The sequence below is a fragment of the Streptomyces sp. NPDC058307 genome, assembly GCF_042880295.1.
GTDB lineage: Bacteria > Actinomycetota > Actinomycetes > Streptomycetales > Streptomycetaceae > Streptomyces.
This window is the reverse complement of the sequence record NZ_JBHVYZ010000067.1, coordinates 1-42991: the sequence shown is the minus strand read 5'-3', so window position 1 is coordinate 42991 and position 42991 is coordinate 1. Positions and strand designations below refer to the sequence as shown.

Sequence of the window (42991 nt, the reverse complement as noted above, 5' to 3'; positions counted from 1 at the left end):
CCGGACCGCCACCCCCGCAGGGCCGGGCACGACGAACGACGCCGCAAGCTCCCGCAACCCGCCCACCCCACACCCCCCCCAAACGGCCCCTCGAAACCCCGCTCACCACACCCAACGAGCCCAACGCGCAGAGGTCACACATTCGACGGACGAACTCTCATTCACCTCGCGCGACAACAGCGCCCACCGCTCGCCAGGAGCTTCCACACTCACTCACACACGCCAGAACACACTCGTGCTCAGTCAAACCCCAGCAGTTCCCAACCCCCGGGTCGTCGTCCTCGACGAGCTGACGACCGGCCTCGATCCGCGCGCCCGCCGCGACACCTGGGAGCTCATCGAGGACGTCCGCGCGAACGGCGTCACCGTGCTGCTCGTCACCCACTTCATGGAGGAGGCGCAGCGGCTCTGCGACCGGATCGCCGTGATCGACAAGGGCCGGATCGCCGCCCTGGACACCCCGGCCGGGCTCATCCGGCGCTCGGCGGGCGCCACCGTCATCAGCTTCACGCCGTCCGCCCCGCTCGACGAATTCACCGTCCTCGGCGAGGCGTCCGACGGCGTCGAGGCCGTCGAGCGGGCCGCCGCCCTCGACCCCGACGTGATCCTGATGGACCTGCGGATGCCGGGCGGGGGCGGGGTGGACGCCATCCGCGCGCTGACCCGCGCCGGGGCCCGCGCGAAGGTGCTCGTCCTGACGACGTACGACACGGACTCCGACACCCTGCCCGCCATCGAGGCGGGAGCGACCGGCTACCTCCTCAAGGACGCCCCGCGCGACGAACTGTTCACCGCCGTGCGGGCCGCGGCGCAGGGCCGCACGGTGCTCTCCCCGGCCGTGGCGTCCCGGCTGGTCTCGGCCGTCCGCGCGCCCAGGACTCCCGGCAACGAGCCCCTCTCCGCGCGTGAGCGCGAGGTGCTGGCCCTGGTCGCCAAGGGCACGTCCAACCGCGACATCGCCCGCGAACTGTTCATCAGCGAGGCGACCGTGAAGACCCATCTCACCCATCTGTACGCCAAGTTGGCCGTCAAGGACCGCGCGGCGGCCGTCGCCACGGCGTACGAGCGGGGGATCCTCGGCTGACCTGTCAGCTCACCCGGCCACCCGCAGCAGCAGTACCGCCCGCGCCGGCACCGTGATCGACGCCCCGCCCCGGTGCACCACCCCCGGCGCCTCCCCCTGCTCCTCCCTCGACGTGTCGACGACCACCTCGTACCGCTCCGCCCACGGCGGCCCCGGCAGCAGGAAGCTCGCCGGGCGGTCGCCGGCGTGCAGGACGGCGAGGAAGCTGTCGTCGACGATCGGGGCGCCGCGTTCGTCCCGGCCCGGGATGTCCCGCCCCGACAGATACATGCCGAGGGTGGCGGCCGGCGCGTACCAGTCCCGTTCCGTCATCTCCGTGCCGCGGGCCGTGAACCAGGCCAGGTCGCGCAGGCCGTCCGCGGAGTGGGCCCGCCCCGAGAAGAACGCCCGGCGCCTGAGCACCGGGTGCCGGTGGCGCAGGGCGATCAGCCGGGAGGTCAGCTCGCACAGGGCCTTCCAGCCGGGGTCCGCCAGCAGCCCCCAGTCCACCCAGCTGATCTCGTTGTCCTGGCAGTAGGCGTTGTTGTTGCCGCGCTGGGTGCGGCCCAGCTCGTCGCCCGCGACCAGCATCGGCACGCCCGTCGACAGCAGGAGTGTGGTGAGCAGGTTCCTGAGCTGCCGCCGCCTGAGCGCCCGTACCCGCTCGTCGTCCGTCTCCCCCTCCGTCCCGCAGTTCCACGCCCGGTTGTCGTCCGTGCCGTCCCGGTTGCCCTCGCCGTTCGCCTCGTTGTGCTTCCTCTCGTACGACACCAGGTCCCGCAGGGTGAAACCGTCGTGCGCGGTGATGAAGTTGACCGAGGCGTACGGCCGCCGCCCGCCCCACGCGTACAGGTCGCTGGAGCCGGACAGCCGGTAGCCCAGGTCTCGTACGTCCGGCAGCGCGCCCCGCCAGAAGTCGCGTACGGCGTTGCGGTAGCGGTCGTTCCACTCCGTCCACAGGGGCGGGAAGGCGCCCACCTGGTAGCCGCCTGAGCCCACGTCCCACGGTTCGGCGATCAGCTTCACGCGCCTGAGCACCGGGTCCTGGGCGATGACCGCGAGGAACGGGGACAGCATGTCGACGTCGTGCATGGAACGGGCCAGCGCGGCGGCCAGGTCGAAGCGGAAGCCGTCCACGCCCATCTCCGTCACCCAGTAGCGCAGGGAGTCGGTGATGAGCCGCAGTACATGCGGCTGGACCACGTGCAGGGTGTTGCCGCAGCCCGTGTAGTCCGCGTAGCGCCGGGCGTCGGACTGCAGCCGGTAGTACCCGCGGTTGTCGATGCCCTTCAGGGACAGCGTGGGGCCCAGCTCGCCGGCCTCCGCCGTGTGGTTGTAGACCACGTCGAGGATGACCTCGATCCCGGCGGCGTGCAGCGCGCGGACCATGCGCTTGAACTCGCCGACCTGCTGGCCCGTCGTACCGGAGGCGGCGTAGGCGGCGTGGGGCGCGAAGTAGCCGATGGAGTTGTAGCCCCAGTAGTTCTTGAGACCCCGCCGCAGCAGATGGTCCTCGTGCGCGAACTGGTGGACGGGGAGCAGCTCCACGGCCGTGACACCGAGTTTGACGAGGTGCTCGATCGCGGCCGGGTGCGCCAGCCCGGCGTAGGTACCCCGCAGTTCCTCCGGAATGTCCGGGTGCAGGGCCGTGAACCCCCGCACATGGACCTCGTAGATCACCGAGTCCGCCCACGGGGTCTTGGGCCTGCGGTCTTCCGCCCAGTCGTCGTCATCGTGGACGACCACGCCCTTCGGGACGTACGGCGCCGAGTCACGGTCGTCCCGTACGGTGTCCGCGACCTGCTGCTGGGGCCAGTCGCGGACATGGCCGTACACCTCGGGCGGCAGGCTGAAGTCGCCGTCCACCGCGCGGGCGTACGGGTCCAGGAGCAGCTTCGCCGGGTTCCAGCGGCCGCCGGTCCACGGGTCCCAGCGGCCGTGCACCCGGAAGCCGTAGCGCTGGCCGGGCATGACGCCGGGGACGAAGCCGTGCCAGATCTCGTGGGTGAGCTCGGTGAGCCGGGCCCGGGTCTCCTTGCCGTCCGCGTCGAACAGACACAGCTCGACGGACTCGGCGCCGCCCGCCCACAGCGCGAAGTTGGTCCCCGCGACGCCGTCCGGGCCGACCCGGAACCGGGCGCCCAGCGGCGTCGGCGCACCGGGCCACACCGGCACGGCCGGTACCGCCCGCGGCGCGCCGTTCACCAGCGCGGCGGGGCGCTCCTCGGCGGCTTCCGTCACCGCCTCCTGCTCGGCTGCGCTGGACACCGGTCGGCCTCCCACGGCTCGTGGAACGAGGTGGAAAAGAGCGCACGGCGTCCCAGCCGCGGCACCCCTCACGTCGTTCTCCCCACTGTTCTGCCCAACCCGCGCCTCGCACTCACGTTTCCCTGGACGGGGTGGTGGTCGGACTTTACGGGGCGTTTTCTCACAGGGGTGGATCGCGTCGACGTTTCTCCTGGGCGGCCCCGGTCGTTGGGGTTCCCGTGAGGCATGGACATGGGCGCGCTCGGCGCGCAGGGGCCGCTCTGGCCGCCGTAGTGACATGGGCGGGACTGCTGGCCGGGGCCGCCGGCTGTACGGCGGGCGGGGGCGGCGGGATCGGGGGTGTCGGGGGCTTCGGGAAGCCGCCCGCGCCCGAGGACGTGATCAGGGTCGTACCCGACGACGGCACCAAGGGCGTGCCGCCCGAGGAGCGGCTGCGGGTCCGGGTGCCCAGCGGCCGCCTGGAGTCGGTCACCGTCGTCAAGTCCCAGGACGCGCAGGACTTCCCGGTGCCCGGGCACATCTCCGACGACGGACTGCGCTGGGAACCCGACGAGGCCCAGCTGGCCCTGGCCGCCGAGTACACCGTCGACGCGGTCGCGCTCGACGCCCGCGGCCGCCGCTCGGCCCGGCACACCACCTTCACCACCTACGTCCCCGAGGAGCGCTTCATCGGCTACGTCAGCCCGGAGAACCGCTCGACCGTCGGCACCGGGATGATCGTCTCCCTGGAGTTCAACCGGGAGATCGAGGACCGCGCCGCCGTCGAACGCGCCGTACACGTCACCTCGAAGCCGCCCGTCGAGATCCGCCCGCACTGGTTCGGCCACGGCCGCCTCGACTTCCGCCCCGAGCACTACTGGACGCCGGGCACCCGCGTGACCGTCGCGCTCAGACTCCGTGACGTGGAAGGGGCTTCCGGCGTCTACGGCCTGCAGTACCGGACCTTCTCCTTCACCGTCGGACGCCACCAGGTCTCCCTCGTCGACGCGGCCCGGCACACCATGCAGGTCAGACGGGACGGCGAACTGCTCGCCACCGTGCCGATCACCGCCGGCGCCCCGAAGACCACCACGTACAACGGCAAGATGGTCATCACCGAGATGCTCGAGGTGACCCGCATGAACAGCCGCACGGTCGGCTTCGGCGGCGAGTACGACATCCCGGACGTCCCGCACGCCCTGCGGCTGACCGACTCGGGCACCTTCCTGCACGGCAACTACTGGGCGCCCACCGCTCCCGGCAGGGCCAATGTCAGCCACGGCTGCGTGGGCCTCAGGGACGTGAAGGGCGGCAGCTCGGACACGCCCGCGGGCTGGTTCTTCGACCGCAGTCTCGTCGGGGACGTCGTCGAGGTCGTCCACAGCGATGACAAAAAGGTCGCTCCCGACAATGGCCTCGGAGGATGGAATATGGGCTGGAAGGAGTGGAAGGCGGGCGGCGCGGTGAAGTGACACGGGCACGGGGGCGGCCCGGCCCGACTCTCCCTCGGAGTTGGGACGGAATGGTGACCTTGGACTTACACGATGCTCAAAAGTCTGCGGTTAATATTCGCCGACGCGTCGGTAGAACGCGTAGGGGAGCGGGCCTGACCAGGCCCTTCGAGGGGAGAAACACTTGAACGTGCGACCGATATCGGGGGCGTCGGTTGACGCGCGGGGGCGCGGGACCAAGGGGCTGCTGGCGCTCGTACTCGGCGTTCTGCTGCTGGCCGTCACCGCCTGCGGCGGGGGGAATTCCGGTTCCGGTTCCGGTGACTCCAAGGCCGAGAAGGGCGACTCGTCCGCCACCGGGAGCAAGCAGTCGGAGGCGGTCGTCTCCATCACCCCGAAGAACGGGGCGAAGTCCGTCGACACCAGCGGTGCCCTCAAGGTCGGCGTCAGCAAGGGCAAGTTGACCGAGGTGCAGGTCAAGGACGCCAAGGGCGCCGCGATAGCCGGGAAGATAGCCGCGGACGGCGCCTCCTGGACGCCGTCCACCCATCTCGCCTCCGGCACCGCCTACACCGTGCACGCGGTCGCGAAGGACGCCGAGGGCCGCACGGCCGCCGAGGACTCCGGATTCACCACCCTGACCCCGAAGAACACCTTCACCGGCACGTTCACGCCCGAGGACGGCTCGACGGTCGGCGTCGGAATGCCGTTCTCCATCCGCTTCACCCGGGGCATCACCAGCCCCGAGGACGTCGAGAAGGCCATCACGGTCAAGACCTCGCCGGCCGTCGACGTCGAGGGCCACTGGTTCGGCAACGACCGCCTGGACTTCCGTCCCGAGAAGTACTGGAAGGAAGGCACCAAGGTCACCGTCGACCTCAACCTCAACGGGGTCGAGGGCCGCGACGGCGTCTACGGCAAGCAGGACAAGACCGTCTCCTTCACGATCGGCCGCGACCAGGTCTCCGTCGTCGACGCCAAGAAGCACACGATGAAGATCACCCAGGACGGCAGGACCGTCAAGACCCTCAAGGTCACCACCGGCAAGCCCGGCTACGACACCTGGAACGGCCAGATGGTCATCAGCGAGAAGCTCGCGGTGACCCGGATGAACGGCGAAACGGTCGGCTACGGCGGCGAGTACGACATCAAGGACGTCCCGCACGCCGCCCGCCTCACCGACTCCGGCACCTTCATCCACGGCAACTACTGGGGCGGCGACGCCTTCGGCAACTACAACGCCAGCCACGGCTGCGTGGGCCTGCGTGACGTCAAGGGCGGCTACGACGGCGATGTGCCGGCCGCCTGGTTCTTCAACCACTCGCTGATCGGCGACGTGGTCGTGGTCAAGAACTCCGACGACGCGACGGTCGCCCCGGAGAACGGCCTCAACGGCTGGAACATGTCCTGGGAGAAGTGGAAGGCGTAGCCCGTACGACGACCAGCGGCCCCGGTGCGAGGTACGGCACCGGGGCCGCCGTGCTGTGTCTGTCCGGGGGCGACCCCGGACCCCCGGCCGATTGTGAGCCACCGCACCGGTCCGTCACCGTTAGCCGCCGTTAACCTGCTCGCATGACCGTGAATCTCGAAGTCGCCGAAGGTGTCGGCACCATCCGGCTCGACCGTCCGCCCATGAACGCGCTGGACGTGGCCGTCCAGGACCGGCTCAAGGAGCTCGCCGAGGAGGCGACCCGGCGCGAGGACGTGCGCGCGGTGATCGTGTACGGCGGGGAGAAGGTGTTCGCGGCCGGCGCGGACATCAAGGAGATGCAGGCAATGGACCACACCGCGATGGTCCTGCGCGCCCGCGCCCTGCAGGACTCGTTCACGGCGGTGGCCCGCATCCCCAAGCCGGTCGTCGCGGCCGTCACCGGTTACGCCCTGGGCGGCGGCTGCGAACTCGCGCTGTGCGCCGACTTCCGGATCGCCGCGGAGAACGCCAAGCTGGGGCAGCCGGAGATCCTCCTCGGCCTCATCCCGGGCGCGGGCGGCACCCAGCGCCTCGCCCGGCTGATCGGCCCGTCCAAGGCGAAGGACCTGATCTTCACGGGCCGTATGGTCAAGGCCGACGAGGCGCTGACGCTCGGCCTCGTGGACCGGGTCGTGCCCGCCGACGAGGTGTACGCCGAGGCGCACGCCTGGGCGGCGAAGCTCGCGAAGGGACCGGCGATCGCGCTGCGCGCCGCGAAGGAGTCGATCGACACGGGACTCGAGACCGACATCGACACGGGCCTCGCGGTGGAACGGAACTGGTTCGCGGGTCTGTTCGCGACGGAGGACCGCGAGCGGGGCATGAAGAGCTTCGTCGAGGAGGGCCCCGGCAAGGCGAAATTCCTCTGAACCCCTTGCAATTGACGCGATGTCTGATCCGGGTCCCTCGATGGGGCGGTTTATGGGAGCCTTAACGCAACCTTAAGTCTGCCTTGTCGAGGGAGCCCGTCGGTTGCCTCCCAGTGAGCCTCCATCACAGGTCAGAGGGGGTGCGAAAGGCATCGAAGTGCCGCTGGCATATGCCGATCAATGTCGACGGAACGACGCATTCCGGGGGGCGTATTCGTCGGGAACCACCCCCAAGGGCGCTGTGGGCGGCCATGATGGGGGCATGGCGGGGCTGGAGGGTTTCGAACAGCCGCGGGGAGACAGCCGTACGACGACGGCGCGCTGGTCTCCGGCGGTCGAGGACGAGCACGCACTGAAAGCGCTCGAACTGTTCGGAAACCCCACGGAGGCCGAGGTCCCGCTGCCGTCCCGGCCGGAGTCCGCGGCGGCCGCGCGGCGCTTGACCCAGGTGATCGTTCTCCGTCACTGGGGGCTCACTCCCAAGACGGCCGAGGACGCGGTGTTACTCGTGTCCGAGCTGGTCGGCAACGCGGTACGGCACACGGGCGCGCGGGTGTTCGGGCTCCGGATGCGGCGTCGGCGGGGGTGGATCCGGATAGAGGTCCGTGACCCGTCACGCGGACTGCCCTGTCTGATTCCGGTGCAGGAGATGGATCTCAGCGGGCGCGGACTGTTCCTCGTGGACAAACTGTCGGACCGCTGGGGCGTCGACCTGCTGCCGCGCGGAAAGACGACGTGGTTCGAGATGCGGGTGGCCGACAGGTAGCCGGTGGGTCGATCAGCGTCAATCTCCTGCATAACCCCTTAAATGGGGCGGGTGACCGCTACCGATCGTCGGGCAATGCTCCTCGCCACCGCTGGGCTGGCGCTGGCCGCGGGATGTGCGGCGAGGAACGCGACCAGGAACGCCGTCGCTCGCCCCGCCCACTCCGCCGGCACAGCCCCCGCTCTGCCCGCTCTGCCCGCCCTTCCCGCCCAGCTCACCCACGGCCCCCGCGACCGCCCCCGCGTCGCCCTCACCTTCCACGGCAACGGCGATCCCGCCATCGCCCGCGCCCTGCTCACCGAGGCCGAGAAGCACGGCGCCCGGGTCACCGTGCTCGCCGTCGGCACCTGGCTGGACGCGTACCCCGGCATCGCCCGGCGTGTCCTCGACGGTGGACACGACCTCGGCAACCACACCCTCCACCACCTCGACATCAACGCGATGTCCGAGGCCGAGGCCAGAGCGGAGATCGTCGGCTGCGCCGAACGGATCCGGCGGCTCACCGGTTCGGCCGGGACCTGGTTCCGCCCCTCCCGTACGCCCACCGCCTCCCCCCTCGTCACGCGGCTGGCCCGGGAGGCCGGCTACCCCCACGTCCTCTCCTACGACGTCGACTCCCTCGACTTCACCTCGCCCGGCGCGACCGCCGTCGCCCGCAAGGTACTCGCCGAGATCCGCGAAGGATCCGTGGTGAGCCTGCACTTCGGGTACGCCGACACGGTCGCCGCCCTCCCCGTCGTACTGGAAGAACTCGACCGGCGCGGCCTGGCCGCGGTGACCACCACGGAGTTGTTCAGCTGATGCCCCCCACCTTCCTGAAGCGCCACCTCGTGCAGAGCACCCTGATCGCGGGTGCCGCGTTCCTCGCCCTCGCCGCCTGCGGTACCGACACCGAGAGGGGGGCGCACGAGGCCGCAGGCACCAAGGCGGCCGTCCCCGCCCCCGTGAAGCCGGTGAGACCGGTGAGACCGGTGAGACCGGTGAAGGAGCCGGTTCACGGACTGCCCGGGATGCCGCCCGTCCTCGACCCGAAGGACGTCTACGCGGCGGACCGGCCGAACAGGCTGTCACCGGTGGTCAAGGACTTCCCGTCGCGGGTCTACGTGCCCAACACCGAGTCCGACACCGTCTCCGTGATCGACCCGAGGACGTACGAGGTCGTCGAGACGATCCGGGTCGGGCGCCAGCCCCAACACGTCGTGCCCTCCTGGGACCTGAAGACCCTCTGGGTCAACAACGACCGCGGGAACAGCCTCACACCGATCGACCCGAGCACCGGGAAGGCGGGCAGGCCGGTCGACGTGCACGACCCGTACAACCTCTACTTCACACCGAACGGCAAGTACGCGATCGTGATGGCCTCCCTCGACCGCGAGCTCGTCTTCCGCGACCCGCACACCATGGAGCGCAGGAAGACCGTGCCGGTCAGCTGCTACGGCGTCAACCACGCCGACTTCTCCCTGGACGGGAGGTACTTCATCGTGTCCTGCGAGTTCAGCGGGGAGCTGCTGAAGGTCGACACCGAGAAGATGAAGGTGGTCGGGGAGCAGAAGCTTCCCTTCCACGGGGCCATGCCGCAGGACGTCAAGGTCTCGCCGGACGGGAAGCGGTTCTACGTCGCGGACATGATGGCCGACGGGATGTGGGTCCTGGACGGCGACACCTTCGGCAAGCCGACCCTGCTGCGCACCGGCAAGGGCGCCCACGGCCTCTACGTCAGCCGCGACTCCCGCGAGATGTACGTCTCCAACCGCGGTGAGGGGACCGTCTCCGTCTTCGACTTCACCAGGAACAGGCTCACCAAGAAGTGGCACCTCCCCGGCGGCGGCAGCCCCGACATGGGCGGCGTCTCCGCCGACGGCAAGGTCCTGTGGCTGTCCGGCCGGTACAACTCCGAGGTCTACGCCATCGACACTGGCACCGGCGCCCAGCTCGCCCGCGTCAAGGTCGGCAGCGGACCGCACGGGCTCGCGGTGTATCCCCAGCCGGGGCGGTACTCACTCGGTCACACGGGCATCTTCCGCTGAGCGGTCGAGGACCCCCGGAGTCGGGGCGAGCAGCACCGCCTCCGCGCCGACCGGACGGTAACCGGCCGCCTGGAACGCCCGCATGCTGCGGGCGTTCCCCGGGGACACCTGGGCCCACAGCGGCTCCTCGACGAGATGCCTCGCCGCGGTCACCAGCGCACGCCCCAGACCCCGGTGCCGTACGTCCTCGTCCACCTCGACCGAGACCTCTAGGCGGCCGCCGACACCGCGCCCCGTCACCAGCACCCCGCCCCGCGCCGTCCAGGCGCGAACGTCGTCGCGCCGCCCGCGGGCGTAGGCGAGACGGGGATGGCCCGCGTCCGCGACCTCCGTCAGCGCGAGCGGCGGTGCGCCGGGGAGCGGATCGGCGACCAGCAACGCGTCGATGGTCTCGGCCCTGCGCCCGGTCCGGTCCAGGAAGGCCGTCAGGAACCGCGGGTTCATGGTCGCGGCCAGCGCGTCGCAGTCCAGGCCGCGCAGGGTGGCGTGGACCCAGTCCGGGTCCTCGTCGGTGAAGACGACCGAGTGCGCCGTGAAGGACAGCACGCCCGCGTCCCGGTGGCACTCCTGCCGTACGACCGTCGTGCGGCCGTCCGCGGGCGGGAAGACCCCGCGGGCCGCCGCGTCGAGAATCTCCCGCAAGGTCTCCGTCACACCGCTCCTCGTGTCCGCACCGACGGGAAGGCCCACCCTCGCAGACCAGGAGGACCGGGCGGGCCGCTAATCTGACCTGCGGCAGCAAGCCGGCAGGACACGACACAGGCAAGAAAAGGGGCGGACCGGTGGCGCACATCGACATCGAGGAAGCACGCAAGCAGTTCGAGCGGATCGATGCGGACGGTGACGGCACCATCACCGCCGCCGAGTTCAAGTCCGCCCTGGCCCAGGGCGGCGACTGGAACGTGACCGAGTCGGTCGCCGAGGCGATCATCAAGAGCCGCGACCTGAACGGCGACAAGCTCCTGTCGTTCGACGAGTTCTGGGCCTACCTGAACAAGTAGAGCCGACGGTGAGGGGGGCGCCCCGACGGGCGCCCCCTTCGTCATGCCCGGTCCCGGTCCCGGTCCCGGTCCCGGATCCGTACCGTCCAGCGGCCGCCGTGGCGCTCCAGGACCAGCGGCAGGTCGAAGCACTTGCCGACCTGGTCACCGGTGAGGACGGTGGGCGCCGGGCCCTGCGCGAGGACCCGGCCCGCACGCAGCAGCATCGCGTGGGTGGTGCCGGGCGGGAGCTCCTCCAGATGGTGGGTGACCAGGACGGTGGCCAGGGTCGGATGCTCGCGGCGCAGGGCGTCCAGGGCGTCGATCAGCTGCTCGCGGCCCGGCAGGTCGAGGCCGGTCGCCGGTTCGTCGAGCAGCAGGAGCCGCGGCTCGGGCATCAGCGCGCGGGCGATGAGCGTACGGCCGCGCTGCCCCTGCGAGAGGATCGGCCAGCGGGCGGCGCCGAGCCCGTCGAGGCCGAGGGTCTCGATGAGCCGGTCGGCCCGTTCCCGCTGTCCCTCCGTCGGCCGCCAACGGGGAACCGGGGCAACGGAGTTGGTGAGCCCGGTCAGGACGACGTCCCGGACCCGCAGGGGCGCGGTGAGCGGATGACGCGGGTCGACGTGGCCGACGTGGGCGCGCAGTTCCCGCAGATCGACCCGGCCGAGCCGGCGGCCCAGCACCTCGACCGTGCCCCGGGTGGGGTGGACCAGGGCGCCGCACAGCCTGAGCAGCGTGGACTTGCCCGCGCCGTTGGCGCCCAGGAGCGCCCAGTGCTCGCCCGTCCGGACGGTCAGGGAGACCTCCTGGAGGATCGGCTTCCCGTCCCGGACGAGGTCCACGTCCTCGGCGCGCAGGACCGCCCTCACCGCAGTGCCCGGTTCGTCGCGGAGAGCACGGCCTGTACGCCGGCGGCCGGGCCAACGCCGGCGCCCCAGGCCGTCGTACGGCCGTTGACGCGGCACTCCGCGTACGCCGCCGTCCCGTCCTCGGTGAAGTCGACCACCTCGACGGCGTACCCGGCACCGGCGAGCGCGTCCACGAAGGCCGAGAGCGCACTGCTGCCCGTGCCCTCGTGGTCGCCGACGCGGTCGTCGCACTCCAGCGTGCCGACGAAGCGGTGGACGCCGGGCGCCTCCTCGTACGCCGTCCCGTCGTGCAGCCGGACCTCGCCCTCCGCGAGATAGCGGGCCCGGAACAGTTCGTACAGCTCCTTCGGGCTCATCTCCCGGCCACTCGTGTCGGTGGCCTCCTGGACGGCCCGGGAGAAGTCGGTGCGCATGCGGGGCGGCAGGTCGATGCCGTGGTGCGTGCGCAGGAGATACGCCGCTCCGCCCTTGCCCGACTGGGAGTTGACGCGGATGACCGCCTCGTAGCTCCGCCCGATGTCGGCCGGGTCGATCGGCAGGTACGGGACCTGCCAGGGCACGTCCGGGTGCGCGTCCCTGTGCGCGAGGCCCTTGCTGATGGCGTCCTGGTGGGTGCCGGAGAAGGCGGTGTGGACGAGGTCGCCCGCATACGGGTGGCGGGGGTGCACCGGCAGCCGGTTGCAGTGCTCGACCGTCTCGCGGACGGCGTCGATGTCACCGAAGTCGACCATGGGGTCCACCCCTTGGGCGTACAGGTTCATCGCGAGGGTCACCAGGTCGACGTTGCCGGTGCGCTCGCCGTTGCCGAACAGGCAGCCTTCCACGCGCTGCGCGCCGGCCAGCACGGCGAGTTCCGCGCAGGCGACGCCGGTGCCGCGGTCGTTGTGCGGGTGGACGGAGAGGATCACCGAGTCGCGACGGGCCAGATGGCGGTGCACGTACTCGATCTGGTCGGCGTAGACGTTCGGGGTGGCGATCTCGACGGTCGCGGGCAGGTTGTGGGTGACCGGGCGGTCCGGGCTCGCGTCCCACAGCTCCGTCAGCCCGTCGCACAGCTCCAGGACGAAGTCCGGCTCGGTGAGGTTGAAGGTCTCGGGGGAGAACTGGAAGCGGACGGCGGTGCCTTGGGGGGTGTCGGACCGCCGTGCCATGTGCTCGGCCGCCGCCCGCACGGTCCGCCACACCTGCTCGCGGTCCCGGCCGAGGACGACGTCCCGCCACACCGGTGAGGTCGCGATGTACAGGTGGACCACGGCACGCGGCAGTCCGGCGATCGAGTCGAAGGTCCGGTCGATCAGGTCGGTGCGGGCCGGGGTGAAGACCACGGGGGTGACGTCGTCGGGGACGGCGCCGCCGGTCACCAGGTGCCGTACGAAGTCGAAGTCGGTGCGGCTCGCGGAGGGATAGCCCACCTCGATCTCCTTGTAGCCGGTGCGCACCAGCAGTTCGAAGAGGCGGCTCTTGCGGGCGGTGTCCATCGGCTCGGCGAGGGCCTGGTTGCCGTCGCGCAGGTCGACGGGGACCCAGAGCGGGGCGCGGTCGAGGCGGGCGGAGGGCCAGGCGCGGTCGGTGACGGGGACGTGGACGCGGTCCTGGAAGGGGCGGTAGCGGTGGAACGGCATGGGGCTGGGCCGCTGGGGGTTCCAGACGGTGGTCACGGTGTGTCCTTCGGCTCGGTCGGTCGACGCGGACCGGCAGCACGGCGACCCGCGGCGGGGTGCCAGTCGCGTCAGGCCCCGCCGCGGCAGCCGAGAAGAAGGAGACCGCGGAAGATCACGGGAGGTAGGCTAGCGACTCCTCAGCTCCTCAGACAAGTGAGAATCGGCTGAGTACCTTTCTGTCCCCGCACGAGTTGGTGAACCGCAGATGCCGCTAGGCCCCGTCCGCCCCAGCCCCTTGGTCGAACAGGCCGCCGAGCGGCTGCGCGAGCAGATCACCGCCGGGCACTGGCCGGTCGGGACGAAACTGCCCGGTGAGACGACACTCGCGAAGGAACTCGGCGTCGGCCGCTCCACGGTCCGCGAGGCGCTGCGGGCCCTGGCCGGGGCGGGGCTGGTGCAGCCGCGACAGGGCGCGGGGGTCTTCGTCACCGCGACGGAGGCGGCGGAGGACTGGCCCACGCGGCTGCGCCGGGCCGCGGTCACGGATGTCTACGAGGTCCGCATGGCGGTGGAGGTCCACGCGGCCCGCCTCGCCGCGAGCCGCCGTACCCCCGAGGACGTGACGGCCATGGAACGCGCGCTGGAGGGCCGACGAACTGCCTCCGCGTCCTCCGACGCCGCCTTCGTCGACGCGGACATCGCCTTCCACGCGGCGGTGGTCGCGGCCGCGCACAACCCCGTACTCGCCGACCTGTTCGGGGAGTTCACCCCGGTCCTGCGCGACGGCTTGGTCGAACTGCTGGCCCTGACCGGTCTGCGCGACGACGACCCCAACACCGCGGACGAGGCCCATGCGGCACTGGTCCGGGCGGTGGCGGACGGGGACGCGGAGGGGGCGGCGGAGATTCTGCGGGGGGAGCTGGAGGATCCGTTCGCGGGCTAGACGATGTCCAGCGCCCGGTGCGGGCCCTCGGGCAGTTCCACCCGTACGGCATCCCCGGCCCGCACCACACCCCCGCTGACCACGACACTCATGATCCCGGACCGGAACAGTGGCCGACCGTCCGCACTCCGGCCTATGACCTGCTTCATCAGCCCCTTCTGGAAACCGTCGATCTGCGCACACGGATTGCGCAGTCCGGTCACCTCCACGACGGCCTCGTCGCCCAGGTGCAGCAGCGTTCCCACCGACAGCCCCAGCAGATCGACGCCACGCGTCGTGACGTTCTCGCCGAGCTGGCCGGCGCCGACCTCGAACCCGGACTCACGGAGCTCCTCGAACAACTCCTCGTGCATCAGATGCACTTGCCGGAGGTTCGGCTGCGAGGGGTCCTTCTTCATCCGGAAACGGTGCTTGACCGTCGCCCCGCCGTGAACGTCCCCCTCTATCCCGAAGCCGGCGAGCAAGGTGATGCTCTCCCGGTTCGGCTTCGTGAACGAGTACGTTTCGTTGCTGCTGACCGCAGTGATCATCCCACCCATGCCCGAAGCATAAGCGGGGCCCCGGGGTCAGGCCTCGGTGGCCCACTCGCGCAGGGCCGCCTTGCTCGCGAAGTCGGCGACGTTCTTGTCCACGGGGTCGTCGGTGTACTGGTGGAAGCGCCACTTGGCCTTGATGCGGGGCTTGCCGGCCGTGACGTAGTCGGCGATCCAGAGCCCGTCGCCGGCGTACGACGTGGTGTCGACCGTCAGCCAGTAGTGCCGGTTCGTGTAGAGGACGACCCGGTTGTTCGGGCGCAGTTGCTTCACCTTGCGGATGAAGCTGTCCTTCTCCGCGTTGCTCGCGTGGGTGCCGTCGCCCGTCGTCTCCCAGTCGACCGCGAGGATGTCGCCGCCCTTCTCGGGGGCGTGTTTGACGAAGTACTCGGCCTGGGCGGTGAGGTTGCCGGGCCACAGGAAGTGGTAGAAGCCGACGACCAGCCCGGCGTCGCGGGCGTGCTTGGTCTGGGCGGAGAGCTTCGGGTTGGTGTAGGAGCGGCCCTCGGTCGCCTTGACGAAGACGAAGGAGAGTCCTTCGGTACTGAAGGCGGAGGACTGGTAGGCGCTGACATCGATGCCGCGGAGCATGTGGGGGCTCCTTGAAGTGAGAGTGGGGGAATGGGAGTTGATGATGCCCCACCTGCCCGGCGGGAGAACCTCGAACGCAGGGAGCCCCGGACCCGAGTAGCACCTCCGCCTGCTCCGACCTCCACCTCCGTGGGAACGGTGGGGCGAAATGCGGGGGACACGCCGCACAGGTCTGTCATGCCCGAGGTGGAGCGGATTGTCGACCGGAAGACGTGCGGGCCAGAGGAACTCGGCCCCAACACCATCGAGCGCACCTTCGACCTTCCGGACGCCGCCGCGCGGGCGGCCCAGGAGGACTCCATCGACGCCGAACTGGGTCCCTACGATGGGATCAACAGCAGCTGCGTGACCTACTGTGTCGACATTCTGCGGGCCGGCGGTGTCGATATCCCGGCGGGTGGCAGAGGAACGGTCCGGTTGAAGCGCGCGCTGGATGAGTAGGTCGGAACATCCCGAAGCCGACGTCGAAATGAATGCTGGAGCGAATTCCGGTGCCCGAAGAAGACGAAAACCCGAATCAGATCCTCGCGGAGATCATCGTCAGCAAGAAGGTCGGTGGACTGCACCTTCGTCGGGTCGGTGAGATTCTGGTCGCCCGTGAGGAAATGAATCGCTGGCTGTACATGACCGGTAAACAAGTCCTTTCCCCGGACGAGTACATGAGGATCGTCGAGCGGGTGCTGGAGCTTGAGGAGGCCTACATCCGGGCCTGGCGTGACTGCGAGAGCGGGGAGCGGCAATGGCGGCTCGATGTGGGGCTGCCCAGGCTGGACACCGCGCTGCGAGAGGCGGCGGAATACTTCGCTGGGATCGGACGAAGGTAGAGGAACCGCTGGGACAGGGAACCCGGTTCGACCGCTATGAACTCGTCGTCGCCGACGGGACGTACGACCTGGTGGTGCCGAAGCGGGACGGGGAGCTGATACGGCACGTGCCGCACTCGACAGAGCCCTGACCGACGCCGCAGCACCGTCCAGCAGTTCTCCGTCACGGTCACCGGTCGCGCGGAGATCCGGACCACCATCGAACCGGAACGGGCCGCCGCAGGCACCCAGGGGCGCGGGGAACTGCGCACAACGCCCGCCCCCACCGAACCCGCACAAGCCGCCGCAGGCATAAGAACCACACCCCCGCACAGGACGGCACCTGGTCCCTGGCCCTCAGCACTCGATGATGTTCACCGCCAGCCCGCCCCGGGCCGTCTCCTTGTACTTCACGGACTTCGTCGGCCCCTGCACTCGTCATGCGTAGGTCTCGGGTTCGAATCCCGAAGGCGGCTCTGAGGAACCCCAGGACTCACTCGCCGTGACCTGGGGTTTCTTGTTTCCGTTGACCTTGGAATCCGGGCCAATCGGACACATGCAGTCTACGCATCGTAATGCGTAGGTCCAAGGTGCAGCTTCTGTAGTGTTGTCCAAGGGACTGGCCCCTGAGCTGGGCTTTTGTGGTCACGGCGGCGTTGGCTGATGAGCTGTCAAGGATCAGGTGCGGCCCATGTGCGGCCATGCGTGCAGCGACAGTGCTGGGACGGCCTTCAGGAGCCATCTTTCTGGGCTCAGTGCAAACGGATGTCTTGTAGGTAATCGACAACCAGGCCGAGAGCCGAATCCCGCCAAGCAGGCGCCGTGGCCGACAGTAAATCGCCGGTCTGGGTGCGGCAGTCGCCGTGCCCGGGTTGAGACGACACGCGGCATTGCATCTGGACGGGCAGAGGCGGTCTCCGTTCACGGCGTGCGGGCTCTGTCTCGGCCGTGGGGTTGGTGGGTTCGCATGTTGAGGAGTCGCGTATTCGTCAGCAGCCTGACACGCCTGACACGCCTGACACGGTGAGTCCGGCGGCTGGCTCGATCTGTCCGCCGGGGAGTGCCAGCCGGCGTTCACCGACGAGTTGGGAACTGGGGCCGAGGGTCGAGGACGAGGAAGTGGACGTTCCCGAGCGATGGCTGTAGATGCCGGCGCACAGTTCCCGGGCTGGCTACCGGGGCATGGAGCTGCTTATCGACGGGCTCGGTGACGTGACCCTCGCCGACCTGTTGCGAAGCGCCATCGGCGGGCGGAGCGCCTTCTGGCGCTTCAAAGACGTTCGTGCCTGTGACGAACGCGCCTGGCGCCGATACCAACGGCTCCGCGACGAGCGGCAGCGTCGCCGGGCCCGAGCCTGGCCGGCGGGGAAGGCTGCTGCCGAGTCTTCCCTGTACCGCACATAGAAGAGCTACATCAACCCTACGTGTGTCGTGGTTATGGAAGAATGCTGTTCGCCATGCCTCCCTGACCTCGTACTACAGCCGCAGATCTTGATCCGTCGGTCAGAACCGGTCAGGCTCGGTCACCAAGGCGGCAGCCGAGCCTGACCGGGCCCCTGCGCCATGGAGCCGGGCGGGCGGCGGAGCGCGAAACGGTCAGCTCCGATCACGCAGGGGAGATCTGTGGTTGTAGTACACAGTTTGAAGCGGCGGGGACTGGAAACGGAGCATCAGCCATTGCGCCAGTCCCCGACCCTACTTAGCGCCGCGCCTGCATGCAGCTCTCGAGATGGGCGATGAGGTCGCTGGCCGGGCCCAGGTCCGTACTGCCGTCGGTGACCAGGGTGTCGCCGTCGTGCTGCAGGCGGTATTCGAAGCGGTCCCGGGCGTTCTCGGCGACGCTGCGGGACGGCAGCTCGCCGAAGTCCACCGCGTCGAGCAGGGAGTCGAGTTTCTTCCTCTCGGCCGGTGTCAGGGCATCTGTCTGCTCGCGGCCGCCCTTGCGGTCGGTGAGGAAAACCTCATCGCCGGGGCCGACCTCGATGCCGTGCCGGACTCCGGCGAAGCCGCCGCTGACTGTGAGGCTTACTCCGTCGGCGGCGGCTCGGGGTGCGGACAGTTCGCTGCAGCCGGTCAGCAGGAGTGCACCGGCAAGGAGGGCGAGCAGCAGCCTCGTTCGCGTGGTCATGTTTGCCTTCCCTGAGTCTGGCAACAGCGTACTGACGAGCATCAGTGCCGGAAAATGATCGCAAGGTTGTTCTCCAACACCCGTCGGCCGTACGACCAGCCGAAGCCGATGGTGTCGTCCGGTGCTTCGATACCGATGGAGGCGTAGTCGCCGAGGGCGGCCTCCTCCCCTTCCAGATCGCGGTAGTGGTAGACGATGGTGCCGTCCTTGTGGAGCACTGCCTGCACGGTGATGCGTTCGGACCCGGCGAAGAAGCCCGAGTTGCGCCACTCGACGACGAACTTCTGCGCGGCGCCCTCTCCCACGGTCCCGGTCCACACCGAGCCGTCCTGGTCGAGCTCCAGATCGTCTCAGAAGGCGTAGATGCCGCCGTCCGGCGCGCCTTTGTCGGGCAGGGGCCTGTTCGCCCAGCCTGCCGCCCAGTAGTCGAAGGTCAGTACCCCGTTGGTGGAGATCGTGGCCTGGTTCTGGGTGGTGCCGTAGAACGGGAAGGAGAACGGCAGTTGTACCTCTGCGGCCTCCTCGTCGCCGGTGAGCGCCAGCTTGGTGGTCACCGGCAATGCGGTGCCGGTGGACGTGGTGCAGGTGTAGCCGCCGCCGTCCTTGCGCTGCCCGAGCTGGAAGTCGAGCTGCTCCTCGCCGTCCACGGCCTCGGTACGGATGCCGGTCTCGTGGCAGCCGTCCGCCTGCACGGTGACGGTGAGTTCGCCGGGCGGCAGGGCCGCGATGCGGTACGTACCGTCGGTGCCGGTGCGCAACATGCGCTCCGCCACCCCGCTGGTAGTGATCTCGGCGTCGGCGACCGCGCGGCCCAGGTAGTCGGTGACCTTGCCCGCCACCGCGTTGCGGTCGAGAACCAGGTCGAGCGTGCCCTGCGGCTGCTGCACGGTAAGCGAGGCGTCGCCGGTGACCGGGGCGTAGTCGGCGGCGGTGGCGACCATGCGGTGGCTGCCGTAGGGCAGACGCAGGGTGTAGTGGCCGTCCGAGCCGGTGGTGGTGCGCGGCTGCGGCCCGTCCTCCCGCTCGGCGTACACGGTGATGCCCGCCATCGGCTGGCCGCTGTCCAAATCGGTGACCCGGCCCCGTAGGACCGCGGGCACGTCAGCGCGGAACGCGGTGCCCGAACGCAGCCACGGCTTGTTGTAGTTGAGCGGGACGGCGACGGTGCCGTTCGCGTTCTCCATGCCCGCGGTGGCCGAGGCACCGCGGGCGGCGTCGGTGTCGCCGAGCTCGATGTACTCGAACGTCACCGAGCCGCTCTCGTACAGCACTGCTTGTACGGTGATGCGCTCCTGGGTGTCGTAGATCAGCGCGTTGCGCCATTCGACGGCGAAGCGCCGGTCGGGTGCGGCGCCGTCGGTGCCGGTGCGGATCTCGGCGGAGGCGTCGATCACCAGGTCGTCCCAGAACGGCAGCACCGCGGCGTTCGGCTGACCGCCGTGCGGCAGCGCCGCGTTGATCGGCATGGTGCTGCCCGCTGTAAAGCTGAGGAAGCCGTTGGTGCCGACGAAGGCGCTCTCGTACGCTCCTTGGTAGAAGGGAAAGCGGAAGGGCAGCGCCGTCTCGCCGAAGGTGTCGTCTCCGGTGACCTGCAGCACCCGGGTGGTGGTCACCGGATTGGGCGTGGTGCCATAGCAGGACTGTCCGAAGGCGTCGAGGCGCGACGGAGGCACCAGGTCGACGCTCTTGTCGGCGCCCGCCACGGTGACTTCGTTGGTGGAGCCCAGGGTGCAGCCGGCCGCACTGCCGCTGATGCTGTACGTACCGGCGGGCACCCCGGTGATCCGGAAGCGGCCCTGGCCGTCACTGGTCGCGGTGGCCAGCGGCGTGTCGTGCAGCCGTACGCCGCTGCCGACGACCGGGGTGCCACTGCTGTCCAGCACCCGGCCGATGACGGCGTGCGTGGGGCTCGGCGTCAGCTGCAGCGCGACGTCTGTGACGGCGCCCTGGGTAAGGGTGAACTCCCGGTCGCCCTCCAAGAGGGCGAAGGCGCTGGAGGAGACCCGGTAGCTGCCAACGGGCAGTACAAGCCTGGTGTGGCCGTCGCTGCCGGTGGTGGTGACGCGGGTACGCCCGGAGTCGCCTGTGACGGTGACCCGCGCGCCGGTGACGGCCGCGCCGTCGTCGCCGCGGGTGACGGTCAGGTTCATCGTGCCCGTGGGGTCCTTGGGCGCGGCGGCCAGAGCGGCCGGGACGTCGAGCCGGCCCTGGCCCCAGACGCCGTTGTCCTCGACGTCACCGCCGCAGGTGGTGTCGTTCAGGCGGCGGAAGCATCGAGCACGTCACGGGTGGCTTTGACGTCGCCGAAGAGCTGCGGGGAGTACGACCACAGCACGGCGACCGCACCGGCCAGATGAGGTGCGGCCATCGAGGTGCCCCTGAGGCTGATGTAGCCGCCGCCGGAGGCCGAGGAAAGGATCGCCACCCCGGGCGCCGCGATGTCGGGGCGGGCCACGGTGTCGGCCGAACCGCGGCTGGAGAAGCTCGCGATGGCGTGATCGGCGTCGTAAGCGGCGACCGCGTAGGAGGTCGGGTAGTCAGCGGGTGAGCCCATGGATTCGCAGGACGGGCCGGAGTTGCCCGCGGCGAAGACGGGGAAGATGCCCACTTCCGTCCAGCGCTGGACTATCTCCTCGTAGAACGGGTCGTAGCTGCTGGCGCCCCACGAGTTGTTCACGACGTTCGGTGCCATCTCGGGCCGCGGCTTCTCCCCCGCGAGGTTGGTGGGTGCGATCACCCACTGGCCGGAGGCGAGCAGCGACTTGGTGGAACAGGTGTTGTTCTCGCAGCCCTTGGCCGCGATCCAGGTGGCGCCGGGAGCCACTCCGACCTGGTGCGGACCGCCGCCCGCCGCGGTGCCGGTGGTGTGTGTGCCGTGACCGTTGTTGTCGCATGGCTGCAGCGAGGGGCGGGCGCAGACGGCCGCGGGGTCGTACCAGTTGTAGTCGTGGTCGTACGTGCCGTCGCCGCGGGCCCCGCGGTAGTTGCCTGCCAGTGCCTCGTGCTCGAAGTTGACGCCGGTGTCGATGGACGCGACGACCACGCCCTGACCACGGGCGCCGCTGTCCGCCCACGCCTTGGGGGCGCCGATGTCGGTGACGCCCCAGGCGGACTCGTCCTCCGCGACCTTCGCGGCAGGAGCGTTCTTCGCGTCGTTCGCGTCGAGCAGGCGGATGTCGGGGATCTGGCGGATGGCGCGTACGGAGTCCAGCGCGGCGATGCGTTGGGCGAGCTTGGCATCGCCGCGCGCCACCCGTACGGCATTGACGATCCAGAAGCTGTCGTGGGCGGTGCCGGCCTCGGTCAGCAGCGCCTTCAGATCGTGCTGGCTGTGCTCGGCGGTGCGGACGAGCTCGGCGCGTCCCTTGGCGGTGCGCTTGGCGTGGTCCTTGAGGGTGCCGAGGTGGGAGAGGTCGGCGTGCTCGGTGAGGAGTACGTAGAACTCGGCGGGGCCCTTATGCAGCTTCGTAAGCAACTCGTGGTCGATCTTGTCGGCCGGGACGGCGGAATCCGCGGCCGCCGCGGACGTGGAGATCAGGCCCGCGAACAGCGCCAGGACGAGGACGAGGAGCGGGAAGATGCGAACAGAGTGCGGCGAGGCCGGTCCGCCACGGCGGGCAGGAGCGGAATCCGACATGGGCAATCTCCTATCGGTACGCGCGGTGCGTATGGCTGGTGCGATGCGGGTGGCCTGCCGGAGGCAAGGGGGGCAGCACGAGCCGCCGCCGAGCCCGTCATGGGCCCGGCGGCAGGTCGTAGTGGCTGCTCGTAGCGGGGCTGTTACCAGCCCGGAATCTGCTCGACCTGCTCGTTCAGCAGATCCAGCGCCTGGTCGGCGGGCAGCCCGGCGACGGACTCGTACTCCGGAGCCTGCCAGCGGACATCGATGGACTGGGCGAGTGCTCCACCGCCCTCGCGGGCGAGGTCGGCGCGGGAGACACCATCGAAGAAGTGATCGACGGCGTCGATGTCCGCCGGCGTCACGAGCGGCGCCGCACCTTGGCCGTCCCCGTTGGCGAACTCGATGAGCGGCTGGAGCCGCATGATCACCTCGCCGAACTCCTGGGAGAGCGCCTGGTTCTCCTCCAGAATCGGGTTCAGCAGCGGGCTGTCCTTGTTGTAGAGCTGGACGTAGTAGGCCGCTGCGGGTGAGATCTCTGGAAGCAGGTCGCGCGCCTGGTACAGGGTGGCGCGGATGTCGGCCTCGTCCGGTCCGCCGGCCGGGTAGTCGACCGTGGGCAGCTGACTGCCGGACGCACAGGTGCAGTTGGACGAGCTGTCCGCACCCGGCGTGTCGGTCTCGACGCCCACCGAGGTCCAGGAGCCGCCGATGGTGGCCGCCTCCCACGACGCTTTGCCGTACAGTCGCCATGCCGTGGCGATGGTGGCGTTACGGGCGTCGGCGAAGGTGGAGTCGGGGAAGAGCATGTCGGTCAGTGCGGTGTAGAAGACCTTCTCGGCCTTGCCGTCGGCCAGATGCGCCGAGTTGTACGCCAGGTAGAACGCGTGGTTGGGGATACCGCTGTTGATGTGTACCCCGCCGCCGTCGTAACAGGGCGTCTCGTAGTCGCGCATGTGGGCCGGCTGGTCGTACTTCGACGGATCCTTCATGCTGCGGATCGCACCGCCCGGCAGGTCGCTGCCCATCAGCCAGTCGATGCTGTTGCGGTAGTCGAGTTCGGTCATCTCGCCGAAGATGTCCGAGTAGCTCTCGTTGAGCGCGCCGGACTGGTCCTTGTAGACCAGGCCGCCGGCGTGCTCGGTGACGGCGTGGGTCAGTTCGTGCGCGGTCACGTCCAGGACGGTGAAACCCGTACCGAACACCATCTTCTGGCCATCCCAGTAGGCGTTCTCGTAGTCCTTGCCGTACCGCACGCCGCTGACCAAGGTCGCACCCTAGTTGTCGTAACTGTCCTGGCCGTAGTGGTTCATGAAGTACTTGTACGTGGCGCCCGTGTAGTCGTACGCCTGGTTGACGTCCAGGGTGCCGGAGAGCTGGCCGCCTTCCACCCGGCTGGGCTGTGCGGGCAGAGTGTCGTCCTCGGAGTGGACGTAGTCGTAGACCCTGCGGTTCTGCTCGTACCGGTGCCGGTTCTCCACGTCGAGGATGCCGCGGCCGGTGCGGGCGTCCACGTAGTACTCGTTGGACACGCCGTGCTTGTCGTCCAGCAGCCAGACCCGCCAAACCAGTTGCGAACCGTTGTCGGCCTCGGTCGCGCCGGGGCGCAGGAGCAGCTGGGGCTTCTCGGCGGGGCGGCCCTGGGGCAGTGCCCGGCGGGCCTCGGTGACCGCTTCGTCAGCGGTGAGTGACGGCTTTGTGGGCGCGTTCTCCAGGCCGGGGCGGTAGGAGTTGGTGACTGCCCAGACCTCCTTGCCGGTGGGGTCGAGGTGGACTCCTACCCGGCCGTTCTGTACTGGCACGCCGTCCACGGCCTGCTCGTACCAGAGATCGAGTTCGGGGGCGGTGGTGTCGGCCATGCCCTTGGACAAGGGCGCCGGTGCTTGTGCGGCACGCTTCTTGTCGGGGCGCAGGAACTTGGACGGGTCGCTGTCGAATAGCAAGGCCTGGCGGCGATGGCCCGCACCGCCCGACGTACGTCCTCACGCTAGGCGAGGACGGTCGCGGCCGGGCCGAAGGGTTCGACCTCGTGGGGCGCGGCAGCGTCCGGGTCGGCGGAGACGAGCAGGGTGTCCAGGAAGCGCATGCCTCCGCCACCGGCGTCCAGTTGACGCCGGCCGGTTCATGACCGGCCTGGCTGTAGGGCGAGCGGCGAGGCTGCCCCGGCCGCGGGCCAGCAGATCCGTGGCGTGGGCGGTGTCGCGGGGACGACCGCGGGCTGCGCCCCGAACAGGTCAGCTTCGGCAAGCTCAACAACACCCGCGCGGCGCTGGAGATCTGCCGTACGGCCCGCACCATCATGGGCGCGAACGGCATCTCGCTGGAGTACCCGGTGATCCGGCATGCCAACAACCTGGAGTCGATCCTCACTTACGAGGGCACCGCCGAGATGCACACGCTGATGATCGGCCAGGCGCTGACGGGGCAGGCGGCCTTCCGGTGAGCGGCGGGCCAGGCGCGGACGTGCGCCGGGTCGGCGTCGTCGGCTGCGGTCTGATGGGCGCGGGCATCGCCGAGGTCTGCGCCCGAGCCGGGCTGGACGTCGTGGTGCACGAGGTGAACGAGGAGGCGGCGAAGGCCGGTCGGTCCCGGATCACCTCCTCACTCGACCGGGGTGTACGGCGCGGCAAGCTCACCGGCGAGGTACGCGACACCGCGCTCGCCCGACTGCGGGTCACCTCGGACCTTTTGGACCTGTCCGACCGCGACCTGGTGGTGGAGGCGGCGACGGAGAACGAGGCGGTGAAGCTCGACCTGTTCGCCGCCCTCGACCGCATCGTCGTACGAGAGGACGCGCTGCTCGCCTCGAACACCTCCTCGCTGCCCATCATGAAGCTGGGCATGGCCACCACACGGCCGCACCAGGTGATCGGTGTGCACTTCTTCAATCCGGTCCCGGTCCTCGGCCTCGTGGAGATCGTGCCCTCCCTTCTGACAGCTCCTCAGACCCAGGATCGGGCAGAGGAGTTCGTGACCGGCACCCTCGCCAAGCAGGTGATCCGCTCCCAGGACCGGGCGGGCTTCGTGGTGAACGCCCTGCTGGTGCCGTACCTGCTCTCCGCGATCCGGATGGTGGAATCCGGGTTCGCCTCCGCGGAGGACATCGACAAGGGCATGGTTCTCGGCTGCGCCCACCCCTTGGGCCCGCTGAGCCTGGCCGACCTGATCGGCCTGGACACCCTCGCGGCCATCGCCGACGCCATGTACGCCGACTTCAAGGAGCCGTTGCACGCCGCGCCCCCACTGCTGTCGCGCATGGTGGAGGCCGGACTGCTCGGCCGGAAGTCGAGGCGCGGCTTCCACGACTACTCGAACACCCAGAAAGGCGGTTGACCCATGGCGCAGGAAGTACGCGGCGTGATCGCACCGGGCAAGGACGAGCCGGTGCGGGTGGACACGATCGTCGTGCCCGATCCGGGACCGGGCGAGGCCGTCGTACGGATCCAGGCCTGCGGGGTCTGTCACACCGACCTGCACTACAAACAGGGCGGCATCAGCGACGACTTCCCCTTTCTGCTCGGGCACGAGGCGGCCGGCGTGGTGGAGTCGGTGGGCGACGGTGTCACCGATGTCGTCCCCGGTGACTTCGTGATCCTCAACTGGCGTGCGGTGTGCGGAACGTGCCGGGCCTGTCTGCGCGGGCGGCCCTGGTACTGCTTCAACACCCACAACGCGAAGCAGAGGATGACCCTGGCCTCGACCGGCCAGGAACTGTCGCCGGCCCTCGGAATCGGCGCCTTCGCCGAGAAGACGCTGGTTGCGGCCGGACAGTGCACCAAGGTCGACGCGGCGGTGGCCCCGCAGGTGGCCGGCCTGCTGGGGTGCGGTGTGATGGCCGGCATCGGCGCCGCGATCAACACCGGCAACGTCGGCCGGGGCGACACGGTCGCGGTGATCGGCTGCGGTGGCGTCGGCGACGCGGCGATCGCCGGGTCGAACCTGGCGGGGGCGGCGAAGATCATCGCCGTGGACATCGACGACCGCAAGCTGGACAAGGCCCGCAGCATGGGAGCCACCCACACGGTCAACTCCCGCAGGACTGACACGGTCGAGGCGATCCGCGAGCTGACCGGCGGCTTCGGCGCCGACGTCGTGATTGAGGCGGTCGGCCGCCCCGAGACGTACCAGCAGGCCTTCTACGCCCGCGACCTCGCCGGAACCGTCGTCCTCGTCGGTGTGCCCGTCCCGGGGGCGAAGCTGGAGCTTCCGCTGTTGGACGTCTTCGGCCGTGGCGGCGCCCTGAAGTCCTCCTGGTACGGCGACTGTCTTCCGAGCCGGGACTTCCCCATGCTGATCGACCTGCACCTGCAGGGACGCCTGGACCTGGCCGCGTTCGTCACCGAGACGATCGAACTCGATGCGGTGGAGAAGGCGTTCGAGCGGATGCACCACGGCGACGTGCTGCGCTCGGTGGTGGTGCTGTGACGACCGCCCGGATCGAACGCCTGGTCACCTCCGGCCGGTTCAGCCTGGACGGCGGCACCTGGAACGTCGACAACAACGTGTGGCTGATCGGCGACGACCACGAGGTGATCGTGATCGACGCCGCGCACGACGCCGACGTCATCACCCAGGCCGTCGGGGACCGACGGCTGACGGCGATCGTGTGCACCCACGCCCACAACGACCACATCGACGCCGCCCCCGCCCTCGCCGACCGCACCGGCGCGCCGGTCTTCCTCCACCTGGACGACCATCTGCTGTGGAAGCACACGCATCCCGACCGGCACCCCGACGGCTACCTCTCCGACGGCCGCCGTCTCACCGTCGCCGGGACAGAACTGACGGTCCTGCACACCCCCGGGCACACTCCAGGCGCCATCTGCCTGTACGCCGAGGAACTGGCCACGGTGTTCACCGGAGACACCCTCTTCCAGGGTGGCCCCGGCGCCACGGGACGGTCGTACTCACACTTCCCGACGATCACCCGCTCGATCCGCGACCGTCTGCTGGCGCTGCCGCCCGAGACCACGGTGCACACCGGACACGGGGAGGACACCACGATCGGCGCTGAGGCGCCACATCTCGACGCGTGGATCGAGCGTGGCCACTGACAGTCGGAGCCGAGCATCACGCCGGTGGACGGTCGCGCAGCGGGGTTCCGTGCGGGGCCTCGACGAGCTGCAGCCGGCCGTCCCCGCAGAAACGCTCCCCACGTTCCGCGAAACCCTGCTCGCCCAGGGCTACCGGCACTGATCACCAGCGACGCGAGGATCGAGCGCAGCGGGGCCGCACGCTGCACGACACGTCACTCGGCAACACGAACGCTCACGGTCTCGTAGTGCGTAGGTCTCGGGTTTGCGTCCCGAAGACTTGGTCGGTCGGCCAGGTCTGGTTCATGACCAGGTCAGGGTCGCTGCATTCCACGTGAGGGTGATGGCGCCGCCATTGAGGAGTGTGTCGGCGAAGGTGGTGACCTGTCGGACGACCTCGGTGAAGCTTTCGGGGTAGCCGGTTGCGGCGGCGCCCTGTCGGCGGCGCCAGGCGGTGTAGGAGTTCTGGCGACGTTCGCCGAGGTCGCTGATGGCGGTGCTGAGGGGTTTCAGGGTGATGCCGCGGTGTACGGCGGTCGCGGTCAGCGCCGTCGTGAGTTCCTGGCCGTCGAGGTCGTTGAGGGTGAGCAGGCGGTAGGGGTCTCCGTAGTCGCGGTCGCGGGTGTTGAGGTCGCCGAGGGAGACGGCGGTGGAGAGTTTTTCGGCGATGACGGTGGCGAGGGGTTAGCCGAGGATCTGGAAGCTTTCCGTCGTGAGCTGCTGTGGGTAGTCGATGATTCGAGGGCCGGGGGTGACAGGGTCGCCGAAGCTGACATCCAACTGGAGCTTGAGCCGGGCCCGGGCGATGGAGGCGGCCATGGACAGACGTACGCCGTGGTACTCGTCCTCCTCGCGGATGGGGACGGTCTTGAGCGTCGCGGGATCGAACGCGACTCCGTCGTCGATCTCGGTGGCGGCGATGACCGCGATCCTGCGGACGATCTCGGTTTCCGTGCCTGGGAACGAGCGGCCGAGGATGTCGATGTCGCGGGTCATTCGACGTGCGCCGAACTGGGCCAGCAGCAGGCCGCCCTTGAGGACGAAGTGTTCGCGGCCAAGAGGCGAAACGGCCAAGCGGTAGAGGAATCGTTCGAGGACGTACTCGACCATGATCTCGTCTGTGGACCGGCTGTTGCGGCGAGCCAGGTTGCGCAGGTCGTTGTAGACGCGGCCGGCTGTGGTGTCTCGCGCGGGGTTGGCCATCAGGCGAGCACTGCCTCTACGGCGGGACGGATGACGGAGAGGGCATCCAACTCACGCGCGATGTGCTGGAGTTCGCCGACCCCGCTGCGTCCGTCTCGGCGCAGGTAGCGGCCGAGCGCCGACAGGGCGAGGGTCTCGCCGACACGGTTGCGGTGGCGCATCGCGTCGACGACGCTCCGGGCTGCGTTGTATACGGGGATGGTCTCTCCCGGGGCTGCTTCGAACCGCTCGACTCCGAGGGCGAAGGTCTTCGAGGCATACTGCGCCACCACGGTCGGCGGGTAGGAAATCGTGGGGCGGCGTGTACCGCGCGGCACGGCGATGTGCACTGCCGCGGGGATGTCGTCGATCAGCTCGTGCAGGGCCAGGGCGGACTCACCACACACGGCAGCGTGAGGAGCCCGCGCGCACACGGCCAGGAGGTCTGAATGTGCGGTCTCCGGGGCGTCTGCCCGCCGGTACACCCCACGGGACAATTCGCCTATCTCCGCCTCCGCCACCAAGGACGCCAGATCACGGGGGGAGAGCAGGGCCTGACGTGCCTGCGCAGTCGTGAACGTGGGGGGCAGGTCGGCCAGCCGCTGCTGCAGGCGCGAGTTCTCCGCAGCACTCATGTATCGAATGGTACCCCTCTGCCAGCCTCAAGGGATCGATTTGATACATCCTGACGACAGTCGGCGGTCAGGGCGGATGGGAAGAGAGATCGCGGATGTCACGAACCTCCAGGTCGGACGCCCATCCCGTGGGATTTCCTGGGGACTTTTCGGGGACTTTCACGTCTGTCCCAGGGACGTTCCGGGGACTTCCCGCCGCGTAGACAGGGAAGGCCCCGACAGCGCCGAAAGAGGCGAACGCGCTGGCCAGGGCCCGTCCCCTCAGCACTCGATGATGTTCACCGCGAGCCCGCCCCGGGCCGTCTCCTTGTACTTCACGCTCATGTCGGCCCCGGTCTCCTTCATCGTCTTGATGACCTTGTCCAGGGACACCTTGTGCGAGCCGTCGCCCCGCAGCGCCATCTTCGCCGCCGTGACCGCCTTCACCGCGGCCATGCCGTTGCGCTCGATGCAGGGGATCTGGACCAGGCCGCCGACCGGGTCGCAGGTCAGGCCCAGGTTGTGCTCCATGCCGATCTCGGCGGCGTTCTCGACCTGTTCGGGGGAGCCGCCGAGGACCTCGGCGAGGGCACCCGCGGCCATCGAGCAGGCCGAGCCGACCTCGCCCTGGCAGCCGACCTCGGCGCCGGAGATGGACGCGTTCTCCTTGAAGAGCATGCCGATCGCGCCGGCGGCGAGCATGAAGCGGACGACACCCTCGTCGTCGGCGCCGGGCACGAAGTTCATGTAGTAGTGGAGCACCGCGGGGATGATGCCGGCCGCGCCGTTGGTCGGGGCGGTCACCACCCGGCCGCCCGCCGCGTTCTCCTCGTTCACCGCCATCGCGTACAGCGTGATCCACTCCATGGAGTGCGCCAACGGGTCGCCCTCGGCGCGCAGTTGGCGTGCGGTGACGGCGGCCCTGCGGCGCACCTTGAGGCCGCCCGGCAGGATGCCCTCACGGGACATGCCCCGGGACACACACGCCCGCATGACCTCCCAGATCTCCAGCAGCCCGGCCCGGATCTCGTCCTCGGTGCGCCAGGCCCGCTCGTTCTCCAGCATCAGGGCGGAGATCGACAGACCGGTCTCCTTCGCCAGCCGCAGCAGCTCGTCGCCGGTGCGGAAGGGGTACTTCAGGACCGTGTCGTCCAGCTTGATCCGGTCCGCGCCCATGGCGTCCTCGTCGACGACGAAACCGCCGCCCACCGAGTAGTACGTCTTCGACATGAGCTCGGCGCCCGAGGCGTCGTACGCCCACACCGTCATGCCGTTCGCGTGGTACGGGAGGGCCTTGCGGCGGTGCAGCACCAGGTCGTCGTCGAAGGAGAACGGGATCTCGCGCTCGCCGAGCAGGTTCAGGACACCGGCGGCCTTGATCTCCGCCACCCGGTCGTCCGCGCCCTCCACGTCCACCGTGCGCGGGGAGGCCCCCTCCAGGCCGAGCAGCACCGCCTTCGGGGTGCCGTGACCGTGGCCGGTCGCGCCCAGGGAGCCGTAGAGCTCGCAGCGCACCGAGGCGACGGAGGGCAGCAGCTCCTCGTTGCGCAGGCGGCGGGCGAACATGCGGGCCGCGCGCATCGGGCCGACCGTGTGGGAGCTGGACGGGCCGATGCCGATCGAGAACAGGTCGAAGACCGAGATGGCCACGGGCACTCCTTCACAAAGGGTGGGGGCACACGTCGTCGGGTGCCCCCACCGTGGAACTACTTGTTCAGACCGGCGTACAGCGGGTGCTTGTCGGCAAGGGCCTTCACCCGGGCCTTGAGCGACTCCACGTCGTACGACGGCTTCAGCGCCGACGCGATGACGTCCGCGACCTCGGCGAAGTCCTCGGCCGTGAAGCCGCGGGTGGCCAGGGCGGGCGTGCCGATCCGCAGCCCCGACGTCACCATCGGCGGGCGCGGGTCGTTCGGGACGGCGTTGCGGTTGACCGTGATGCCGACCTCGTGGAGACGGTCCTCGGCCTGCCGGCCGTCCAGCTCGGACTCGCGCAGGTCGACGAGGATGAGGTGGACGTCGGTGCCGCCGGAGAGCACGTCGATCCCGGCCTCCCGGGCGTCGTCGGCCGTCAGACGCTCGGCGAGGATGCGCGCACCGTCCACCGTACGCCGCTGGCGCTCCTTGAACTCCTCCGAGGCGGCGACCTTGAAGGACACCGCCTTCGCCGCGATCACATGCTCCAGGGGGCCGCCCTGGAAGCCCGGGAAGACGGAGGAGTTCAGCTTCTTCGCGAACTCCTTCTTCGCGAGGATGATCCCGCCGCGCGGTCCGCCGAGCGTCTTGTGGGTGGTGGAGGTGACCACGTCCGCGTACTCGACGGGGTTCGGGTGCAGCCCGGCCGCGACCAGGCCGGCGAAGTGGGCCATGTCGACCCACAGGTACGCCTCGACCTCGTCGGCGATCCGGCGGAACTCCGCGAAGTCCAGCTGCCGCGGGTACGCCGACCAGCCCGCGATGATCACCTTGGGCCGGTGCTCCTTGGCCAGCTTCTCCAGCTCGGCCATGTCGACGAGGCCCGACTCGTCCACGTGGTAGGCGACGACGTTGAACTGCTTGCCGGAGAAGTTCAGCCGCATGCCGTGGGTCAGGTGACCGCCGTGCGCCAGGTCCAGACCCAGGATCGTGTCACCGGGCTGGGCCAGCGCGAACAGGGCGGCCTGGTTCGCGGAGGCACCGGAGTGGGGCTGGACGTTGGCGTACTCGGCGCCGAACAGCTCCTTGACCCGGTCGATCGCGATCTGCTCGGCCACGTCGACGTGCTCGCAGCCGCCGTAGTAGCGGCGGCCCGGGTAGCCCTCGGCGTACTTGTTGGTGAGGACCGAGCCCTGCGCCTCCATGACCGCGAGCGGAGCGAAGTTCTCCGAGGCGATCATCTCGAGGGTGGACTGCTGACGGTCCAGCTCGGCGTCGACCGCGGCGGCGATCTCCGGGTCGAGCTCGTGCAGGGGCGTGTTCAGTGCGGACATCGGGTGCGGACTCCTCAGCCGGCGGAAAAGGCGGTGTACTCGTCGGCGGAGAGCAGGTCGGCCGGCTCCTCCGAGACGCGTACCTTGAACAGCCAGCCGCCCTCGAAGGGGGCGGAGTTCACCAGTGCCGGGTCGCTGACGACGTCCTCGTTGACCTCGGTGACCTCACCGGAGACGGGGGAGTACAGGTCGCTGACCGACTTGGTCGACTCCAGCTCGCCGCAGGTCTCGCCCGCGGTCACCGTGTCACCGACCTCCGGGAGCTGGACGAAGACGACATCGCCGAGCGCGTTGGCCGCGTGCTCCGTGATGCCGACCGTCGAGACGCCGTCCTCGGCGCCCGACAGCCACTCGTGCTCCTTGCTGTAGCGCAGCTGCTGGGGGTTGCTCATGGCCTGAATTCTCCTGTACGCGGGGGAGTGCTGGTGAAGGGGGGACTGCTGAAGGCGTGCGTGAGCAGCGACTGTGTGCCCAGCATCACCTACGGCGGCTGTTTCTGGCGCTTAGGGCCGGCGCCTACTTCTGGCGCTTGTAGAACGGCAGCGCCACGACCTCGTACGGCTCGTGGCTGCCCCGGATGTCCACACCGACACCCGTCGTGCCGGGCGTCGCGTGCGCGGCGTCGACGTACGCCATCGCGATCGGCCTGCCCAGCGTCGGCGAGGGGGCCCCGGAGGTGACCTCGCCGATCACCTCGCCGCCCGCGACGACCGCGTACCCGGCACGCGGGACGCGGCGCCCCTCGGCGACGAGTCCGACGAGGACGCGCGGCGGGTTCTCGGCGGCGCGGGAGGCGGCTGCCTCGAGCGCCTCGCGCCCCACGAAGTCCCCGTCCTTCTCGAACTTCACGACCCGCCCGAGCCCGGCGTCGAAGGGTGTCAGCTCCCGCGAGAGCTCGTGCCCGTACAGCGGCATGCCCGCTTCCAGGCGCAGGGTGTCCCGGCAGGACAGCCCGCAGGGAGTCAGACCGACGCCTTCGCCGGCCTTCGTCAGGGCCTGCCACACCGTCTCGGCATCCGACGGCGCCACGAACAGCTCGAAGCCGTCCTCGCCGGTGTACCCGGTGCGCGCGATCAGCGCCGGGACCCCGGCGACCGTGCCCGGCAGACCGGCGTAGTACTTGAGGCCGTCGAGGTCCGCGTCGGTCAGGGACGCGAGGATCCCCGGCGACTCGGGCCCCTGTACGGCGATCAGCGCGTACGCGTCCCGGTCGTCGCGCACCTCCGCGTCGAAGCCGGCCGCGCGCTCGGTCAGCGCGTCCAGCACGACCTGGGCGTTGGAGGCGTTGGCGACCACCAGGTACTCGGTCTCGCCGAGCCGGTAGACGATCAGGTCGTCGAGGATGCCGCCGTCGGCCTGGCAGATCATCGTGTAGCGGGCCCGGCCGACACCGACCGAGGCGATGTTGCCGACCAGGGCGAAGTTCAGCAGCCCGGCCGCCTGCGGCCCGGTCACGGTGATCTCGCCCATGTGGGAGAGGTCGAAGAGCCCGGCTTTCGTGCGTACCGCGGTGTGCTCGTCGCGCTCGGAGCCGTACCGCAGGGGCATGTCCCAGCCGGCGAAGTCGGTCATCGTCGCACCGAGCGAGCGGTGCAGGGCGTCGAGCGCGGTGAGACGGAGTTCAGAACTGCTCATCGGACGGTCGTCTCCAAGGATCCCAGGACATGGGTGTGACGGGCGAGGTATTCCTCCCCATCTGTCATCGGAACCTGAGAGGTTCGCCCCGACCACAAGTGGCCGGCGGCTTGCACCGTGGGTGGGGCCGCCTTCGAGTCGGCGGCCCGCTTTTCAGATGTGCCTCGCCCGCGCGGTAACGGGGCCTGAGAGATTCAAGGGAGGGACTTGCTCCTTCGGCGCCCGGGTACACGTACCCCGGGACTCTCCCGCGCGGATTCAAGCGGCCGGTATGCAGTTGGCGCGGACATCATTGCACGCATCGGACGCCCACGGCAGGGCCGCCCCGACCCCTCCCTTCTGTAACCGGCTTGTGGCGGTACGCGTACAGAAACCCGGGAGATCATCCATTACCTTCTCTTTACGCTCGGTGGGGAGGGAGACCCCGACCCCGGAGGAGGACGATGACGGTGAACAGGCCCACGGCGTACGCGTCGACCTCGGGACTCGCGCTGCCCGAGCAGCCCGCGGCCCCGGCGGTCGAGACCCTCGGCGCCCGCCCGGTCGTCCGTGACCTGCGCGACCGCGCGGGCCACAGCCCGCACGCCCTGCTCTTCGGCCCTGGGGATGTCGTCGTCATCACCGGCCTGCCCGGCAGCGGCAAGTCCACGCTGATGAGGCGTGCGGTCAGCGGGATCCGGATCGACTCCCAGGACACCCGCGACCGCTGGGACGGCCGGCTGGCCCGCTTACTCCCGTACGCCGTCTACCGCCCCCTGGTCCGGCTCGCGCACTACGCCGCACTGCGCCGCGCCCTGCGCTCCGGCGAGGGGGTTGTGGTGCACGACTGCGGGACGCAGGCGTGGGTGCGGGGCTGGCTGGCCCGCGAGGCGCGGCGCCGGGGCGGCACCCTGCACCTGCTGCTGCTCGACGTCACGGCGGACACCGCGCTCGAGGGCCAGCGCGAGCGCGGCCGGGGGGTCTCGCGGTACGCCTTCCTGCGGCACCGGGGGGCGGCCGCCCGGCTGATCCGCTCCGTGGCGCGCGGCGACCTGCCCCAGGGCTGCGGTTCGGCGGTGCTGATCGACCGGGACGCGGCGGACGTGCTGCGACGGATCGGGTTCACGGGCTGAGACGGGCGGGTTTCCCGGGCCGGGCCACCTTCGTGCCGTACCCGCTAGCCTTTCAGCCACATCAACAGCGGTTCACAGCAGGCGGTCACACAGATGGACTTCCCGGCGGATCTTCCCGCGGACTTTCCAGGGCAGGCGCACCCGCACCACCATCCGCACGGCGGATGGCCCGGCAACGAACTGGAGGAGGTGCTCTCGGCCTCCCTCGGCATGCCCTCGGCGAGCGCCCGGATCATCGAGGTGCTCGGCCGCAGCTTCGTCTGGATCCCCCTGCCGAACGGCGGCGGCCCGCACAGCGGCCCCCTCGACCTGCCCACCCTGGAGATCCAGGGCCAGGCGTTCGTCCCGGTCTTCAGCTCCGAGGAGCAGTTCCGCCAGGTCGTCGGCAGCCATCTGTCGTACACCATCGCCCCGGCGGTCGAGTTCGCCCGCGGTCTGCCCCCGCAGGTGGGCGTCGCGGTGAACCCCGACGGCGTGGTCGGCGTCCCCCTTCCGCCCGCCGCCGTCGCCGAGCTGTGCCGGGTGGGCCGCACCCCGCTGGACGGGCCCAACACCGGCGGCCGGGTCAAGCTGTACGAGCCGGACTGGCAGGACGACCCGGTCGACTTCCTGGCAGCCGCGTCCGCCGAGTTCGCGGCCACGGGCGTGGTCCTGACGGCCCGTCGCTGCCTGGCCGCCATCGAGACCGCCGAGCCGGTCATGTTCGTTGGCGTGGAACTCTCCCAGTGGGAGGGCGACCTGCGCACCCTGCCGATGGACGCCCTCGGCCGGGCCCTGGGGCGGACCCCGGTGCGCTGGCCGGTCAACCTGGTCCTGCTCGACGTGGCGGACGACCCGGTGGGCCACTGGATGCGCGAACGCGTACGGCCCTTCTACCTGCACGGCAACTAGACCTGCCGTCAGGGGCGTCCCACGCGCCCCGCACCGCCGACGGTCGACGAGCCCCGGCCCGGTAGGCGCTTAAGCTGTTCCCATACCTGGGGCAACCTTTGAAGAAGGGGCGGCACAACGTGAGCGGCGCCAGCGGAACCGGCACCACGACCGGCCAGGTCGAGCACATGCTGCGCCAGGTGACGCCCGGGCGCTACGACGCCTACGAGGCATTGCTCAAGGCACTCGCGTCCCCCGGCTCCGGCCAGATCTGGATGCTCCTGTGGCACGGCCAGTCCGGCTCCCCGGACGCCCAGTACGCGAACATGGAGGTCGACGGCTACGGCTACGCCCCCTGTGTGACCTCGGCCCAGGAGCTGAGCGCCAGCGGCTGGAACCGTTCGTACGAAGTGGTCGACGGCATCGACGTGGCCCGCACGCTCTACCCCGACCACTACGGCCTCTGGCTCAACCCGCACGCCCCCGGCGGCGGGGTCGGCATCCCCTGGCTCGACCTGCGCCGCATCGCGACCGGCCTGGAGCGCCAGCCCGCGGGGCCGCTGAGGCTCTCGGAACCCGGCATCGAGATCCCCCAGTTCTACGCCCTGCTCGTGCAGAACGCCCACCGCACCCCGGCGGTCCGCTCGCTGCGCCGCGCCTGGGTGCAGCCGGCGCTCGGGGCGCCGTATCTCGCGATCGGTCTGGACGTGTACGACACCAGCCCCTCGGCCGTGGACTCGGTGCGCGCGATGATGCAGCAGTCCATCGGCGCCGTCCCGGACGGGCTGCCGGTGTCTACCGTGGCGATGTCCGACGAGTACGACCCGGTGGCGCTGTGGATGCGCGCCGGGGCCCGGCCGTTCTACGACCGTGAGGCCCACGGATCCCCCGGTCAGGCACCGGGCGCCGGGTACGGCTACCCGCCGGAGTCGGGCCGGTACTGACCGTACCTGTCAGAGAGTGCCCCGCACGGTACTGGCACAGCACTGATTCTTCACACCGTAGACTTCTCCGCGCGTAGAGCAGAACGGATGGTCACCGCTGGGGATGATCTGCACCGATTGGTGACCGTCCGGCTCTTGTGGCCAGCTGTTCGGATAACGGAATACTCCAGCCCGCATCACGTTTATGCATCCTTTCGCCGCCAAGTCTGGCTACAGATCGCCGAAGCATTGAAGACTCCGGCACCAAGGGGTGGTCTACCCCTGCGTACGACGTGATCACGCCGCTACAGCGGCAAGTGTGGGCCGGTCACCGCCGGTTGAGAGGGGTCCCTGCCAGATGACGGCACCATTGCACGAGCCGACCGCGGAAGCGGCTCCGAGTGCGGCCGAAGAAGCGGCGCTCGCCGCGGGCGAGAAGGCCGTACAGGGGCGTTCCCTGGGGCGGATCGCCTGGGAGCGCCTGAAGCGGGACAAGCTTGCCCTCGCGGGGGGCGCGGTCGTGCTCGTGCTCATCCTGCTCGCCGTGCTCGCGCCGGTGATCACCAATCTGATCGGGCAGGACCCCGACGCCTATCACGAGAACCTCATCGACCCGCTGTTCGGCACCCCCAAGGGGGCGTTGGGCGGTATCAGCGGCGACCACCTGCTGGGTGTCGAGCCGGTCAACGGCCGCGACATCTTCGCCCGCATCCTCTACGGTGCCCGGGTCTCGCTCCTCGTCGGCTTCCTGTCGGCCATGGTCGCAGTGGTCCTCGGCACGGTGCTGGGCATCCTGGCGGGCTTCTTCGGCGGCTGGATCGACTCGCTCGTCAGCCGTGTGATGGACGGTCTGCTCGCCTTTCCCCAACTGCTGTTCACGATCGCCCTGGTCTCCGTCATGCCGAACAACATGCTGGGCCTGAGCGGGTCCAACGTGCGCGTGTTCGTGATGATCCTCGTCATCGGCTTCTTCGGCTGGCCCTACATCGGACGCGTGGTGCGCGGTCAGACGCTCTCGATGCGTGAGCGCGAGTACGTCGAGGCCGCCCGCTCTCTGGGCGCCGGGCGGTTCTACATCCTGTTCAAGGAACTGCTGCCCAACCTGGTTGCGCCGATCGTCGTCTACACGACGATGATGATCCCCACCAACATCCTCACCGAGGCGGCACTCAGCTTCCTGGGCGTGGGCGTCAAGCCGCCCACGTCCTCCTGGGGCCAGATGCTTTCGAGCGCGATCGACTACTACGAGTCGGACCCCATGTACATGGTGGTCCCGGGTGTGGCGATCTTCATCACCGTTCTTGCCTTCAACCTCTTCGGCGACGGTGTGCGGGACGCGCTGGACCCGAAGGGCTCCCGCTGAACTGCCGTATCAAAGCGTCCCGTGGCATCAACACGGGCTCTCTCATCTAAACCGGAGGATCCGAGATCGTGACTACCCAACGCACCTCAGGGCGGCGCAAGCAGGCCTTGGCCGCTGCTGCTGCGGTCGCCGCGCTGCTGACCACAGCTGCGTGCGGCGGCGGCAATGACGACGACGGTGGGTCGAAGAGCGGTGCGGCCGGCTTCGACGCCGCCAACAACAAGGTCGCCCAGGCCTCGCTGGCCAAGAAGGGCGGCACCCTGAAGTTCGGTGGCGCCCAGGACGCCGACTCGTGGGACACCACGCGCGGTTACTACGGCTTCATGTGGAACTTCGCGCGCTACTACAGCCGTCAGCTGGTCACGGGCAAGGCGGAGCCGGGCAAGGCGGGCGCCGAGCTGACGCCGGACCTCGCCACCGGCCTCGCCAAGGTCTCGGACGACGGCAAGACCTACACGTACCAGTTGCGTGACGGGAGCACCTGGGAGGACGGCAAGCCGATCACGTCCAAGGACGTGAAGTACGGCATAGAGCGCGTCTGGGCGCAGGACGTGCTGTCCGGCGGTCCGGTCTATCTCAAGGACATCCTCGACCCCAAGGGCGAGTACAAGGGCCCGTACAAGGACACCTCCAAGGACAAGCTGGGTCTGAAGGCGATCGACACGCCGGACGACAAGACCATCGTCTTCCACCTGCCGAAGGCCAACTCGGACTTCGAAGAGGTGCTGGGCCTGGTCTCGGCCTCCCCGGTCCGCCAGGACATGGACACCAAGTCCAAGTACGGTCTGCACCCGTTCTCCTCCGGCCCGTACAAGTTCCAGGCGTACAGCCCGGGCAAGAACCTGACCCTGGTCCGCAACCCCGAGTGGAAGCAGGCCTCGGACCCGATCCGCAAGGCGTACCCGGACAAGATCACCGTCCAGTTCTTCTCGGACGCCAACCAGCTGGACCAGCGCCTGCTCAACGGTGACCTGGACCTGGACATCAACCAGACCGGTATGTCGCCGCAGGGCCGTACCACCGCTCTGAAGCAGCACAAGGCCAACCTGGACAACCCGGTCTCCGGTTACATCCGCTACGCGGTCTTCCCGCAGAGCGTGAAGCCGTTCGACAACGAGCACTGCCGCAAGGCCGTGATCTACGGTGCCGACCACGAGTCGCTGCAGACCGCCCGCGGTGGACCTGTCGCCGGTGGTGACATCGGCACCAACATGCTGCCGCCGTCCGTCCCGGGCGCCGAGGGCCAGAAGTACGACCCGTACAAGCTCGCCACGGCCAACAAGAACGGCAACGCGGCCGAGGCCAAGAAGGAACTCGCCGCCTGCGGCAAGCCGAACGGCTTCTCCACCACCATCGCCGTCCGTAACAACAAGCCGGTCGAGGTGGCCACCGCCCAGTCCCTGCAGGCGTCGCTGAAGAAGATCGGCGTCAACGCCCAGATCGACCAGTACGACGGTTCGCAGACCACCGGCATCATCGGCAGCCCCGACAACGTCAAGAAGAAGGGCTACGGCATCATCATCATGGGCTGGGGTCCGGACTTCCCGACCGTCCAGGGCTTCGGTCTGCCGCTGTGGGACAGCAAGTACATCCTGCCGAGCGGTAACTCGAACTACGCGTTGATCAAGGACAAGACGATCGACGGCCTGTTCGACCAGTACGTCACCACGCTGGACGACGCCGGCAAGACCAAGACCGCCACGGAGATCAACCACAAGGTCATGGAGGGCGGTTACTACCTGCCCTTCGTCTTCGAGAAGTTCATCAACTGGCGCTCGAGCAACCTCGCGAACGTCTACACCACCAACAACTACAGCGGTATGTACGACTTCGTGAACCTCGGTCTGAAGAACCCGAAGTAATCGGCACACCCGCCATACGGCACGAAAGGCAGGTGAAGGCCGGCGCAGCGTGATCGCGGGTCACCGGACGATCTCCGGTGACCCGCGATCCGCAGCGGGCCGAGAGCTGTGCTCGCTTACCTCATCAGGCGGCTGTTCGCCGCCGCAGTGATGCTCGTGGTCATCATCATGGTGGTCTTCGGCATCTTCTTCCTCGTCCCCAAGTGGGCGGGCGTCGACATCGCCTCGAGCTTCGTGGGCAAGCAGGCCGACCCGGCTGCCGTCGAAGCCGTACGGCAGAAGCTGGGCCTGGGCGACCCGATCTACTCCCAGGTCTGGGAGTTCTTCAAGGGCATCTTCGTCGGTCGCACCTACTCGGGCGGCGGCGACGTCACCCACTGCGCCGCGCCGTGCTTCGGCTACTCGTTCCGCAGCGAACAGGCCGTCTGGCCGGTGCTCACCGACCGCTTCCCGGTGACCCTGGGTCTCGCGCTCGGCGCCGCCGTGCTGTGGCTGGTCTTCGGTGTCGCAGCCGGTGTCCTCTCCGCGCTCAAGCGGGGCACCATCTGGGACCGCGGTGCGATGGTCATCGCCCTGGCGGGCGTCTCCCTCCCCATCTACTTCACCGGTCTGCTCAGCCTGGCGATCTTCGCCTTCGGGCTGAAGTGGATCGACGCGCAGTACGTGCCCCTCGACGAGAGCTTCAGCGGCTGGCTGGGCGGCATGATCCTTCCGTGGATCACCCTCGCGTTCCTGTACGCGGCGATGTACGCGCGGATCACCCGCGCCACCATGATGGAGATCCTCGGCGAGGACTATATCCGCACCGCACGGGCGAAGGGCCTCAAGGAACAGGTCGTCATCGGCAAGCACGCGATGCGCTCCACGATGACGCCCATCCTGACCATGCTGGGCATGGACCTCGGCGCCCTCATCGGCGGCGCCATCCTGACGGAATCGACGTTCAACCTGCCCGGTCTCGGCCGTGCCGTGCTCGACGCCATCCGGAACCAGGACCTGCCCATCATCCTCGGCGTGACCCTGATCACCTCTCTGGCGGTGCTCATCGCCAACCTCGTGGTGGACGTCCTGTACGCCGTGATCGACCCCCGAGTGAGGCTGTCATGACCGAACTCAGCAAGAGCGGAGCGGCGGTGGGCGAGCCCACGAGCGCTTCGCCCGCGCCGACCGCCTTTTTGGAAGTACGCGACCTGAAGGTGCACTTCCCGACCGACGACGGCCTGGTCAAGTCCGTCGACGGGCTCAGCTTCCAGCTCGAGAAGGGCAAGACCCTCGGCATCGTGGGCGAGTCGGGCTCCGGCAAGTCGGTGACCTCGCTCGGCATCATGGGCCTGCACACCGCCGGCCAGTACGGGAAGCGCAAGGCGCAGATCTCCGGCGAGATATGGCTGGACGGCACCGAGCTGCTGTCCGCCGAGCCCGACGACGTGCGCAAGCTGCGCGGTCGCGAGATGTCGATGATCTTCCAGGACCCGCTGTCCGCGCTGCACCCGTATTACACGATCGGGCAGCAGATCGTGGAGGCGTACCGGATCCACCACGACGTGGACAAGAAGACCGCCAGGCGCAGGGCCGTGGAGATGCTGGACCGGGTCGGCATCCCGCAGCCGGACAAGCGGGTGGACAGCCATCCGCACGAGTTCTCCGGCGGTATGCGCCAGCGCGCGATGATCGCGATGGCGCTGGTCAACAACCCCGAACTGCTCATCGCGGACGAGCCGACGACCGCCCTCGACGTGACCGTCCAGGCGCAGATCCTCGACCTGCTCCGGGATCTGCAGAAGGAGTTCGGCTCGGCGATCATCGTCATCACCCACGACCTGGGCGTCGTCGCCGAACTCGCCGACGACATCCTGGTGATGTACGGCGGCCGCTGCGTCGAGCGCGGGCCGGCCGAGAAGGTGTTCTACGAGCCGCGCCACCCCTACACCTGGGGTCTGCTGGGTTCGATGCCGCGTCTCGACCGCGAGCAGCAGGAGCGCCTGATCCCGGTCAAGGGCTCCCCGCCCTCGCTGATCAACATCCCGTCCGGCTGCGCCTTCAACCCGCGCTGCCCGTACGCGGACCTCCCGAAGGACAACGTGACCCGCACGGTCCGCCCGGAGCTGGCCGAGGTCGGCAGCCGGCACTGGGCCGCCTGCCACCTGGGCAACGAGCAGCGGGAGCGGATCTGGACCGAAGAGATTGCGCCGAAGCTGTGAGTGACGAGAAAGCGGTGACGAAACCCGCGCAGAGCGAGAGCAACCCCGTCGGCGGCGAGGTGATGCTGAAGGTCACCGGCCTGCAGAAGCACTTCCCGATCAAGAAGGGGCTGCTCCAGCGGCAGGTCGGCGCGGTGCACGCGGTGGACGGCCTCGACTTCGAGGTGCGGTCCGGCGAGACCCTCGGCGTGGTGGGCGAGTCGGGCTGCGGCAAGTCGACGATGGGCCGGCTGATCACCCGGTTGCTCGAACCGACCGCCGGCAAGGTCGAGTTCCAGGGCCGGGACATCACGCACCTGGGCGTGAGCGGGATGCGTCCACTGCGTCGCGACGTCCAGATGATCTTCCAGGACCCGTACTCCTCGCTGAACCCGCGCCACACCATCGGCACGATCATCGGGGCTCCTTTCAAGCTGCAGGGCGTCGAGCCCGAGGGCGGCGTCAAAAGGGAGGTCCAGCGGCTGCTGTCGGTCGTGGGTCTCAATCCCGAGCACTACAACCGCTATCCGCACGAGTTCTCCGGCGGTCAGCGTCAGCGCATCGGCATCGCCCGCGCGCTCGCGCTCAAGCCGAAGCTCGTGGTGGCGGACGAACCGGTCTCCGCGCTGGACGTGTCGATCCAGGCCCAGGTGGTGAACCTGCTGGACGACCTCCAGGAGGAGCTCGGTCTGACGTACGTGATCATCGCGCACGACCTCTCGGTGGTGCGGCACGTCTCGGACCGGATCGCGGTGATGTACCTCGGCAAGATCGTCGAGCTGGCCGACCGTGAGTCGCTGTACCGGGCGCCCATGCACCCGTACACCAAGGCGCTCATGTCGGCGGTCCCGATACCGGACCCGAGGCGCAGGAACGCCAAGAGCGAGCGCATCCTGCTCAAGGGCGATGTGCCGTCGCCGATCTCCCCGCCGAGCGGCTGCCGTTTCCACACCCGGTGCTGGAAGGCGACGCAGATCTGCACGACGGTCGAGCCGAAGCTCACCGAGCTCAAGCCCGGACAGCAGGTCGCCTGCCACCACCCGGAGAACTTCGAGGACCAGGCCCCGCAGGACACTGTGCTGCTGACGGCCGCCAAGGAGGCGTCCGAACTGGTGGCGGCCGAGGTGCTCGCGGAGTCGGCGCAGACCTCGGCCGCGGTGGCGGCGGAGGTCGCCGAGGCCAGGACTCCGGCGCAGGCCGGGAGTCCGGAGGACCAGGAGACGACCGACAAGCAGAGTTGACCGCTTCTCGATGCGCGACGCGAGAGGACCGGCAAGGGGCGCCCCC

At 69.4% G+C, this 42991-nt stretch carries 39 protein-coding genes, 2 pseudogenes and 1 riboswitch; of the genes and pseudogenes, 23 read left to right on the top strand and 18 right to left on the bottom strand.

Annotation, left to right across the window (positions count from 1 at the left end; genetic code table 11):
* The first annotated feature begins 472 nt into the window (after positions 1–472).
* Positions 473–1084, top strand: coding sequence for a LuxR C-terminal-related transcriptional regulator (locus ACFVYN_RS34150; protein ID WP_390005752.1), 612 nt, complete (start codon positions 473–475; stop codon positions 1082–1084).
* Between the two features lie 9 nt (positions 1085–1093).
* On the opposite strand, the gene glgX is transcribed toward ACFVYN_RS34150, so the two are convergent.
* On the bottom strand, positions 1094–3331 hold the full coding sequence (glgX, locus tag ACFVYN_RS34145) for a glycogen debranching protein GlgX (protein WP_390005745.1): 2238 nt from the start codon (positions 3329–3331) through the stop codon (positions 1094–1096).
* A 218-nt stretch (positions 3332–3549) separates the two neighbouring features.
* Between glgX and ACFVYN_RS34140 the strand changes: the two genes are divergently transcribed.
* The 6 genes from ACFVYN_RS34140 to ACFVYN_RS34115 all read left to right on the top strand — a co-directional run bounded on the left by ACFVYN_RS34140 (position 3550) and on the right by ACFVYN_RS34115 (position 9894).
* Positions 3550–4782, top strand: coding sequence for an Ig-like domain-containing protein (locus ACFVYN_RS34140; RefSeq protein WP_390005743.1), 1233 nt, complete (start codon positions 3550–3552; stop codon positions 4780–4782).
* Between the two features lie 163 nt (positions 4783–4945).
* Positions 4946–6190, top strand: a complete 1245-nt coding sequence (locus ACFVYN_RS34135) for an Ig-like domain-containing protein (protein ID WP_390005742.1) — start codon at positions 4946–4948, stop codon at positions 6188–6190.
* Between the two features lie 143 nt (positions 6191–6333).
* Positions 6334–7101: an enoyl-CoA hydratase/isomerase family protein gene (locus ACFVYN_RS34130; RefSeq protein WP_390005741.1), complete on the top strand. Its 768-nt coding sequence runs from the start codon at positions 6334–6336 to the stop codon at positions 7099–7101.
* A gap of 157 nt (positions 7102–7258) precedes the next feature.
* A complete protein-coding gene (locus ACFVYN_RS34125; protein ID WP_390005739.1) occupies positions 7259–7867 on the top strand; it encodes an ATP-binding protein in 609 nt (202 codons plus the stop codon).
* 42 nt (positions 7868–7909) lie between these two features.
* A complete protein-coding gene (locus ACFVYN_RS34120; RefSeq protein WP_390005738.1) occupies positions 7910–8668 on the top strand; it encodes a polysaccharide deacetylase family protein in 759 nt (252 codons plus the stop codon).
* Positions 8668–9894, top strand: a complete 1227-nt coding sequence (locus ACFVYN_RS34115) for a YncE family protein (RefSeq protein WP_390005736.1) — start codon at positions 8668–8670, stop codon at positions 9892–9894. The genes ACFVYN_RS34120 and ACFVYN_RS34115 overlap by 1 nt, the downstream gene beginning before the upstream one ends.
* Here the strand turns inward: ACFVYN_RS34115 and ACFVYN_RS34110 are convergent.
* On the bottom strand, positions 9865–10548 hold the full coding sequence (locus ACFVYN_RS34110; RefSeq protein WP_390005734.1) for a GNAT family N-acetyltransferase: 684 nt from the start codon (positions 10546–10548) through the stop codon (positions 9865–9867). The two genes, ACFVYN_RS34115 and ACFVYN_RS34110, sit on opposite strands and share 30 nt — an antisense overlap.
* A gap of 128 nt (positions 10549–10676) precedes the next feature.
* On the opposite strand from ACFVYN_RS34110, the gene ACFVYN_RS34105 reads away from it, so the two are divergent.
* The gene (locus ACFVYN_RS34105) at positions 10677–10895 is read left to right on the top strand and encodes an EF-hand domain-containing protein (RefSeq protein ID WP_007384825.1); all 219 of its coding nucleotides are present in this window, start codon (positions 10677–10679) and stop codon (positions 10893–10895) included.
* A gap of 41 nt (positions 10896–10936) precedes the next feature.
* Here ACFVYN_RS34105 and ACFVYN_RS34100 read toward each other — a convergent pair whose 3' ends face one another.
* Together ACFVYN_RS34100 and ACFVYN_RS34095 are read right to left on the bottom strand one after the other, a co-directional pair.
* Positions 10937–11743 carry an ABC transporter ATP-binding protein gene (locus tag ACFVYN_RS34100; RefSeq protein WP_390005733.1) on the bottom strand — a complete coding sequence of 269 codons (807 nt, stop codon included), beginning with the start codon at positions 11741–11743 and terminating at the stop codon, positions 10937–10939.
* The gene (locus ACFVYN_RS34095; protein WP_390005750.1) at positions 11740–13365 is read right to left on the bottom strand and encodes a 2-isopropylmalate synthase; all 1626 of its coding nucleotides are present in this window, start codon (positions 13363–13365) and stop codon (positions 11740–11742) included. The genes ACFVYN_RS34100 and ACFVYN_RS34095 overlap by 4 nt, the downstream gene beginning before the upstream one ends.
* A 244-nt stretch (positions 13366–13609) precedes the next feature.
* Between ACFVYN_RS34095 and ACFVYN_RS34090 the strand changes: the two genes are divergently transcribed.
* The gene (locus ACFVYN_RS34090) at positions 13610–14287 is read left to right on the top strand and encodes a FadR/GntR family transcriptional regulator (protein WP_390005732.1); all 678 of its coding nucleotides are present in this window, start codon (positions 13610–13612) and stop codon (positions 14285–14287) included.
* On the opposite strand, the gene ACFVYN_RS34085 is transcribed toward ACFVYN_RS34090, so the two are convergent.
* Together ACFVYN_RS34085 and ACFVYN_RS34080 are read right to left on the bottom strand one after the other, a co-directional pair.
* Positions 14284–14826, bottom strand: coding sequence for an MOSC domain-containing protein (locus ACFVYN_RS34085; RefSeq protein ID WP_390005730.1), 543 nt, complete (start codon positions 14824–14826; stop codon positions 14284–14286). The genes ACFVYN_RS34090 and ACFVYN_RS34085 overlap by 4 nt on opposite strands.
* A gap of 27 nt (positions 14827–14853) precedes the next feature.
* Positions 14854–15411 (bottom strand): glycoside hydrolase family 25 protein, encoded by a 558-nt coding sequence (locus ACFVYN_RS34080; protein ID WP_390005729.1) that lies wholly within the window; start codon positions 15409–15411, stop codon positions 14854–14856.
* A 177-nt stretch (positions 15412–15588) separates the two neighbouring features.
* On the opposite strand from ACFVYN_RS34080, the gene ACFVYN_RS34075 reads away from it, so the two are divergent.
* Entirely contained in the window at positions 15589–15852 is a 264-nt protein-coding gene (locus ACFVYN_RS34075) for a hypothetical protein (protein WP_390005727.1), read from the top strand.
* 32 nt (positions 15853–15884) lie between these two features.
* Positions 15885–16235, top strand: a complete 351-nt coding sequence (locus tag ACFVYN_RS34070) for a hypothetical protein (protein ID WP_390005725.1) — start codon at positions 15885–15887, stop codon at positions 16233–16235.
* A 1678-nt stretch (positions 16236–17913) separates the two neighbouring features.
* On the opposite strand, the gene ACFVYN_RS34065 is transcribed toward ACFVYN_RS34070, so the two are convergent.
* The 6 genes from ACFVYN_RS34065 to ACFVYN_RS34040 all read right to left on the bottom strand — a co-directional run bounded on the left by ACFVYN_RS34065 (position 17914) and on the right by ACFVYN_RS34040 (position 23904).
* A complete protein-coding gene (locus ACFVYN_RS34065; RefSeq protein WP_390005724.1) occupies positions 17914–18342 on the bottom strand; it encodes a hypothetical protein in 429 nt (142 codons plus the stop codon).
* A 41-nt stretch (positions 18343–18383) separates the two neighbouring features.
* Positions 18384–18662: a hypothetical protein gene (locus ACFVYN_RS34060; protein WP_390005723.1), complete on the bottom strand. Its 279-nt coding sequence runs from the start codon at positions 18660–18662 to the stop codon at positions 18384–18386.
* A gap of 30 nt (positions 18663–18692) precedes the next feature.
* Positions 18693–20492, bottom strand: a complete 1800-nt coding sequence (locus ACFVYN_RS34055; protein WP_390005721.1) for a carboxypeptidase regulatory-like domain-containing protein — start codon at positions 20490–20492, stop codon at positions 18693–18695.
* Between the two features lie 107 nt (positions 20493–20599).
* Complete coding sequence (locus ACFVYN_RS34050) at positions 20600–21979, bottom strand: S8 family serine peptidase (RefSeq protein WP_390005719.1); 1380 nt, start codon at positions 21977–21979, stop codon at positions 20600–20602.
* A gap of 143 nt (positions 21980–22122) precedes the next feature.
* Complete coding sequence (locus ACFVYN_RS34045; protein WP_390005718.1) at positions 22123–23229, bottom strand: M4 family metallopeptidase; 1107 nt, start codon at positions 23227–23229, stop codon at positions 22123–22125.
* A gap of 9 nt (positions 23230–23238) precedes the next feature.
* Positions 23239–23904 (bottom strand): hypothetical protein, encoded by a 666-nt coding sequence (locus ACFVYN_RS34040; protein WP_390005717.1) that lies wholly within the window; start codon positions 23902–23904, stop codon positions 23239–23241.
* Between the two features lie 257 nt (positions 23905–24161).
* Between ACFVYN_RS34040 and ACFVYN_RS34035 the strand changes: the two are divergent.
* From ACFVYN_RS34035 to ACFVYN_RS34020, 4 genes and pseudogenes are all read left to right on the top strand, one after another.
* Positions 24162–24404, top strand: a pseudogene (locus tag ACFVYN_RS34035) (acyl-CoA dehydrogenase family protein); the annotation flags it as partial.
* Complete coding sequence (locus ACFVYN_RS34030) at positions 24401–25294, top strand: 3-hydroxybutyryl-CoA dehydrogenase (RefSeq protein ID WP_390005715.1); 894 nt, start codon at positions 24401–24403, stop codon at positions 25292–25294. The pseudogene ACFVYN_RS34035 and the gene ACFVYN_RS34030, both read left to right, overlap by 4 nt.
* Before the next feature lie 3 nt (positions 25295–25297).
* Positions 25298–26386, top strand: a complete 1089-nt coding sequence (locus ACFVYN_RS34025; RefSeq protein ID WP_390005714.1) for an S-(hydroxymethyl)mycothiol dehydrogenase — start codon at positions 25298–25300, stop codon at positions 26384–26386.
* Positions 26383–27015: an MBL fold metallo-hydrolase gene (locus ACFVYN_RS34020; protein WP_390005713.1), complete on the top strand. Its 633-nt coding sequence runs from the start codon at positions 26383–26385 to the stop codon at positions 27013–27015. Before ACFVYN_RS34025 ends, ACFVYN_RS34020 begins: the two co-directional genes overlap by 4 nt.
* A 282-nt stretch (positions 27016–27297) precedes the next feature.
* Here ACFVYN_RS34020 and ACFVYN_RS34015 read toward each other — a convergent pair.
* From ACFVYN_RS34015 to gcvT, 6 genes and pseudogenes are all read right to left on the bottom strand, one after another.
* Positions 27298–28104 (bottom strand): annotated as a pseudogene (locus ACFVYN_RS34015) (nucleotidyl transferase AbiEii/AbiGii toxin family protein).
* A 92-nt stretch (positions 28105–28196) separates the two neighbouring features.
* Positions 28197–28811 (bottom strand): hypothetical protein, encoded by a 615-nt coding sequence (locus ACFVYN_RS34010; protein WP_390005711.1) that lies wholly within the window; start codon positions 28809–28811, stop codon positions 28197–28199.
* Between the two features lie 261 nt (positions 28812–29072).
* The gene (locus ACFVYN_RS34005; protein ID WP_390005710.1) at positions 29073–30440 is read right to left on the bottom strand and encodes an L-serine ammonia-lyase; all 1368 of its coding nucleotides are present in this window, start codon (positions 30438–30440) and stop codon (positions 29073–29075) included.
* Between the two features lie 56 nt (positions 30441–30496).
* On the bottom strand, positions 30497–31759 hold the full coding sequence (glyA, locus tag ACFVYN_RS34000; protein ID WP_390005708.1) for a serine hydroxymethyltransferase: 1263 nt from the start codon (positions 31757–31759) through the stop codon (positions 30497–30499).
* 14 nt (positions 31760–31773) lie between these two features.
* Positions 31774–32151: a glycine cleavage system protein GcvH gene (gene gcvH / locus ACFVYN_RS33995; RefSeq protein WP_031058756.1), complete on the bottom strand. Its 378-nt coding sequence runs from the start codon at positions 32149–32151 to the stop codon at positions 31774–31776.
* Positions 32152–32275: 124 nt separating this feature from the next.
* On the bottom strand, positions 32276–33394 hold the full coding sequence (gene gcvT, locus ACFVYN_RS33990; protein WP_390005707.1) for a glycine cleavage system aminomethyltransferase GcvT: 1119 nt from the start codon (positions 33392–33394) through the stop codon (positions 32276–32278).
* A gap of 163 nt (positions 33395–33557) precedes the next feature.
* A riboswitch (glycine riboswitch) is annotated at positions 33558–33655 on the bottom strand.
* Between the two features lie 182 nt (positions 33656–33837).
* Here gcvT and ACFVYN_RS33985 point away from each other — a divergent pair.
* The 8 genes from ACFVYN_RS33985 to ACFVYN_RS33950 all read left to right on the top strand — a co-directional run bounded on the left by ACFVYN_RS33985 (position 33838) and on the right by ACFVYN_RS33950 (position 42945).
* Positions 33838–34506: an AAA family ATPase gene (locus ACFVYN_RS33985; RefSeq protein WP_390005705.1), complete on the top strand. Its 669-nt coding sequence runs from the start codon at positions 33838–33840 to the stop codon at positions 34504–34506.
* 93 nt (positions 34507–34599) lie between these two features.
* Entirely contained in the window at positions 34600–35397 is a 798-nt protein-coding gene (locus ACFVYN_RS33980) for an enhanced serine sensitivity protein SseB (protein ID WP_390005704.1), read from the top strand.
* 167 nt (positions 35398–35564) lie between these two features.
* Positions 35565–36320, top strand: a complete 756-nt coding sequence (locus tag ACFVYN_RS33975; RefSeq protein ID WP_390005749.1) for an enhanced serine sensitivity protein SseB C-terminal domain-containing protein — start codon at positions 35565–35567, stop codon at positions 36318–36320.
* Between the two features lie 337 nt (positions 36321–36657).
* On the top strand, positions 36658–37662 hold the full coding sequence (locus tag ACFVYN_RS33970; RefSeq protein ID WP_390005703.1) for an ABC transporter permease: 1005 nt from the start codon (positions 36658–36660) through the stop codon (positions 37660–37662).
* Between the two features lie 68 nt (positions 37663–37730).
* Positions 37731–39524: an ABC transporter substrate-binding protein gene (locus ACFVYN_RS33965; RefSeq protein WP_390005702.1), complete on the top strand. Its 1794-nt coding sequence runs from the start codon at positions 37731–37733 to the stop codon at positions 39522–39524.
* Positions 39525–39632: 108 nt separating this feature from the next.
* Positions 39633–40631: an ABC transporter permease gene (locus ACFVYN_RS33960; protein ID WP_390005700.1), complete on the top strand. Its 999-nt coding sequence runs from the start codon at positions 39633–39635 to the stop codon at positions 40629–40631.
* Positions 40628–41725, top strand: coding sequence for an ABC transporter ATP-binding protein (locus ACFVYN_RS33955; RefSeq protein ID WP_390005698.1), 1098 nt, complete (start codon positions 40628–40630; stop codon positions 41723–41725). The genes ACFVYN_RS33960 and ACFVYN_RS33955 overlap by 4 nt, the downstream gene beginning before the upstream one ends.
* Before the next feature lie 62 nt (positions 41726–41787).
* Positions 41788–42945: an ABC transporter ATP-binding protein gene (locus tag ACFVYN_RS33950; protein WP_390005747.1), complete on the top strand. Its 1158-nt coding sequence runs from the start codon at positions 41788–41790 to the stop codon at positions 42943–42945.
* The last annotated feature ends 46 nt before the right edge of the window (positions 42946–42991 follow it).

What these genes read in the sequence shown, in the direction of transcription:
- ACFVYN_RS34130 (WP_390005741.1), top strand. Translation starts at nt 6,334, where the DNA reads ATGACCGTGAATCTCGAAGTCGCCGAAGGTGTCGGCACCATCCGGCTC.
- ACFVYN_RS34120 (WP_390005738.1), top strand. Translation starts at nt 7,910, where the DNA reads ATGGGGCGGGTGACCGCTACCGATCGTCGGGCAATGCTCCTCGCCACC.
- ACFVYN_RS34115 (WP_390005736.1), top strand. Translation starts at nt 8,668, where the DNA reads ATGCCCCCCACCTTCCTGAAGCGCCACCTCGTGCAGAGCACCCTGATC.
- ACFVYN_RS34095 (WP_390005750.1), bottom strand. Translation starts at nt 13,365, where the DNA reads ATGCCGTTCCACCGCTACCGCCCCTTCCAGGACCGCGTCCACGTCCCC.
- ACFVYN_RS34090 (WP_390005732.1), top strand. Translation starts at nt 13,610, where the DNA reads ATGCCGCTAGGCCCCGTCCGCCCCAGCCCCTTGGTCGAACAGGCCGCC.
- ACFVYN_RS34085 (WP_390005730.1), bottom strand. Translation starts at nt 14,826, where the DNA reads ATGGGTGGGATGATCACTGCGGTCAGCAGCAACGAAACGTACTCGTTC.
- ACFVYN_RS34080 (WP_390005729.1), bottom strand. Translation starts at nt 15,411, where the DNA reads ATGCTCCGCGGCATCGATGTCAGCGCCTACCAGTCCTCCGCCTTCAGT.
- ACFVYN_RS34075 (WP_390005727.1), top strand. Translation starts at nt 15,589, where the DNA reads ATGCCCGAGGTGGAGCGGATTGTCGACCGGAAGACGTGCGGGCCAGAG.
- ACFVYN_RS34070 (WP_390005725.1), top strand. Translation starts at nt 15,885, where the DNA reads ATGCTGGAGCGAATTCCGGTGCCCGAAGAAGACGAAAACCCGAATCAG.
- ACFVYN_RS34065 (WP_390005724.1), bottom strand. Translation starts at nt 18,342, where the DNA reads ATGACCACGCGAACGAGGCTGCTGCTCGCCCTCCTTGCCGGTGCACTC.
- ACFVYN_RS34055 (WP_390005721.1), bottom strand. Translation starts at nt 20,492, where the DNA reads ATGAACCTGACCGTCACCCGCGGCGACGACGGCGCGGCCGTCACCGGC.
- ACFVYN_RS34050 (WP_390005719.1), bottom strand. Translation starts at nt 21,979, where the DNA reads ATGTCGGATTCCGCTCCTGCCCGCCGTGGCGGACCGGCCTCGCCGCAC.
- ACFVYN_RS34025 (WP_390005714.1), top strand. Translation starts at nt 25,298, where the DNA reads ATGGCGCAGGAAGTACGCGGCGTGATCGCACCGGGCAAGGACGAGCCG.
- ACFVYN_RS34010 (WP_390005711.1), bottom strand. Translation starts at nt 28,811, where the DNA reads ATGAGTGCTGCGGAGAACTCGCGCCTGCAGCAGCGGCTGGCCGACCTG.
- glyA (WP_390005708.1), bottom strand. Translation starts at nt 31,759, where the DNA reads ATGTCCGCACTGAACACGCCCCTGCACGAGCTCGACCCGGAGATCGCC.
- gcvH (WP_031058756.1), bottom strand. Translation starts at nt 32,151, where the DNA reads ATGAGCAACCCCCAGCAGCTGCGCTACAGCAAGGAGCACGAGTGGCTG.
- gcvT (WP_390005707.1), bottom strand. Translation starts at nt 33,394, where the DNA reads ATGAGCAGTTCTGAACTCCGTCTCACCGCGCTCGACGCCCTGCACCGC.
- ACFVYN_RS33985 (WP_390005705.1), top strand. Translation starts at nt 33,838, where the DNA reads ATGACGGTGAACAGGCCCACGGCGTACGCGTCGACCTCGGGACTCGCG.
- ACFVYN_RS33980 (WP_390005704.1), top strand. Translation starts at nt 34,600, where the DNA reads ATGGACTTCCCGGCGGATCTTCCCGCGGACTTTCCAGGGCAGGCGCAC.
- ACFVYN_RS33975 (WP_390005749.1), top strand. Translation starts at nt 35,565, where the DNA reads ATGCTGCGCCAGGTGACGCCCGGGCGCTACGACGCCTACGAGGCATTG.
- ACFVYN_RS33970 (WP_390005703.1), top strand. Translation starts at nt 36,658, where the DNA reads ATGACGGCACCATTGCACGAGCCGACCGCGGAAGCGGCTCCGAGTGCG.
- ACFVYN_RS33955 (WP_390005698.1), top strand. Translation starts at nt 40,628, where the DNA reads ATGACCGAACTCAGCAAGAGCGGAGCGGCGGTGGGCGAGCCCACGAGC.
- ACFVYN_RS33950 (WP_390005747.1), top strand. Translation starts at nt 41,788, where the DNA reads ATGCTGAAGGTCACCGGCCTGCAGAAGCACTTCCCGATCAAGAAGGGG.